Below are 57,671 nucleotides of genomic sequence, written 5' to 3'. Positions count from 1 at the left end.
TCCGGGCACGCTTGACGGCGGCGACGTCATGATGGTCGGTGACCATTTCTACGTCGGTCGCTCCGCTCGTACCAACGAAGAGGGCATTCGCCAGTTCTGTGAGATTCTCGAGGGCTGGGGCCTCGAGGGTTCTGAGGTTCCGCTGGAGGAGGTCCTGCACCTCAAGACGGGCGTCAACTACATCGAGGACAACAACATGCTCGTCTCTGGTGAGTTCATCGATAAGCCTGACTTTGCCCAGTACAACAAGATCGTCGTGCCCGAGGACGAGGCGTACGGCGCCAACTGCATCTGGGTCAACGGTACGGTCATCGTTGCCGAGGGCTATCCGACTGTGCTCAAGGCCGTGCAGGATCTGGGCTACAAGACACTCGTCGTCGACACCTCCGAGTATCGCAAGGTCGACGGCGGCCTTTCTTGCCTGTCGCTGCGCTTCTAACGCGATAGCTGTAACAGTCTGATGATCGCTTGACCGATGGCCCGGCACCCGATTCGGGACGTCCGGGCCATCTTTCGTTCGATCACATGATGAAGGGGGTGCACATACAATGGCCTCTAAAACTTCTAACGACGAGATTATCGACCCCAATGGTCTGGATCTCTTCCGTCTGACCATGATGGTCATCACTGCGAGCATCTGCGGCGGTATCTTTTCTCTTGCCGGCGATATGGCGGCAGGCGGAGCCAATACCGGTGCGGTTATCGTCTCGTGGGGAATTTGCTTTATTGGCGTCTTTGCGTTGATGATGGTGTTCAACGGTTTGTCTCAAGCCCGTCCCGACCTGACCGGTGGCATCTATGCATACGCTGCGGCCGGTTTTGGCGATTACATTGGATTCAACTCCGCCTGGGGCTACTGGATCAGCGCATGCCTTTCCAACGTGAGCTTTGCACTTTTGCTGTTTAGCGCGCTGGGCTATTTCTTCCCTGCGTTTGGCGCGGGCAACAACCTGCTTTCTATCGTCTGCGCCAGCGTGTTTTTGTGGTTCCTTACCGCCCTTGTGCTTCGTGGCGTTAAGGAGGCTGCGGGCATTAACACGATTGTCACCTTGGCGAAGCTGGTGCCGCTGGGACTCTTTGTGCTGAGCATTGTGCTCCTGGGCAAGTTCAACGTCGATATCTTTATGGACAACTTCTGGGGAGAGCCGGCTGGTCCTGGCTTTGGCGAGCAGGTTGTCTCGACCATGATTGCCCTTGTCTGGGTCTTCACGGGCATCGAGGGCGCCGTTGTCATCTCGGGCCGCGCAAAGTACGTGCGTGACGTCGGTCGCTCGACGGCGCTCGGATTTGCGGCGGTCTTTGTCCTGTATTTGATTATTTCTATGCTGTCGCTCGGCATTATGCCGCGAGAGGAGATGGCACAGCTTGCAACGCCCTCCATGGCGGGAATTCTCGAGTGCGCAATCGGTCCGGTTGGTGCTGCCATCGTAAACCTTGGCGTTATCCTTTCGTTGGTCGGCGCGCTGCTGGGCTATGTCATCATTGCGTCCGAGACGCCGTTCGAGGCGGCGCGCCAGGGATCCTTCCCGCTGGCGTTTGCCAAGACGAACAAGCACGACGCCCCGGTGGTAACGGTTCTCGTGAGCTCCGGCATTACGCAGCTCTTCTTGATCGTGTCGTATGTGGCGGCGAGCACCTACCAGTTCTTCTATAGCTGCGCAGTCAACACGATTCTGGTTCCGTATGTCTGCTCGGCTGCCTATTACATGGTGATTGGCTGGAAGAACGAGCATCTGGACGGGCCGCATGCGCCCAGCGTCGGCAAAGCCCGCTTCTTCGGTACGCTCGGCTTCATCTACACATTGTTCCTGGTGTGGTCGACGGGTCTTCAGGGCGTTATGATCACGACGATTCTTTTTGCTCCGGCCATTCCCGTTTATATGCTGGGCGAGCGAGGCCGCGGTAAACCGGTGCTTCCGCATCTGCACGACAAGCTGATCGCAGCGGTGGTCATTGTCGTGGCAATCATTTCGCTGTATCTGCACTTTGCCGGCATTGCGCCGATAGTCTAAGACTGCGGCAAGCTTCATCGCTTGGTAAGCCGACGGAGGCATCGCGTGCCGGTGCCGTTCGGTAATCCATAACTGACGTGGGCCTCTGTAACGTGCCTTTGTGAGCGCCCACCAAGCCCGCGCAGGTGACATTTGTTGCCAGCGCGGGCTTTTGTTGTTGCGGCGAAATGCTGCCGGCAGCTGGGGACGTTCCTATTGTGCCGGCACCCTGGGACACTCCTTGGATGTTCCGCATGCGACGGAGGGAACGGATCATTTTGTCGAGGGGCGGGCGGCTGCTTCGGTCCTCGGGGAAACCGCGTCCCGTTTCGAGAGCAGATTCCGGGCCGCAGTTTCCCCGAGGGCTCCATTGGGAAATTGCATCCCAGTCTGAGCGCCGATTCCGGGCTGCAGTTTCCGCTAGATGCCTCAACCGGAAAGCCCATCCCGTTTAGGTGTTCCGGAGTGGGATTCGGTTTCCGCAGCAGGCCCGTCTGGGAAGCAATGGCCCAGAATCCCCCCTGCGCCAATCTGTCGATTGAACGTCGTTGCATGTTCGCGCTATCATGCATGGTTAAATTGGTTAGCCTTGGCAAACGGTTGGCCAAGGTAAACAAAATGCAACGCCCTGTGGGCGCCGGGGGAGGAACACGGACGTGAAGCTCGATACACTCGAGATAGGAAAGGACGCCGTTGTCGCATCGGTGGCATCGGACGACCAGGCACTCCGACAGCATATTTTGGACATGGGCCTAACGCCGGGCACCGAAGTCACCATGATGAAATACGCCCCCATGGGCGACCCGCTCGAGATTCGCCTGCGTGGCTATGAGTTGACGCTGCGCAAGGACGATGCTGCTCGCATCGAGCTCGTGGGTGTTCACGACACCGATATGGGTCCGCGCGCCAACGCCGCAATCGGCACGACAGATCACCCGGCACTGGGCGAGGGGACGTATTCGCCTCGTGCTGCCAAGACGGCCGTGCCCGAGGGCGCACCGCTGCATTTTGCCCTCGCCGGTAACCAAAACTGCGGCAAGACCACGCTGTTCAACCAGCTTACGGGCTCCAACCAGCACGTTGGTAACTTTCCCGGCGTGACGGTCGACCGCAAAGATGGCACCATCCGCAACCACCCCGAGGCAAGCGTTACCGACCTGCCCGGCATTTACTCCCTGTCGCCGTACACGGGCGAGGAGATCGTGAGCCGCCAGTTTATCCTGGATGAGCATCCCGACGCCATCATCGACATCATCGACGCTACCAACATCGAGCGCAATCTGTATCTGACGCTGCAGCTTATGGAGCTCGATCGCCCCATGGTCATCGCGCTCAACATGATGGACGAGGTGACGGCAAACGGCGGCGCCGTGGACGTCAACCTGCTCGAGAGCCTGCTGGGCGTGCCCGTTGTTCCCATTAGCGCCGCGCGCAACGAGGGTATCGGCGAGCTGGTTGACCATGCCCTGCATGTGGCACGGTTCCGCGAACGTCCCGGCCGCCTGGACTTCTGCGCACCCGATGGCTCGGACGGCGGTGCACTGCATCGCTGCATCCACGGCATTGCCAACCTTATCGAGGACCATGCTGCGACGGCGCACATTCCCGTGCGTTTTGCAGCGACCAAGCTGGTTGAGGGCGACGAGCTGGTAACCGAGGCGCTTCACCTGGACCGCAACGAACTCGACGCCATTGAGCACATCATCACTCAGATGGAGGGCGAGGCGGGTACCGACCGCCTGTCCGCGCTGGCCGATATGCGCTTTAGCTTTATCGGCGACGTGTGCGGGCGCTGCGTCGTCAAGCCGCACGAGAGCCGCGAGCACGTGCGCTCCGTCAAGATCGACCGCATCCTGACGGGTCGCTACACGGCCATTCCGGCGTTTCTGGTGATCATGGGCCTCGTCTTTTGGCTGACGTTTGGCGTGATCGGCGCGGCGTTGCAGGGACTTATGGAGGACGGCATCGCCGCCATCATCGCCTCGGCCGATGCGGGCCTCAAGGCGTTCGGCACCAACGACGTGGTGCGTTCGCTCGCCGTCGACGGCGTCCTTACGGGCGTGGGCAGCGTGCTGACCTTCCTGCCGATCATCGTCGTGCTCTTCTTGTTCCTCTCCATTCTGGAAGACTCCGGCTACATGGCGCGCGTGGCCTTTGTCATGGATAAGGTGCTGCGCCGCTTTGGCCTGTCGGGCCGTAGCTTCGTGCCCATGCTCGTTGGTTTTGGCTGCACCGTGCCGGCAATCATGTCGACCCGCACACTGCCGTCCGAGCACGACCGCAAGATGACGGTTATGCTCACGCCGTTCATGAGCTGCTCGGCCAAGCTGCCGGTCTACGGCCTGCTGTGCGGGGCGTTTTTCCCGCAGGCGACGGTTCCTGCCATGGTCTCGCTCTATCTGATCGGCATCGCGGTCGGCTGCGTCGCGGCCCTGGTACTCAACCGCACGGCATTTAAGGGCGACCCGGTGCCGTTTATCATGGAGCTTCCCAATTACCGCCTACCGAGCGTCAAGACGACGGTGATGCTGGCATGGGATAAGGCCAAGGACTTTATCACCAAGGCCTTCACCATCATCTTTGCCGCTACCGTGGTCATCTGGTTCCTCCAGACGTTCGACATTCGCTTTAACGTGGTCGCTGATCAGTCGCAAAGCCTCCTTGCGGGCCTTGGTAGCATCATCGCGCCGGTGCTGGCGCCGCTTGGGTTTGGTGACTGGCGCGCATCGACGGCGCTCGTCACCGGACTTATTGCCAAGGAGAGCGTCATCTCGACCCTGACGGTGCTTTTGGGTGCAACCTCGCCCGCGGCGCTGTCGACTATGTTCTCGCCGTTTACCTCCTACGTGTTTTTGGTCTTTACGCTGCTGTACCCGCCTTGCGTGGCGGCAATCGGCGCCGTCAAGAGTGAGCTGGGCGCGCGCTATGCCGTGGCCGTATTCGCGTTTCAGGTGACGGTCGCCTGGATCGTGGCGTTTGTCGTGCATTCGGCGGGCATATTGCTGGGGTTGGCTTAGGGGCGCGTTGATGCTCCGCGCTTTTGGGCGAGCAACAATTCAATAAATATGAGCCAAAATACCGGTAATTGTCGGCCTGCGGGGACTGTCCTACGCTGCAGGTTGCCGTTCGCTGCCTATTTGCTGCCGTTTACGGATTCGTAAATACTTGCAATCGTCAGTCGATTTAACCGCATTACGCGATGCCGATGCGCATTTTGTGTGCCCCTTTCTACAATCACTTTGTGTCTATTGCCGAACATGTCTTCCGTTTCGCCTGTGTGGGGACGTGGGGTGCAATAGTCGTTTGTAGAGGCTCATTGAGGAGGGAATTGATGAAAGAAAAATTCCAATCGTTCGGAAAGGCAATGCTCGTTCCGATTACGCTCATTGCCATTTCCGGTCTCTTTTTGGGTATCGGTAGCGTTTTTACGACCGAACTGACCCTTGTGTCCCTTGGCGTTAATTGGGACTGGTATGCCGCTTCGCCGCTCTTTACGTTCTTCTCGGTATTTAAGGGTCTCGGCGAGGTAATCATTGGAAACCTCGGTGTTTTGTTTGCCGTCGGCTGCGCCTTCTCCTTGTCTCGCAAAGAGAAGGGCTGGGCTGCCTTTTCTGCCCTTGTCTGCTATCTCACCATGCTCAAGACGGTTGAGATTCTGCTTGGAGCAGCTGGCTTGGCTGCCGACAATACAACGGTGGAAGCTCTTCAGAAGGTCGGCCTTACGTCCATTCAAGCGAGTGAGCAGTCCGCACTCTACACTACCTCGCTCGGCTTTTTTGGCTACAGCTCTGGTGTCTTTGGCGGCATTATCGTGGGCTGCCTGGTCGCCTGGATCACCGGCCGTTTTTACAAGACCAAGCTTCCAACGGCGCTGGCGTTTTTTGCGGGCAGTCGAACGGTTCCCATTGTATCGCTGGTCGCCGGTGGCGTCCTGGGCGGCATCATGTACTTCGTTTGGCCCGTCATCGGTGGATGCTTCTCGGGTATTGCGACGTTCGTGAAAGGCTCCGGTCTGGTCGGTACGTTTGTCTATCGCTGGGTGCTCGAGAGCCTTGTGCCGTTTGGCTTGCATCCGCTGCTCGAGACGCCCATGTATTGGACTGAGCTTGGCGGCTCCATGGTCGTCGACGGAACGCGCGTGGTGGGCAATAGCGCTATTCAGCTTGCACAGCTAGCTTCTCCCAGTAGCGACAAGCTCTTGGTTAGGGCCTTCATGGCTGGCTATGGCATTAACGATTACGCGTTGTTCCCGGGCATCGCCCTTGCTATGTGGTCTTGTGCCAAGCCCCAGAACCGCAAGAAGGTTGCTGGTCTTTTAATCCCCACAGTGATTTCGACTGTTTTCTTTGGCGTTACGGAGCCTATTCTCTTTACGTTCCTGTTTGCCGCCCCCTGGCTCTACTTTGGCGTTTACGCTCCGCTTTCCGGACTGGGTGAAGTTCTCTCGGAGGCAATGGGCGTTTCGGTGTACCAGGGAAATATCAAGGACCTGATCCCATTCTTATTCCGCCCCGAGAAGCTTAATCTGCTTCCGTACCTTATTCTGCTCCCCGCCTTTTTCCTGGCAGCTTTCTTCCTCTTCCGGTTCTTTATTACTAAGTTCGATATCAAGACGCCCGGTCGAGACGATGGTGACGATATTGAGTTGATCAACAGCAGAGCCGAGTTCGAGGCAAAGGCCGCTGAGGCAAAGGGCGAGTCTGATAGCACTCCCGAGAAGACAGTCCAGGGCCGTGCGACCAAGGACAGCGCGCTTGCTGTTGGCATTGTCGAAGCGCTTGGTGGAGCCGACAACATTGATGATCTTGACAACTGCATCTCACGTCTTCGCGTGATTGTCAAGGATGGTTCTAAGGTTGCAGACGACGAGGTGTTCACCAAGAATCTTGAAGCTATGGGCGTTATCCGCCTGAGCGACAAGGCAATCCAGGTCATTTACGGTCCTCGTGTCGGCGAAGTCGCTTCTGAGGTGCACGAAGTTCTCGGTGACGAGTAAAACGCGCAAGTGGCTTTCAATTGCATAGCGCAATTCTAGGGCTTGGCTTCCTATCGCATGATTTAGGGAGCCAAGCCTTCTTGTTTTAGATTGTCAAGGCAGATACTCAATAGTTCTTCGAATGCGAGAATACAACTTCCGGTAAAGCAGTTAGGCTTAACGTTCTTAAGATCCATTGGGTGATCGTCATGTATCGTAAAGATCGCGTCTGCCGTCTTGGCGAGCTCGCTGTCTTCGTTGCCGGTAAACGCGAGGGTCGTAATGCCCGCGTCGTGGCATGCCCTTGCGGTTTCCAGGATGGCTTCTGTCTGGCCCGATTTGGATATGAGCATCATGCAGCTGAGCGTATTTCGGTTGGATTCGACAAACTGATCGGTTTCTAGGAAGTCCTGTATGACGGCCAAAAAGCCAAGTCCAACGAGCTTGGTCGCCATGTACTGCGCAACGATGCGTGAGAAGCCCTCTCCGTTTACTCCGATCATTCTGTTGCGATGCAGTGCGGCGATGAATACGTCTACATCTCCGGTGTGGCATACGAAGTGGACGCTACTGTCTTTGAGTGATTGATTCATTTCGCGGGAGACATGCTGAAGGTGCTTGAGATCGTACATCATTTCGCGGTAGCCACGGTAGCCGAGCTTTTTCGAAAGCCTGATGACTGTCGTCATGCTGGTAAAGCATGCCATGGCGACGGGTTTTATGCCAATATCATCGAGGGTGTCGATATTGTTGAGCAGGTATTCGAGTACGCTTTGCTCGGTTTCGGATAGCTTTGCGGCTGAGTAGAGCTTGGAAATCTGCTTTTTATCAACCATCGGTGCTCCCTTCCCGCCGGACGTGTGTGGCCGCTTCCGTTGCGTAAATAATAACTCCTTGGGGAATTCCTTTCCCGCCTTGCAGCCGGGGCGGGAAGCGGCCCTCCATGCTGGATACAATATCCATACACAGGCGAACCGTGCAATATTGAATGTGCTAATTGGGGGTTTCGATATGAAACTTACGGTCATAGGCGGCGGTGGCGTCCGCTCCATGTTTTTGGCAAAGAGCATAGCCCAGCAGGCGTCATCGCTTGGAATCGATGAACTTGTGTTTATGGACAATGATCCCGAGAAGCTGCGCATCTACGGTGGCCTTGCCGCCCATGTCTCGGGCATGCTTTGCCCCACGCTTAATTTTTCACTGACGGGCGATGCAGTCGAGGCCGTTAAGGACGCCGATTACGTGATCACGACGATTCGCGTCGGTGGGGACCATATGCGCGTTCGCGATGAGCGCATTGCTCTCTCACATGGGGTTCTTGGCCAAGAGACGACTGGCGCAGCCGGCGTGTCTTTTGCCATGCGCTCCGTCCCTGCGCTTGCTTCGTATTGCGAGTTAATCAAGAAGTACGCAAAGCCGGGCGTCAAGGTGTTTAACTTTACTAATCCCGCTGGCGTCGTATCTCAGGCCTTACGCGATATGGGCTACGATTTTACTTATGGCATTTGCGATGCCCCCTCGGGCATGTTGCATCAGTTTGCCGAGTATAAAGGCGTTGATCCCGCATCGGTTCAGGGCGAGTGCTATGGACTCAACCACCTCTCGTTCTTCCGCAATGTGACGGTTGACGGCGAGGACATCATGCCCGACTTGATCCACGACGACGGGGCATATGCTCATACGGATCTTAGGTTCTTCGAGAAGGATCTCGTTCTAAATCGCGGATGCGTGCCAAATGAGTACCTATACTATTTCTACTATCGCGAGCGCGCCGTTGCCAACGTTCTCTCTTCGCCCCAGACGCGCGGCGAACTAATCGAAGAAATTAATCGAGAAATGACGAGCGAGCTTGCATCTATCGATATTGAGAACGACTTCGAAAAGGGCCTCGCGTGCTTTGAGAAGTGGTACGGAATGCGCGAAAACAACTACATGGCGGCCGAGACAGGTATTCACCGCGACAAGCCGTGGACGTTTGACGTGTACGGCAAAGATGCTGGCGGATACGCAGGTGTTGCGCTCCGTTTCATGGATATTGCTCGCTCTGGCAAGACGCAGCAGATGATCCTGTGCACCCCCAACAATGGCGCCATCCCCGGCCTTCTCGATACAGATGTCATCGAGTCAACGTGCGATATCTCCACCGATGGCTGTGTACCGCATCGCGTCGAAGCCGATTCTGTGCCCGCGGGAAACCTCGAATTGATTCGTCGCGTCAAGTACTACGAGCGCACCGTGGCGCGTGGCATCGTTAACCGATCGAAGCGCGACATTGTCGAGAGCCTCGCGATGCACCCGCTCGTTAATTCGTACTCCTTGGCGAAAGACATCGCCGCGCAGTACTTTGAGCTTAACCGCGACTACATCGACGGCTGGACAGACTAGTCTGGACGTTAAAACTAGAAATCATGGATGGGCGGACCGGCGTTTATATTGGCGCTCGTTCGCCCTGCCTAGTAAGAAAACGGGTATAGAGTGAACTTGCGAGAGAACTTCAATGTCTTTCTGGAATCGGGCGATCGGGCGAAGGGATGCCGGAGTGGCTGCACGATGGCGTTATATATCCCCTTGTTTGTTATGAGCGCGCTTCAAATTGGTGTATCAAACGTTGCAACTGAGCTCGCCTATATCAATCCGTCCATTACGCTTATTTGCACTGTGGTCGCGGCCTTTTTAAACCTGCTTCTATCGAATGTGGCTTTTTCATTATTTGCCGTCGACCGGTCCAAAGAGACGGTGCAACCTGCTCGAACCCCTCCGGTTTATCTCTTGGCCTCGACGGTTCCCCTCCAGATTTCTGGGGCGCTGCTAATTTATTTGGTTCACTTGATTTTATCGGCAATTGTAGTCTTTGCCTCGCTTGCGAGCAGCCAGCTCGGGGTGTTGTGCTCGCTTGTGGTGGCAGTAATCGTGACGCTTCTTTCCGCGTCGTTCGTATTCGTGTTAATTGAAGATGCGGGCGTGGAGCAGAGGGGACTACGAGGCATTCGGTTTGCACCACGCTACATCATGCGTTCGGTCACGGTGCTTCGTTCCTCCTGCAGAGAAATCGCGCGTCCCGCAACGCTGCTAGTGGCATGGAACCTGGTTGCAAGTTGCGCTATCCAGGTTCTTGTTGGATGGGTAGTTTCGAGTGCGGCGCTGCCGTCGGCACTTTCAGTGACGGCGCTTGTACATGAGGGACTTTATTATGGGGCGTTTGCTTATATCCTTCTTTTGCTAGTTCATTGTGCGGTTGCGAGTTGGCTCGAAATTGACGTGCTCATGGGGGTGTCCTTGTGCGTATCCGAGCAGGCGCGATAGCCCGAAGATGAAGCCGCGTTTTCGACATTGAGTTCCTGCGTACCTTGCTTTCTAAGTAGAATTGGCGCGCCGTCTGTTAACGATCGTTTTCCAAGAATTCTTTTGTTGCTCATTTTATAGACTTCTCATTGCTATAATCGCCCACCGCTCAAGATAATCGGAGAGGTTTTCCTATATGGCCCAAACAAAGCAAGGTGGTATCGCACTCAGGCAGTGGCTCCCGCTTATCGGGCTCGCCTGCTGTGCGTTCGTGTTCAACACGTCGGAGTTCATGCCCATCGGCCTTCTGACTGATATCGCCGCGTCGTTCTCGCTCACCGAGGCCCAGGCAGGCATCATGATCTCGGTCTATGCTTGGGGCGTCATGCTGCTGTCGCTGCCACTCATGGTGTTTGCCTCGCGCTTTGAGTTCAAGCGTATGCTGCTCGGCGTGCTCGCCGTGTTTTCTCTGGGTCAGTTCCTGTCCGCTGTGGCACCGACATATCCCATCCTGGTCTGTGCGCGCCTGGTGGTCGCTTGCGCACATGCCGTGTTCTGGTCGGTCGCCTCGATTATGGCCTCGCGCCTGGTCGACAGTCGCCACGGGGCGCTCGCCATTAGCATGATCGCCACGGGCTCGTCCATCGCGCAGATCTTTGGCCTGCCGATCGGCCGCGCCATCGGACTGGCCGTGGGCTGGCGCATGACATTCGCCGCGGTCGGGGCCCTCTCGGCTGTCGCGGTTGTCTACCAGGCCGCGGTGTTCCCGGCCATGCCGGCGGGCGAGCGCTTTACCGTCAAACAGCTGCCCGAGCTGCTCAAGAACCCGTTCCTGATTGCGCTCTACGCGGTCACGGTCTTTATGGCGACCGGCTATTATGCGGGTTACAGCTATATCGAGCCGTTCCTGGCGCAGGTCGCGCACGTCGACGCAAGCGCTATTACCATGACGCTGACGGCGTTTGGCTGCTCTGGTCTGCTCGGAAGCTGGCTGTTTGGCCGCCTGTTCGATGGGCATCGCTTCCCGTTCTTGGCTATCACGCTCTCCGGCGTGCCGGTGGCTCTGCTGCTCGTGGGTCCGGTCGCATCGTCGCTCGTAGCAGTGCTTGCCGTCTGCGCGCTATGGGGCTGCTGCTCCACGGCCTTTAACGTTGCGTTCCAGGCCGAGCTCATCAAGTACACGCCGGCGGATTCGTCGGCCGTCGCCATGTCGATCTTCTCGGGCCTGTTTAACCTCGGTATCGGCACGGGCACCGCAATCGGCGGCGCCGTGGTTTCGGGTCCCGGTATCGCTTGGATTGGCTTTGCGGGCGGGGCGATTACCGTCGTGGGCGTCATCCTTGCCATCACCGTACTGTTCCCAGCCATACGCCGCGCAAAGCCCGTCGCCTAATCACGTCCCCTCATCAGCTGCGGTGGAATAGCTCCTGTTTAAGGCCTCTGAAGGCCCAAGCAGGAATTATTTCACCGCAACTTATTTTGGGGAAGAGGATACAAGCCGGGCATACAATGGATGTCGTTGTGTTGAGCTTACCGGGAGGTTGCTATGTGGGCATACGAGACGACGTTCTATCAGATCTATCCGCTGGGCTTTTGCGGAGCTCCGCGCGAAAACGCCGCCCCCGTTGCCGAGGATGAACTCGCTCAGGCTGCCAACGCCGCGCCCAACCCCGATGCGCCCATCATGAAGATCGCCCAATGGGCCGACTACCTGCAAGAGCTCGGCATCGGTGCTGTGCTCATTAACCCGCCGCTCGAATCCGACAGCCATGGCTACGACACGCGCAGCCTGCGCCACATCGACCGCCGCCTAGGTGGCGACGCCGACTTTGCCGCCGTGTGCGAGACGCTGCACGCCCATGGCATCCGCGTGGTGCTCGATGCCGTCTTCAACCACGTCGGTCGTGGCTTTTGGGCCTTCCGCGACGTGCAGGAGCGTAAGTGGGACTCGCCCTACAAGGACTGGTTCCACATCAGTTTTGACGGCGATTCCTGCTATAGTGACGGCTTTTGGTACGAGGGCTGGGAGGGCCATTTTGAGCTTGTGAAGCTCAACCTGCAAAACCCCGCCGTGGTCGATTACCTGCTCGAGTCCGTGCGTCGTTGGGCCGAGGTCTTTGGCGTCGACGGCCTGCGCCTGGACGTTGCCTATATGCTTGACCGTGATTTCATGCGTCGTTTGCATGCCTTTACCCGTGAGCTCAAGCCCGACTTTGTGCTGATCGGCGAGACGCTCCACGGCGACTACAACCAGATCGTCAACGACGAGATGCTCGACTCCTGCACCAACTACGAGTGCTACAAGGGCCTGTGCTCCAGCTTTAACTCGGTCAACATGTTCGAGATCGCGCATTCGCTGCATCGCCAGTTTGGCGGCGATCCGTGGTGCATCTACCGCGGCAAACACCTGCTGTCGTTTGTCGACAACCACGACGTGCCGCGCCTGGCGAGCATCCTCACCGACAAGTCGTGCCTGCGTCCCGCCTATGGCATGCTCTTTGGCATGCCGGGCATTCCGTGTGTCTACTATGGCAGCGAGTGGGGGATTGCCGGCGAAAAGGGCGGCCCCGATGGTGACTGGGCGCTGCGACCTGCGCTCGATGAGCCTGCGCCCAACGAGCTGACGGCGTTCGTCACGCAGCTCACGCACCTTCGCTCGGCCGACGACGCGGCGGCCCGTGCTCTCAACTACGGTGCCTATCGCAACGTGGTGATCCAGAACAAGCAGCTGCTGTTCGAGCGCGCCTGCGACGGCGCGACGGTACTCGTGGCGGTGAATGCCGTGGACGAGCCTTACACCTTTGGCGCTGGCGAGCTCAACGGGTCCTTTGTTGACCTGCTTGCCGACGGCGCGCCCACGGTTGAGCTGACGGGTACTCTTGAGCTTGCGCCCTACGAGGTGCGCTATCTGTCGAGGGCCTAGGTCATGGCAACGCCTGACGAGGGCTATCAACATATTGAGCACGGGTTCGAGCCCGTGTTCGACCAGCACTCGCGCATCTTGGTGTTGGGGTCGTTTCCCTCAGTGCTTTCGCGTACCAATGCCTTTTATTACGGCAATCCCCAGAATCGCTTTTGGCGCGTGATGGCCGCGTGCCTCGGTGTGCTCGTGCCACCCAACGAGGGCGATCCTTTGGCAAGCGGTGAGCCCGCGACGCTCGATGCCTCCATTGCTGCCAAGCGATCCATGCTGCTGAACGGCGGCGTGGCCCTGTGGGATGTGATCGAGAGTTGCGACATTAAGGGCTCGAGCGACGCGAGCATTCGCAACGTTGTGCCGGCACATATCGAGCGCATTACCGATGTCACGCCGATTGAGGTCGTTATCTGCAACGGCGGCGCGGCCGGGCGGCTCTACAAACGATATCTACAAGAGCGGACGGGGCTACCTGCCATCGTGCTGCCGTCGACGAGTCCTGCCAACGCGGCGTGGCGTTTGGAGCGGCTTGTCGAGCGTTGGAGTGAAGCCGTTGACTGGGCAGCTTATTAATTTAGATTATTGATTGAGTGCGGGCGCCGAGGTGTTTCAGAACGCCTCGCCAGATCGGCGCGGGCACGGCTGGCTCGGCGCAAACCATGCCATTGGTGTCGATGTCCTCGGCACTGCCGCCGCCGAGTCGCTGCGCATGCTCAACCGAGCAACCCATACGCACCGCACCCACGAGCTTGTCCATCGCTTCCGAAAATGGCCGGCGTAAGAGGCCCATGCGTGGGGAATGGCGAAGCGCCGCGATGCCGCTGCCGGCGCAGATGGTAACACCGCCGCACCACGTTAGTTTACGGAGCTCGCAAGCTTCCCGCAGGCGCTTGACGGGCATGTGCGCCCCCTCGGTGCTTCTGTGGGCAACCTGCACGACGACATAGACGCGTGTCTCTGCATTCCCAAGGCGATCGAGCATCTGCTCGACAGTGATCATCGCCCCGTCATCAAATGCATCATCAACGGCGAGCACGAGGCCATCGGCGGCAGCATCGTCATCATCCGCCTTCAAGTCGACCGGTCGGGGGAGTACAGTGCCGGAAAGCTGTGCATAGGCGGCGATGGCATCCTGCAGGTCCCAGAGCAAAAACTCAAGATCGGCGCTCTCGGGAATGCTGATATACGCAATGGTTTGCAACGTCTTGGGCTTATCGCCGCGCGCGATCGTCTCCATGCCGCCTCCTTTCCGGTTGGTTTCCGTTTAGGTTACACCGTCTGGTGGCGCCTCGCCGCGCTATCCTAGTGCAACCCTTACGAAAGGAACGCCATGCGTCTGCCTATGAACACCTCGCTTGCCACGCTCAAGCCCTCCGGCATCCGTCGGATTAACGCGCTCGCCGCCCAGCACCCAGGGTGCATCGCGCTTGCGCTTGGCGAGCCCGACTTTCCCACGCCCGATGTGATTAGCGCCGAGGTGACCGCCGCGTTGGACCGCGGTGACACGCACTATCCGCCCAACAACGGTCGCCCCGCCCTGCGCGAGGCGCTATCCGCATATATGGGCGAAGCGGGCCTTGCGTTTTCGGCCGACGAGGTCATCCTGACCGACGGCGCGACCGAGGCCCTGTCGGCAACATTCATGGCTATGCTCAACCCCGGCGACGAGGTCATTATCCCCACGCCGGCCTTTGGCCTGTACGAGAGCATCGTCGTAGCCAATCACGCCAAAGCGGCCTTTTTGGATACGGAGCCTGCGCAATTCCAGATTGACGAGGAAGCGCTTCGCGCCTGTGTGACCCCGGCGACCAAGGCCATCGTTATCTGCTCGCCCAACAATCCCACGGGCTGCATTCTCAGCGCGGCCTCACTCGACGCCGTAGCGCGCGTGGCGGAGCAGGCGGGCATCTACGTGGTCTGCGACGACGTGTACAACCGCCTCGTCTATGTGGATGGCTACGAGCGCTTTGCCCAGCGCCACCCTGAGCTGCGCGATCAGACAGTGGTCATCGAGAGCTTCTCCAAGCCCTGGGCCATGACCGGCTGGCGCTTGGGTTGGCTCGCAGCCGCAGCCCCCGTCATCGCTGAGATCGCAAAGGCTCACCAATACTTAGTATCGAGTGCTGTCTCCTTCGAAATGGACGCCGCAGCCCGAGCCCTGACCGTTGACCCAACCCCCATGCTCAAAGTCTACCGAGCCCGCCGCGAACGCGTACTCGCAGCCTTAAACGCCATGGGCCTCGACGTAGTAGAGCCCGCAGGAGCCTTCTACACTTTCCCGAGCATCAAAAAGTTCGGCCTAACCAGCGAAGACTTCTGCATCAAAGCCATCAAAGAGGCCAACGTTGCCCTAGTTCCCGGAAACTGCTTCGGAACCGAAGGCCACGTCCGCCTCAGCTATTGCGTTTCCGATAAAGACCTGGACGAAGGCCTCCGCCGCCTGTCCACCTTCCTTTCAACCTTGTAGCCATCAGGGACGCAACATATCAGCCCACCGACTTAAGGCTTATGAGTGGGGGCGCCGGCCAACGGGAAACCGGGCTGCCCCAAAGTCACCGCAGGCCGCGCCGCCGAAGGCCAGGCGCAAGGTTTTCGTAGATTCCGCACGAGCCGAAGAGCACTTAATGTGCTCTTCGTGCGAGCCCAGGACCTGACCGAGCGAAAACCTTGCGCCTGGCCTTCGGCGGCGCGGCCGGATGGTGGAATTGTGTGCAGCCCGGTTTCCCGTTGACCGACGCCGGGGTCCCCGCCATAATACTTTCGGTTCACGCACGAATCCGCTGCCAGAGACAGCCGGTGCAAACGGGCATCGCCCGCGAGCTTAATGGGATATCCCGCCAGCCGAGGTGGTCGAGTAGATATGTCTTCTCGCCCCCGTCGCTCATGCAGCGCGGGGGCTTTCTTTTTGGACATGCCCCCGTCACGTCCTTGTGGCGGACCGTGCCCGGAAAGAATTCGAGGAGGTGTAATTCATGCCCCAGCAGTACAAAATCGACAAGGTTGCAGAGATCGAGTCCCGTATCGCCGAGAACGCCGGTCTGTTCGTCGTCAACTACAACGGTCTGACGGTTAAGCAGGCTCAGGAGCTGCGTCATCAGCTTCGCGAGTGCGGCGCCGAGATGAAGGTCTACAAGAACAACCTGGTCAAGATCGCTCTCAAGAACCAGGAGCAGCCCGAGCTCGACGAGATCCTCGCCGGCCCCGTCGCTTATGTGTTCTACGAGTCCGAGCCGGTCGAGGCCGCTAAGGCCCTTAAGGACTTCTCCGCTAAGTCCAAGGGCGTCCTTGAGATCAAGGGCGGTATCTCCGACGGCAAGGCCGTTTCCGCTGATGATGTTAAGGCTATCGCCGAGCTGCCCACCAAGGATCAGCTTCTCGGCCAGATCGCCGGTCTCATCTCCGGTTTCGCTCGCGACATCGCTGTCTGCGTCAACGGCGTTTCCTCTGGTCTCGCTCGTTCGATCCAGCAGGTCTCCGAGCAGAAGGCAGCCTAGTCGCTGTTTTCACCCGCGGCGGCAACGCCGCGCCCCTGGCGCATTCGCGCCGTGTTTTAACTGATCTCCGTGCACAGACACGGAAACCGAAAGGACTTAGAAATGGCTAAGCTTACCACCGATGAGATCATCGATGCTCTTAAGGAAATGACCCTTCTCGAGGCTTCCGAGCTCGTCAAGGCTATCGAGGACACCTTCGGCGTTTCCGCCGCTGCTCCTGCCGCTGTTGTCGCCGCTCCCGCTGCTGGCGCTGCTGAGGCCGAGGAGAAGACCGAGTTTGACGTCGTGCTCGAGGGCTTCGGCGACAACAAGATCCAGGTCATCAAGGCCGTCCGTGAGCTCACCAACCTTGGCCTGAAGGAGGCCAAGGAGGTCGTCGAGGGCGCTCCCAAGGCTGTTCTCGAGGGTGCCAAGAAGGAGGACGCCGAGGCTGCCAAGGAGAAGCTCGAGGCTGCTGGCGCTGCTGTCACCCTCAAGTAATCAGGCTTTCTCGCCAGATTTCTTTGCAGACGGGGTTCGCGTTGCGAGCCCCGTCTTTTTTGTTATGACCCCTCTATTTTGCTGGCTCGGCATGCAAATTACTGCCGTTTGCAGTGCTTTGGGGTCACTACCGTTGGGCGATAAAATTGCACCGTTCGAGCAATAATTTGCGTTGACCTGCTGAAGAATGACGTTTGCCTAGCGGTAGCGCCTGGTCCCGGCGGTAAGATACTTCGGTATCGCAATTTGGTCTGCGGCCGCCGTGCCGCACGCATGGGGCGCATTCTGCGCCTGCGAAAGGATCCTTGAATCATATGAAGGCAATCATCCCCGCCGCCGGTCTTGGCACGCGTTTTCTGCCTGGCACTAAGTGCACGCCCAAAGAGATGCTGCCGGTCCTCGACAAGCCGGTCATCCAGTATGTCGTCGAGGAGGCGCTCGACCCCGAGGAGGTCGACGACGCTATCATCGTTACCTCGCCCGGCAAGCCCGAGCTGCTGAACTACTTCCAGCCCGACCGTTCGCTCGAGAACCTGCTGCGCGAGCGCGGAAAGGACGCCTACGCCGACGCTGTCGCCCATGCGGGCGGTATGCCGGTCGACTTCCGTTATCAGTACGAGCCCAAGGGCCTCGGTCACGCCATTCGCTCTGCTGCCGACGCCGTGGCAGGGGAGAACTTCCTGGTTCTTCTGGGCGACTACGTTGTGCCCAACCGCGACATCTGCGACAAGATGCTCGCCGTTTCCAAGGAGCACGGTGGCGCTTCGGTTATCGCCGTTGCCGCGTGCGCTCCCGAGGAGGTCAGCCGCTACGGCGTGATTGCCGGCGAGCGCGTGGGTTCGCTCGAGGGCGCCGAGGACGTTGCCGATGGCGAGCCGGGCGCCGTTTGGCGCATCGGTGGCCTGGTGGAGAAGCCCGCTCCCGAGGCGGCTCCGTCCAACCTGTACATCGTCGGTCGCTACCTGCTGAGCCCGCTGGTCATGGACCTGCTGGCCGATCAGCAGGCCGGTAAGGGCGGCGAGATTCAGCTGACCGACGCCATGGCACGTTCGCTCGATCGCGAGGCCATGTACGCTGTCGTCATCGATCCGCTGTCGGGCTACGATACCGGTACCCCGTCTGGCTGGATGGCCACTAACGCCCTCATGGCTGCAAACGACCCCCGCTTTGCCGATGCCTTCTGGGACGCCATCGACGAGCGCGGCGGATTGATGCGCAAGTAAGCCTTCGGGCACCGACATTTACGGGCGTGGACCTCGGTTCGCGCCCGTTTTTTATAAGAGCTGCGATTGCTGCTCTCTGTTCACAGAAAATATATGAACAGATGTTCGATATACATACATCTACCTGCGTGTTTTCTGTCGAAAAACTTTGCTACTCCAAAAACTCAATCGCGTCAAGACTTTTCTTGCCCAACAGTCGGTACCTGATAAACTATTAGGTTGCGATAACTGGCGAAGCCATGCCTCGCCAACCCACCGAGCATTTCCGTGAAGGAGGAAAAACCTGGTGACCTACGCATACACTGCCACTGAGCGCAAGCGCGTCAGCTTCGGGAAAATCCCGGAGGCCATGGAGCTCCCCAACCTTATCTCTGTTCAAAGGGAATCCTTTGAGCGTTTTAAGGACGAGGGTCTTCGTGAGGCGTTCAAGGAATCCAGCCCCATCCAGAGCCAGAACCATGTTCTCGAGGTTACCTTCGGCGAGCATCAGTTTGGCGACCCCGCGCACACCGTCGAGGAGTGCCACGAGAAGGATATGACCTATCAGGCTCCGCTTCTGACCGACGTCCGTCTCACCAACAAGGAGACCGGCGAGATCAAGGAGCAGCTCGTCTTCATGGGCGACTTCCCCATGATGACCGATCAGGGCACCTTCATCATCAACGGTACCGAGCGTATCGTCGTCTCGCAGCTCGTCCGCTCCCCGGGCGTGTACTACAGCTCCGAGATGGATTCGGGCAAGCAGATCTACAAGGCCCAGATCATCCCGTCCCGCGGTGCCTGGCTTGAGTTTGAGGTCGACAAGCGTGACCAGCTCATGGTCTCCATCGACCGTAAGCGCAAGCAGAGCGCCACGATGTTCCTGCGCGCCCTTGGCATCGCCGTCACCAACGACGACATCATCGAGCTGCTCGGCAACTCCGATGTGATCAAGCGCACCCTGGAGCGCGACACCGCCCTCACTCGCGAGGACGCCCTCATCGAGATCTACCGTCGTCTGCGCCCGGGCGAGCCTCCCACCGTGGACGCTTCCCGTAGCCTGCTCGAGGGTCTGCTCTTTAACCCGCAGCGCTACGACCTGGCCCGCGTCGGTCGTTACAAGGTCAACAAGAAGCTCAACCTCACCACCGAGGAAGAGGTCACGGTGCTCACCGACGAGGATATCGTCGCGACGCTGCGCTACCTGCTGTCCCTCGCTGCCGGCGAGCAGGGCTTCAAGGTCGACGACATCGACCACTTCGGCAACCGCCGCATCCGTACCGTCGGCGAGCTCGTCGCCAACCAGTTCCGTATCGGCATGAGCCGTATGGAGCGCGTCGTCCGTGAGCGCATGAGCTCCCAGGACATCGACGAGATTACCCCGCAGTCGCTCATCAACATCCGCCCGATCGTGGCCTCCATCAAGGAGTTCTTCGGTTCCTCGCAGCTCTCGCAGTTCATGGACCAGGCGAACCCCCTGACCGGTCTGACCCACAAGCGCCGTCTGTCCGCACTCGGCCCTGGCGGTCTTGCCGGCCACAAGTCGGGCTCCAGCCGCCGCACCAACGTGCCGACGGCCGTCCGCGACGTTCACAACTCGCACTACAGCCGCATGTGCCCGATCGAGACCCCCGAAGGCCCCAACATCGGCCTGATCGGCTCGCTCGCCCTCTACGCCCGCGTCAACGAGTACGGCTTCATCGAGGCCCCGTTCCGCCGCGTCGAGAACGGCGTTGCCACCGACCAGATCGACTGGATGACCGCTGACGAGGAAGAGAAGCACGTCATCGCGCCGGCCAACACGCCGCTCGATCCCAAGACCAACGAGTTCATCACGACCGATGCCGAGGGCAAGATCGTCCGCCCGCACACCGTGATCGCCCGTACCCGCGACTTCGACGGCTCCTTCGGCGCTCCCGCCGACGTGCCCGTCGAGGACGTCGACTACATGGACGTCTCGCCGCGTCAGATGCTCTCCGTCGCAGCCACGCTGATCCCGTTCCTTGAGCACGACGACGCCAAGCGTACGCTGATGGGCGCTAACATGCAGCGCCAGGCCGTGCCGCTGGTTCACCCCGCCGCTCCCTATGTCGGTACCGGCATGGAGCGTCGCGCCGCTCTGGACTCCGGCGAGGTCACCCTGGCCAAGAACGCCGGCGAGGTCATCTTTGCCGACGCCGCCAAGATCATCGTCAAGCATGCCGGCGGCATGGACGAGTATCACCTGGCCAAGTACCAGCGCTCCAACCAGTCCACCTGCATCAACCACCGTCCGCTCGTGCGCGTCGGTGACACCGTTGAGCAGGGCGAGCCTCTGGCCGACGGTCCTTCGACCGATCACGGCGAGCTCGCACTGGGCCAGAACCTCACCGTGGCCTACATGCCGTGGGAAGGCTTTAACTACGAGGACGGTATCGTCGTGTCCGAGCGCCTGGTGGCCGAGGACCTGCTGACGACCATCAACATCACCCGTCACGAGATCGACGCCCGCGACACCAAGCTCGGCCCCGAGGAGATCACCCGCGAGATCCCGAACCTCTCCGAGGACATGCTTGCCAACCTCGACGAGGACGGCATCATCCGTATCGGCGCCGAGGTCGGCCCTGGCGACATCCTGGTCGGCAAGGTCACGCCTAAGGGCGAGAGCGCTCTGACCGCCGAGGAGCGCCTGCTGCGCGCCATCTTCGGTGCCAAGGCCCACGACGTCCGCGACACCTCCCTTAAGATGCCTCACGGCGCTTACGGCCGCGTCATCGACGTCGTCCGCTTTAGCCGCGAGAACGGCGACGACCTGGCCCCCGGCGTCAACGAGCAGGTGCGCGTCTACGTCGCCCAGCGTCGTAAGATCCAGCAGGGCGATAAGATCGCCGGCCGCCACGGCAACAAGGGTGTTATTTGTAACGTTCTGCCGGTCGAGGACATGCCCTACATGGCTGACGGTACCCCGATCGACGTTATCCTCAACCCGCTGGGCGTTCCTTCGCGTATGAACGTCGGCCAGCTGCTCGAGTGCCACCTCGGCTGGGCTGCTGCGTGCGGTTGGGATACCGAGCAGGCCGACTCCGACAAGTACGTCCCCGGTCCGTTCTTCACCGCGACGCCCGTCTTCGACGGCGCCAAGGAGGACGAGATCGCCGAGGTCATCCGTCGCGCCAACAAGAACATGCTCAACAAGGCCACCGCTGCCTTTGGCGATCACATGCGCCCCGAGTTCGTCACCCAGCTTGACGAGCGCGGCAAGACCCGTCTGTTCGACGGCCGCACCGGCGAGGAGTTCCGCGAGCCCATTACCGTGGGTACGTCCTACATCCTCAAGCTCGGCCACATGGTCGACGACAAGATCCACGCCCGTTCGACCGGCCCTTACAGCCTGGTTACCCAGCAGCCTCTGGGCGGCAAGGCTCAGTTCGGCGGCCAGCGCTTCGGCGAGATGGAAGTTTGGGCACTGTACGCTTACGGTGCTTCCAACGTCCTGCAGGAGATCCTGACCGTCAAGTCCGACGATACCGTGGGCCGCGTCAAGACCTACGAGTCTATCGTCAAGGGCGAGAACGTTCCTGTCCCGGGTATCCCCGAGTCCTTCAAGGTTCTCGTCAAGGAGATTCGCTCCCTCGCACTGGACATCGAGCCCATGCACGATGCCGACGAGGACGCCTCCGCACCTGTGACCGCCGAGGAGACCTCCGCTCTCGACGACCTGGCTGCGCTCGCCGGCGTTGACGCCGACGTCGAGGCCGAGGACGCCGAGACCACCGAGGCGCCCGAGGCTGTCGCCGCCACGACCACTGATAAGGAGTAGTTGACTGTGGCAGATTTCGAAGCTACTGATTTTGACTCGGTAAAGATCTCCCTTGCCTCCGCCGACCAGATCCGTTCCTGGTCGCACGGTGAGGTCAAGAAGCCGGAGACCATCAATTACCGTACCCTCAAGCCCGAGAAGGACGGCCTGTTCTGCGAGAAGATCTTCGGTCCCGCCAAGGACTGGGAGTGCTCCTGCGGCAAGTACAAGGGCATCCGCTTTAAGGGCATCGTCTGCGAGCGCTGCGGCGTCGAGGTCACCTCGGCCAAGGTGCGTCGTGATCGCATGGGCCACATCGAGCTCGCCGCTCCCGTGTCCCACATCTGGTACTTCAAGAGCCCCACGAGCTTCCCGATGAGCCGTATGCTCGACATCAAGTCCAAGGACCTCGAGAAGGTTCTGTACTTCGCCAGCTACATCATCACCGAGGTTGACTATGAGGCCCGCGAGGCCGACGCCGACGACCTGCGCGAGGAGCTCGCCGCCGATCTGGAAGAGATCGATGCCGAGTGCGCCCGCCAGATCGAGTCCCTCAAGGAGCAGGGCGACCCCGAGAACTTTGACGAGTTCTCCGACGAGGAGCCGCTGACCCCCGAGGAGATCGCCTCCGGCATCGTTGACATCGAGGAAGAGTGCAAGGACGAGAAGCAGCTCCGCACGGACGCTTTCAACGCCTTCATGAAGCTCACCGAGCGCGACCTTATCTCCGATGAGCCGCTGTTCCGCGAGATGACCCGTTACTACTCCATGTACTTCAAGGGTGGCATGGGTGCCGAGGCCGTCCGCGACCTGCTCGCTGCCATCGACCTTCCTTCCGAGGCCGAGAAGCTCAAGGCCATCATCGCCGACGAGGACTCCCAGAAGCAGAAGCGTGAGAAGGCCGTTAAGCGCCTCGAGGTCGTTGACGCCTTCCTGAAGGGCGGCAACAGCCCCGCGAACATGATCCTGGACGTCATCCCGGTCATTCCGCCCGATCTGCGCCCGATGGTCCAGCTCGACGGCGGCCGCTTCGCCGCGTCCGACCTCAACGACCTGTACCGTCGCGTGATCAACCGTAACAACCGACTCAAGCGCCTGCTCGACCTGGACGCCCCTGCGATCATCGTGAACAACGAGAAGCGCATGCTCCAGGAGTCCGTGGACGCCCTGTTCGACAACGGCCGTCGTGGTCGCCCGGTCTCTGGCCGTGGCGGTCGCCCGCTCAAGTCGCTCGCCGAGGCCCTCAAGGGCAAGCAGGGTCGTTTCCGTCAGAACCTGCTGGGTAAGCGTGTCGACTACTCCGGCCGTTCGGTTATCGTTACCGACCCCAAGCTGCTGCTGCACCAGTGCGGTCTGCCCAAGACCATGGCGCTGGAGCTCTTCAAGCCCTTCGTCATGAAGCGCTTGGTCGAGCTCGGCAAGGTCGAGAACATCAAGGGCGCCAAGCGCGCTATCGACCGCGGTGCCACCTTTGTGTGGGACATCCTCGAAGAGGTCATCGACGGCCGCGTCGTGCTGCTCAACCGTGCACCGACCCTGCACCGTCTGTCCATCCAGGCCTTTGAGCCGGTGCTGGTCGAGGGCAAGGCTATCCACCTGCACCCGCTGGTCTGCTCGCCCTTCAACGCCGACTTCGACGGCGACCAGATGTCTGTCCACGTGCCGCTGTCCAGCCAGGCTCAGGCCGAGGCCCGCGTGCTCATGCTCTCTGCGAACAACCTGCGCTCGCCGGCATCCGGCAAGCCGGTCAACATCCCCTCGCAGGACATGATCATCGGTGTGTACTACCTGACCCAGGTCCGCGACGGTCTGCCGGGCGAGAACCACGTGTTCTCGAGTTTCGACGACGCGCTGCACGCCTATGACTGCCGCTCCGAGGTCGACATGCAGGCCAAGATTCAGGTCCGCGTGTCCGCCGAGAACGCCAACGTCATCAACGAGGACGGCACCCGTATCTTCCGCGTCAAGAACGGCAAGAACGAGTTTGTCGACTACGACGTCACCGGCAACAAGACCGCGCGCTTCGAGACCTCTATCGGCCGCATCATCTTCAACCGCCAGTGCCTGCCCGAAGACTATGAGTTCATGAACTACAAGATGGTCAAGGGCGACGTGGCCAAGCTGGTTGCGGACTGCTGCGATCGTTACCCCGAGGCCAAGGTCGGCCCGATCCTCGACGCCATCAAGTACTCCGGCTTCCACTACGCTACCCGCGCCGGCCTCACCATCTCGGTGTGGGACGCTCTCATCCCTGCCGAGAAGCAGGAGCTGCTTGACCGCGCCCAGGCCAACGTCGACCAGATCAACGAGTACTTCGAGGAGGGCTTCATCAACGAGACGGAGCGCCACATCGAAGTCGTTAACGAGTGGACCGCTTGTACCGATAAGGTTGCAGCGCTCATGCTCGATATGTTCGACGAGGAGAACCCGCTCTACATGATGGCCGACTCCGGCGCCCGTGGTTCTAAGACCCAGCTGCGTCAGCTCGGCGGCATGCGTGGCCTGATGGCAGACATGTCCGGCGAGACGATCGACCTTCCCATTAAGGCGAACTTCCGCGAGGGCCTGCTGCCGCTCGAGTACTTCATTTCGACCTACGGCGCCCGTAAGGGCCTGGTCGATACCGCATCCCACACCTCGGACTCTGGTTACCTGACCCGTCGTCTGGTCGACGTGGCCCAGGACGTCATCGTCCGCGAGGAGGACTGCGGTACGCACGAGGGCGTCACCTACAACCTCATCATCCCCGGCACCACCGACCTCAACACCGACCTCGTCGGCCGTTGCTTCATCGAGGACGTCGTGGCTCCCGATGGCACCGTGCTCTTTGAGCAGGACGGCTACATCGAGAAGGTCGCCGACATCCAGAAGATGGTCGATGCGGGCCTCAAGAAGGTCAAGCTCCGCGCGCTGCTCACCTGCCGCTCCAAGTACGGCGTGTGCCAGAAGTGCTACGGCTGGGATCTTTCCACCCGTCGTCCGGTCGCCATCGGTACCGCAGTCGGCATTATTGCCGCCCAGTCCATCGGCGAGCCCGGTACGCAGCTTACGATGCGTACCATTCACTCCGGCGGCGTCGCTGGCGTCGACGATATTACGCAGGGTCTGCCTACGGTCAGCCGTATGTTCGATATCGTCGGCAACGTCAACGAGAAGATCCTGGGTCGCGAGGCCGAGCTGGCTCCGTACTCCGGTCACCTCTCGATTAAGCCCGAGAAGTCCGAGTACGTGCTGACGCTCACCGACTCCGAGGATCACACCCGTGTCCTCGACGAGCGTCGCGTCCCCGCTTCGGTGCGCTTTATGCCCGAGATCGAGGACGGCTGCGAGGTTCGCGCCGGCGACCAGATCACCAAGGGCTTCGTCAACTTCCGCAACCTGCGCAAGCTGACCGACATCGAGTCGACGATGCACACCTTCGTCGAGAGCGTCAAGGACGTCTACACCAGCCAGGGCGTCGACCTGAACGACAAGCACATCGAGGTGCTCGCACGTCAGATGCTGCGTCGCGTTCAGATCACCAACCCCGGCGACTCCAAGTACCTGCTTGGTCAGTACGTCGACCGCTACGAGTTCGCTGACGAGGTCGAGCGCGTTGCCCGTCTGGGCGGTCAGGCTCCTGTTGCCGAGCCCGTCATCCTGGGTACGCTCAAGGTCGCGTCCAACATCGACTCCTGGCTGTCGAGCGCTTCGTTCATCCGTACCGCCGGCGTCCTTACCGAGGCTGCCATCGAGGGCAAGGTCGACCACCTGCTCGACCTTAAGTCCAACGTCATCGTCGGTAAGAAGATCCCGGCTGGTACTGGCCTCAAGCCGTACGCCAACGCCAAGCTGACGTATCGCACGGCCGATGGCTACGTGGACATCGACGGCCCGGCTTCGCCCAACGCCAAGTCGCTGCCCGAGTGGGCTCCTGTGGAGCTCAAGGATCTGGACGAGCAGCTCCCGCAGCAGCTCGACTGGGCCGGCTACGACGAGTTCGGTGGTGCTGACGGTTCGTTCACCCGCAACGGCCACACCATCTCCGCCGAGAAGGCTCGCCTGTACCTGTTCGACGACCTGGGCGTGTCGCAGCGCTGGACCAACAAGTTCAGCGAGGTCGGCATCGAGACGGTCGGCGACCTGGTCGGCAAGTCCGAGGAGGATCTGCTGCGCATCGACGGCATCGGTGCCAAGGCGATCGAGGAGCTCCGTGACGGCCTGGAGGCCCACGACCTGCTCTACATCCTCGAGAACAACGACGACGTTGCCGACGAGGAAGACCTCTCGCAGCTGCTGCAGATGGTCTTTAGCCCCGACGGTCCGGACGATATCCTGCTGGGCACCTCCGCTGCGCCGACGCATCACGCCGACGCCGACGAGGAGCTCCTGGGCGCCCCGATCGACGACAAGAAGGCTCCCGCCAACGGTGCCATCAACGAGGACATGGCTTCCCTCGACGAGCTGCTCAACCAACTCGTGGACACCGACGACGCCGAAGAGGCCAAGGACAACGACGAGGAGTAATTAGTTCCGCCGTTCTAACGAACGGCGGCGACCTCCGTCGCTGCGCGGCCCCCAGAGCTACAATCTGTCATTCAAAAGGCAGGGCATGACCAAAAGGTCAATGCCCTGCCTTTTTCATGCCACCTTGTACGCTCTGGGGGCCGCTCGCTTGTGCATGCTCAACCTGTTGCGTTCCGTTGATCCGTTGGAGACCTGCCAAAAAGGGACAGGTTTATTTTGGTAGGTTTTTCCTGCTTGAATTTGAAACATTTCGCCCGACAAGAGCGTATTTAAGGTGAGGGCCTCACCAAGAATTATTAACGTCACCGGGAGGTGATTATGGAAGAACAAGCATTTAGACAGGTGGTCGAAGACCACCGGGATGTCGTGTTTCGGATCGCGTTGACGTACCTGCGTGATCGCGCCGACGCCGACGATGTCGCTCAAGACGTCTTTCTGAAGTTACTCAAAAGCGATGCGCAATTTGAAAGCTGGGAACATCTTCGTCGATGGCTTATCCGGGTCACGATCAATGAATGCAAATCTCTCTTTCGAAAGCCATGGAGGCGTGTGGAGGATATTGAGAACCTGGCCGAGTCGCTTTCGACAGCGCAGGATGAGACCAAGGCCGTCCTGTCAGATGTCATGCGGCTTCCGGAACGATTCCGTATCCCCATCGTGCTCTATTACTATCTGGGCTTTTCGACCTCAGAGATTGCCGAGTTGTTGCATGTACCAGCCGCGACCGTTCGAACGCGTTTAGCTCGTGGTCGATCGAAGCTCAAATTCATCCTAGAGGAGGGCGACCGTGAAATCCAATCAAATCAAGCAGGCCTTCGAGTCCATCCAAGCCGATAGCAATCTTGCAGATCGCGTCCTTAATACCGCTGCGGGTGAGCCGCTTCATCGAAAGGGCCACGCGAAGCCTCTCTATGTTGCCGTAATCGGATGTCTTGTCGGAGTGTTGGCGACCGGAGGGGTCGCCTACGCAGTTATCAATTCCAGCTATTTTGCCTCAGCCTGGGGAAACCACGGCAACGGGGATTCCATTACCTGGACCAACGGCGGTTCATCGGGGACTAAATATACCTACACCAGAGAGTTTGGTGACGGGATCGCGCCCCAAAGCCTGGAGGGCGCAGTTCAGGAGGTTAATCTGTCCGTCGAGGGTAACGGCTATACGCTTGATATCCATGAGATGGCTATTGACCAAAACGGCTGCGGAGCCGTGACGTTTACGTTGTCCAATTCAAATGGCGTTAACTACTACAAGCCGGCAGCAGAGACAGGCGAACTTGTTCTCTATGGTGAAGAAGAACAAGGCATCGGCACGCCCAGCATGAACTTCGGCGAGGAATGGGCTGACACACGCTGCACAATTGATAAGGACACATCAAGCGACACGGTCATTAATGGCACGATGTACTTTGCCTCGTGGGATCGTGAGCGAGATTTGGGACATACGGTCACCTGGAATATCTGCTGGACTGAGGGCGAAGGCGAGGACGCGAAGCTGTTCGAGGCATCGACGCCCGAGTTTAGCGTTGGAGCGTACGTCGATACAAAGGAACTCCGCTCCGATGACTCGCCTCTCGAGATCAGCCCGTTTTCCATCCAGACGCACATCGATGATCTGGGCTATGAAGCAGTTGATCATAAACTGACCGTCAGCTACAAGGATGGATCGGAGCAGATTATCGAAGATGACGACGCAGGGGCGTACAATTTCTATGTTTCGATGGCACGCAATAGCGGAGAGAACATTTGGGTGCCAACGAAGTTGATTGATGTCGACCAAGTGGTTTCAGTAACGCTCGAAGGCACACGCTGCACTTCAACAGGGGGCGCCGAAACGTCGGAACCCTTTACCATCGTCTATTCGTAAGATTTGGGGCCGCTTCCTACTAGGGGAAGCGGCCTTCTTTGCGGTAAATGGGCGGTTAGACCGCACGATATTCGCCTGCATTTCTGAAGTATGCGGCAAAATCTTGATGGGTCGACCACACCGTATATGCTCAAGCGTTCTACCTGCGGGTTTGTTATCGCAAAATCCCTGTGTGCTCGGTAAGTTCATAATTTGCCGCATACTTCCGAAAACACCGTCAATCTACAGTGCTAGTGAGGTCGGATCACCGCTGGAGCGCGACGTTTCCCCAGATAAAACCGACCAAAATAAACCTGTCCCTTTTTGGCAGGTAGCGTTGTCCTGACGAGTACGTCGGATTCCCGGGCCGGGCGGCACAGGGGTTAAGTTTGTCGCGAGTTCCGCACGAGCCGGAGGCCACTTAATGTGGCCTCCGTGCGAGCCAGGACTGTAGAGCAGCAAACTTAACCCCCGCGCCGCCCGGGCCGGGAATCCGCCCAAGCGCACAGGAGGGGATTCCTTTTGTGTAGGCTTTGCGGAAATGTGCCTATTTTGGGATACGCCCGGCGGCGTGGTCTGTTGACGGCACAGCTAACGCCACGTATCCTATCGAACTGCGTGTTTCGTAGGGGGATGCTGACCCCTCGATTCAAGCCGTTGCACTTTACAGAAAGCTGGAATCATTCGAGAAGGAGTACGCTTTGCCTACTATTAACCAGCTGGTTCGCCAGGGCCGCCGTTCCGTGCCCAAGAAGTCCAAGAACGCTGCTCTGCAGCACAACTCCCAGAAGCGCGGCGTGTGCACCCGCGTCTTCACCACGAGCCCCAAGAAGCCGAACTCGGCTCTTCGTAAGGTTGCCCGTGTTCGCCTTGTCAACGGCATCGAAGTTACTGCTTACATCCCGGGTGAGGGCCACAACCTGCAGGAGCACTCCATCGTGCTCGTCCGCGGCGGTCGTGTCCGTGACCTCCCTGGTGTCCGTTATCACGTCATCCGTGGCGCCTACGACGCTGCTCCGGTCCAGAACCGTATGCAGGCCCGTTCCAAGTACGGTGCTAAGCGCCCCAAGGCTAAATAAGCCAGATAACGTTTTGATACTTTCGCCGTGTGCCGCCTAAGCGCCGCACGGTAGACACTTAAGGAGATTTCACATGCCGCGTCGTGCAGCAGCTAATCGTCGTGAGGTTCAGCCTGACGCCGTTTACAACAACCGCCTGGTGACTCAGCTCATCAACAAGGTCCTTCTTGACGGCAAGAAGGCCACCGCTGAGCGCATCGTTTACACCGCTTTCGAGATCGTTGCCGAGAAGTCTGAGGGTGGCGACGCTCTCGCTACCTTCAAGAAGGCTATGGACAACGTCAAGCCCACGCTCGAGGTTAAGCCCAAGCGTGTCGGCGGCGCTACCTATCAGGTCCCGATGGAGGTCAACTCCCGTCGTTCCACCGCTCTGGGTATCCGCTGGATCGTCAACTTCTCCCGCGCTCGCAAGGAGAAGACCATGGCCGAGCGTCTCGCCAACGAGATCCTCGACGCCTCCAACGGCCTGGGCGCTTCCGTCAAGAAGCGTGAGGACGTCTTCAAGATGGCCGAGGCCAACCGCGCGTTCTCTCACTATCGTTGGTAAGTTAAGGTAAGGAACTAACATGGCTAAGCCTAAGTACAAGCTTTCCGATACCCGTAACATCGGCATCATGGCCCACATCGATGCCGGTAAGACCACCACGACCGAGCGTATTCTTTACTACACCGGTAAGACCCACAAGATCGGTGAGGTCCATGAGGGCGCTGCCACCATGGACTGGATGGTTCAGGAGCAGGAGCGCGGCGTAACCATTACCTCCGCTGCTACCACCTGCTTCTGGAACAAGGACGGCAAGGACTACCGCATCCAGATCATCGACACCCCGGGCCACGTTGACTTCACCGCCGAGGTCGAGCGCTGCCTGCGCGTCCTCGATGGCGCTGTCGCCGTCTTCGACGCCGTTGCCGGCGTTCAGCCCCAGTCTGAGACCGTTTGGCGTCAGGCTTCTACCTTCAACGTTCCCCGCATCGCCTTCATCAACAAGTATGACCGCGTGGGCGCTGACTTCTTCAACGCTATCGAGACCATGAAGGATCGTCTCGACGCTAACGCCGTGGCCGCTCAGGTCCCGATGGGCGCCGAGGACAACTTCTGGGGCGTCATCGACCTGGTCACCATGACTGCATGGGACTTCAAGGCCGACGAGAAGGGCATGACCTACCCCGAGCCGATGGACGAGATCCCGGCTGAGTTCGCCGACATCGCTGCCACCAAGCGCGAGGAGCTCCTCGACGCTGCTGCCAGCTTTGACGACGAGCTCATGGAGAAGATCCTTATGGAGGAGGACTTCACCGTCGAGGAGCTCAAGGCTGCTCTGCGTAAGGGCGTTCTGGCCAACGAGCTCAACCTCGTCTTCGTGGGCTCCGCCTACAAGAACAAGGGCGTCCAGGAGCTGCTCGACGCTGTCGTCGACTACCTGCCCAGCCCGCTCGACGTTGAGGCCGTCACCGGTACCGATCCGGACACCGGCGAGGAGATCCAGCGTCATCCTTCCTTCGACGAGCCCTTCTCCGGCCTGGTCTTCAAGATCATGACCGACCCGTTCGTCGGTAAGCTCACCTACGTCCGCGTTTACTCCGGCCGCGCCGAGTCCGGCTCCTACGTTGTCAACGCTTCCAACGGTCAGCGCGAGCGCCTCGGCCGAATCCTCGAGATGAACGCCGCCGAGCGTATCGACCGTGACGACGCTGCCGCCGGCGACATCGTCGCTTGCGTCGGATTCAAGAACTCCACCACCGGTGACACCCTGTGCGCCGAGGGCAAGGAGATCGTCCTCGAGAAGATCGAGTTCGCTAAGCCCGTTATCGACGTTGCCATCGAGCCCAAGACCAAGGCCGAGCAGGACAAGATGTCCCTGGCTCTGACCAAGCTCGCCGAGGAGGACCCGACCTTCCAGGTGTCCACCAACCACGAGACCGGCCAGACCATCATCGCCGGCATGGGCGAGCTGCACCTCGAGATCATCGTCGACCGTCTGCTCCGCGAGTTCAAGGTCGACGCTAACGTCGGTAAGCCCCAGGTTGCCTACCGCGAGACCGCTGGTCACGACGTCGAGAAGGCTGAGGGCAAGTTCGTCCGTCAGTCCGGTGGTCGCGGTCAGTACGGCCACGCCGTCATCAAGCTCGAGAAGATGGAGGAGGGCTTCGGCTACGAGTTCGTCAACGCTATCGTCGGCGGTGTCGTGCCCAAGGAGTACATCCCGTCCATCGACAAGGGCATCCAGGAGGCCCTGAACACCGGTGTTATCGCCGGCTTCCCGGTCCTCGACGTTAAGGTCACCCTGTTCGACGGTTCTTACCACGAGGTCGACTCCTCCGAGGCCGCCTTCAAGATCGCCGGTTCCATGGCTATCAAGGACGCCCTCAAGAAGTCCGACCCGCAGCTGCTCGAGCCGATCATGGCTGTCGAGGTCGAGACCCCCGAGCAGTACATGGGCGACGTCATGGGCAACCTCTCCGGTCGCCGCGGCAAGATCGAGGGCATGGAGGATCGCAAGAACAGCAAGCTCATCCGCGCCAAGGTGCCGCTGGGCGAGATGTTCGGTTACGCTACCGACCTTCGCTCCCAGACCCAGGGCCGTGCATCCTACACGATGCAGTTCGACTCTTATGAGCCCGCGCCCAAGTCCATCGTGGACGAGGTCATGAGCAAGAACGCCTAAGTTCGAGCTCCCTGTTACGTAATCCGCGAGAACATCTCTCGCACTCTTTGGAGGTTTAAGTTGGCTACCCAGAAGATCCGCATTCGCCTCAAGGGCTATGATCACGAGGTCGTCGATCAGTCCGCGAAGCTCATCGTCGAGACCGCTCAGAAGACCGGTGCTCGCGTTTCCGGTCCTGTCCCCCTGCCCACCGAGCGCAACCTGTACACGGTTATCCGCTCGCCGCACGTGAACAAGGACTCCCGTGAGCAGTTCGAGATGCGCACCCACAAGCGCCTCATCGACATCCTCGACCCCACCTCGGGCACTGTTGATTCGCTCATGCGTCTCGACCTCCCCGCTGGCGTCGACATCGACATCAAGCTCTAAGCGATATCGCTCATAGCTTACAGAGCCCCGTTGCCATTACGGTAGCGGGGCTCTTTTGTTTTGCATGATGGGTTTTGACCGCCTGGTAATGCTGCTGAGTAGGTGGCTGCGGCGCCCTATTCGCCCAAGGGGCGCAGCGACGCCTCCTCAAAATGGAAGGATCGCAAGCCGTCTTCCGTTTCGATACGCGCGCGTCCAAAGTTATCGACGGTTTTAAAGATGCCTCGCGCCAGTTCGTCTCCAGCGGGGGAGCGGGCGATAACGTGCTCCCCGATCCAATTGAGGTGAGCGACATATTCGCCGTGGACGGGCGCGAGCGGTCCGGTGTTTTCTTCCATGGCGTTGAGGCGTTCTGCCCAGGCATCTACAGCGTCTATAACTGCGTGATAGACCTCATCGAGGAGCATGTCGACAGCAGGAACGTTCTCGTTAAGGTCCGAGAGACCGATTGCCGGCAGGCCGCCATCAGGCATCTCTTGGGGCGCATAGTTCACATTGACACCAATGCCGCAGACGGCGAAAGGTTTGCCTTCGTTATCGCGTGCGGCCTCGACCAGAATGCCGCCGAGTTTGCGTCCACGCGCGACCAGGTCGTTGGGCCATTTGAGGCCAATCTCGTTTGCAAGACCCTGTTTTTCGAGCGCCTCGAGCACCGCTAGGCCGCTGACGGCGGCAAGACCAGAGTACTTCGCAGGATTAACGCATGGACGCAGGGCAATCGAAAGCAATAGGTTGCCGGCGGTTGAATCCCACTTGTGGCCGCGCCGGCCGCGTCCTGCTGTCTGAGCCCGGGCGGCAAGTCCCGTGCCATGCGGCGCTCCCTGTTTACCTGCTTCGAGCAGGTCATCGTTGGTCGATCCGGTTACGTCGACTATCGTTAATTTGGCATCCATAACGGCTGCTACCTCCTTAATGAATAAGTGAATAACGTAATGGTGTCGAGAGGCAGACACAATGTGAAGCCTTTGTCGCATTTGGACAATTTAATGTTAACACGTCAACAACGACTGAAATGCGCTATCCTCTCTTGGTCGATGTAAACACGTCAACAACTCAAAGGAGGTTAGTGATGGGTTTCACGATTCTTGGAACAGGCTCGGCGCTTCCCAAGCGCAGTGTTTCCAATGACGAGCTGTCCGAGTTCCTCGATACCTCGGATGAGTGGATTTTTACCCGCACAGGTATTAAGAGTCGCCACGTCTGTACCACCGAGTCACTTGACGACCTTGCCGTAGCGGCGAGCGAGCGGGCACTTCAGGTGTCCGGAATCGACGCGAGCCAGCTGGATTTGATCGTCTGCTCGACGACGACGGGTGACCACCTTGTTCCCGCCGAGGCGTGTGCCGTTGCTGAGCGACTGGGCGCGACGTGCCCTGCCTTCGATGTCTCGGCTGCCTGCGCCGGCTTCGTATTTGCGCTCGATGTTGCCGAGGGCTATATCGCCCGAGGACGAGCCAAGCATGTGCTTGTCGTTGCCGCCGAGCAGATGACGCGCGCGCTCGACTGGACCGACCGCGCCACCTGTGTGCTCTTTGGCGATGGGGCAGGCGCCGCGGTGATTGAGGCTGGGGGAGACAGCCCCCTTGCCGTTGAGCTTTCGACGGCGCCCAACGTCGAGACGTTGTGCGTTCCCGGTCTGGTCGGCACCTCGCCGTTTAAGGCCTCCGCAGATAGCGAGAGCGTGCTGTCCATGAATGGCCGCCGCGTGTTCAAGTTCGGCGTCAACGCGATTTGCGACACGGTCCATAAGCTTGCGAGCGATGCGGGCATTTCGGTCGAGGACATCGACCATTTTGTATTCCATCAGGCTAACGAACGAATCCTGAGTCAGGCGGTCAAGCGCCTCGGTGTGCCAGACAAGCGCGTGGTTCGAACGCTGCGCGAGACCGGCAACATTTCGAGCGCATGCATTCCGCTTGCCCTCGACCGGCTGGCAAACGCCGGTGCACTTCACACGGGCGACACCATCGCCCTCGTTGGATTTGGCGCCGGTCTGGATATAGGTGGCTATCTACTTCGTTGGAAGTAGTCGCACATAGGAAATAAAAACGCCCCTAGGGCACAAACAAAGGAGAACTACCATGGCAGATCAGAAGACCTTCGAGCGCGTTTGCGATGTTATCCGCGAGACCGCCGGTCTTGACGACGTCGAGATGAAGCCCGAGTCCACGCTCGAGGAGATTGGTCTCGACAGTCTGGGCACCGTCGAGATCCTCGTCGCCGTTGAGGACGAGTTTGGCATCCAGCTCGATACCGAGGAGAACCCCAAGACGGTCGGCGAGTTCGCCGATACGGTCGAGGCGGCATTGGAGAAGTAGAGATGCTCAAGACTCCTCTCTGCGATCTGCTCGGCATCGAAAAGCCCGTGTTCCAGGGCGGTATGGCCTGGATCGCCGACGCCTCGCTGGCGTCCGCAGTGTCCGAGGCGGGCGGCTTAGGGATTATCGCGGCCATGAACGCCGACGCCAACTGGCTGCGCGACCAGATTCATGAGCTGCGCGCCAGGACGGATAAGCCCTTTGGCGTCAATGTCATGCTCATGAGCCCGTTTGCCGACGAGGTCGCGCGGGTCGTGATTGACGAGCGGGTGCCGGTCGTCGTGACGGGTGCCGGCAATCCCACCAAGTACATGAAGGCGTGGAACGAGGCGGGCATCAAGGTCATCCCGGTCGTTGCCTCGGTGGCGCTGGCGCGCCTCGTGGCGCGTCGTGGAGCCACTGCCGTGGTTGCCGAGGGTACCGAATCAGGCGGCCATATTGGCGAGACCTCGACGATGGCACTGGTGCCGCAGGTTGTCGATGCGGTCGATATTCCCGTGGTTGCGGCTGGCGGTATCGCCGATGGCCGCGGCGTGGCGGCCGCCTTTATGCTGGGCGCCGCCGGCGTGCAGGTGGGTACGCGCTTTCTGATCGCAGATGAGTGCACCGTATCGGAGCAGTACAAGGAGATGGTCCTGAAGGCCAACGACACCTCGACGCGTGCGACCGGCCGCTCGACGGGACACCCGGTGCGTGCCCTCAAGAGCCCCTTCACCAACGCCTACGCCAAGAGCGAGGCGGCGGGCGTAAGCGTCGAGGAGCTCGGGGCCATGGGCACGGGCGCCCTTCGCAAGGCCGCCAAGGACGGCAATTACGAAGAGGGCTCGTTTTTGTGTGGACAGATTGCCGGCATGGTCAACGAGCGCCAAAGTGCACGTGAAATCGTTGACGACCTGGTCGATGGCGCCGAGCACGTCCTGAAGGGTGCGTGCGCATGGGTGGCGTAGCGTTTCTGTTTGCCGGCCAGGGCGCCCAGCACCCCGCGATGGGCGTCGACCTGATCGAGGCATCGCCGGCCGCCGCCGAGGTGTTCGCCATTGCCGACGAGGTGCGCCCGGGGACCAGTGAGCAGTGCCGAAGCGCCTCCAAGGAGGAACTCTCGCAGACCGAGAACACGCAGCCGTGCGTGTTCGTTCACGATCTGGCAGCGGCTGCCGCCCTGCGTGAGCGCGGCGTGGTACCTGCCGCCTGTGCGGGTTTTTCGCTTGGCGAGGTCGCCGCGCTCACCTTTGCGGGGGCGTTCGATACGCGAGCGGGCTTTGAGCTCGTGTGCGAGCGCGCGGCGCTGATGGCCGCGGCTGCCGAGCGCCATCCGGGCGGCATGCGCGCCGTCATCAAGCTCGATGCGGCGCAAGTCGAGAACCTGGCAAAACAGGCCGGCGAGGACTGCTGGCCGGTCAACTACAACAGTCCGCAGCAGACGGTTGTTGCCGGAGCGCCCGAGGCGCTGCAGGAGCTCGACGTCCTAGTAAAAGAGGCTGGCGGCCGCGCTATGAAAGTCGCGGTGTCGGGCGCATTTCATAGCCCCTATATGGCCGAGGCGACTGAGGGGCTGGCGACGTATATCCAAGCCGGCCACGCGCCGTCACCGCTGCTGATTCCGGTCATGGCAAACATGACGGCGGCGCCCTATCCGGCGGACCCGCGAGCGGCATCGGATGTCTTGGCCAATCAGGTGAGTCATGCCGTTCGTTGGGTCGACACGCTGCATGCTCTGCAGAATCAGGGCATCGACACGTTTATTGAGGTCGGCCCTGGCAAAACGCTGTCGGGCCTGGCCAAGCGTACGCTGAGCGACGTTCGCGTGTATTCGTGCGAAACGGCCGAGCAGGTCGCAGCTATTGCCGACGAGCTCGCATAGTCCACAGGGCTGTAACCCGAAAGGAATGACATGGGCAACTTGAACAACGGCGCGCTCGAGCGCAACGACTCAAGTCGCGTGGCACTGGTCACGGGCGGCTCGCGGGGTATCGGCCGCGCCTGCGCTGTCGGTCTGGCGGAGGACGGCTTTGATATCGCCGTCGTCTATGCCGGCAGCGTCGATGCGGCGCGCAAGACGTGCGAAGCCTGTGAGGCGGTTGGCGCCACGGCACGCGCATATCAATGCGACGTGGCCGATCCCGCTGCTGTCAACGCGTGCGTGGAAGCGGTCCTCAACGACTTTGGTTCCATTTGGGCGCTCGTCAACAACGCCGGCATCACCCGCGATGGCCTGCTCATGCGCATGGGCGATGACGCATTCGATCGCGTGCTCGATGTCAATCTCAAGGGAACATTCAATATGACGCGCGCGCTCACCAAGACCTTTATGCGCCAGCGCGGCGGTTGCGTCGTCAACATGAGCTCGGTCGTGGGCCTGATGGGCAATGCCGGGCAAGCCAACTACGCTGCTTCCAAGGCGGGCGTGATAGGGCTTACCAAGGCGGTGGCGCGCGAGCTTGCGCCTCGTGGCGTACGAGCGAACGCGGTCGCCCCCGGGTTTGTCGAGACAGATATGACGGCAAAGCTCTCGGAGAAGGTGCGTACGGCAACCGAGGAACAGATTCCCCTTAAGCGCATGGCACGTCCCGAGGAAGTGGCCGGCGTGGTGCGCTTTTTAGCGAGCGATGCGGCTGCTTACATTACGGGCGAGGTCGTGCGCGTCGACGGCGGAATGGCGATGTAGAAACCAGGGCCGAAGAACGGCTTGGATGAGGAGACCATGATGGAACAGAGAGTTGCAATCACCGGCATCGGTGCCGTATCGCCGCTCGGCAACACCGCGCTTGCCACCTGGGCGGCCATGTGCGCCGGGACCTGTGGCATCGGCCCGATCACGCACTTCGATACCGATGCGTTTACCGTCAAGGTGGCGGCCGAAGTCAAGGGCTTTGACGGCAACGAGTACTTTGGCAAGCGTGACGCCAAGCATCTGGACCCCTGCGTTCAGTTTGCGATGGCGGCTTCGGACGAGGCAATGCACGATGCGGGCTTTGATGTCGAAGGCGCCATCGATCGTGAGCGCCTGGGCGTCTACGTGGGCTCGGGCGTGGGCGGCATGACGACGCTCGTCGACAACGTCCACACGATCGCCGATCGTGGACCTCGCCGCGCATCGCCCTATATGATTGCGATGATGATCCCCAACATGGCTTCGGGCAATATCGCGATCCGCCACAAGGCAAAGGGACCGACCCTGCCAGTCGTGACTGCTTGCGCGACCTCGGCCCATGCGGTGGGCGAGGCGTTCCGCGCCATCAAGCACGGCTATGCCGACGCGATCCTCGCGGGCGGCGCCGAGGCGGCCATTATCCCCGATGCCGTTGCAGGCTTTACGTCCTGCCGCGCATTGACCACCAACCCCGATCCTGCGACGGCTTGCCGCCCGTTCGATGCAGACCGCGACGGCTTTGTGATGGGCGAGGGCGCTTGCGTGCTGGTACTCGAGAGCATGGAACATGCGCAGGCGCGCGGTGCGCACATTTATGCCGAGGTCGTGGGCTACGGCAACACCGATGATGCTTATCACATCACGAGTCCCGATCCCGAGGCTGCCGGCATTGCCCGCGCGATATCGCTGGCGGTGGCCGAGGGCGACGTCAAGCCTTCCGAGGGCCTCTACATCAATGCCCACGGCACCTCGACCAAGCTTAATGATTCGTCCGAGACGGCGGGCATTAAGCGAGCGCTCGGCGAGGACGCGGCGCGCGCCGCACATGTCTCGTCGACCAAGTCGATGACGGGGCACATGATCGGTGCCACGGGGGCCATTGAGGTCATGGCCTGCGCCATGGCACTCGAGCAGGGCGTGGTGCCGCCGACCATTAACTACCACACGCCCGATTCCGCCTGCGATCTTGATTACACGCCCAATCGCGCGGTTCGCGCCGACCTTACCTGGGCGCTTTCGACCAACCTGGGCTTTGGCGGGCACAACGCCGCCATCGCGCTGCGTAGATATACGAGGAGCTAGAGCATGGATTCCAAAAGACTTGCCGAGATAGCCGATGTGATGGAGGACCGCGGCCTCACGCGCGTACGCGTTGAGGAGCCCGATGGCACCGCGGTCGAACTCGAGCGCGCGAGTGTGGCGCAGCCGGTTGCCGTGCCCATGCCTATGCCGAGCGCCATGGCCGCTCAAGTTGCAGCTCCCACAGTCGCGCCTGCCGCACCGGAACCCGCCACGCAGACACCTGCCGCCGCGCCGGAGCCCAAGGGCACCGAGGTGACTGCTCCCATGGTGGGCGTCTTCTATGCTGCCCCTGCGCCGGGCGACGAGCCATTTGTGCGCGTGGGCTCCAAGGTCAAGGCCGGCGAGACCCTCTGCATCATCGAGGCCATGAAGGTTCTCAACGAGGTGACGGCCGAGGCAGACGGTGAGGTGCTCGAGATCTGCGTGGCCGACGGCGACCTCGTGGAGTTTGGCAGCTGCCTCATGAGGATCGGATAGGTGATATCCATGAACAAAGAAGAGCTCAAGAAGCTGTTACCGCATCGCGAGCCGATGCTTTTGCTCGACGAAGCCGAGCTGGTGGGCGACGAGGCCCACGGCAAGATCACGATTACAGGCGACGAGTACTTTTTGCAGGGACATTTTCCGGGAAACCCGGTCGTTCCCGGCGTGATTCAGTGCGAGATGCTCGCCCAGAACTGCTGCGTGCTGCTGATGGGCGATGAGGAGGCGCGCGGCGCGACGCCGTTCTACACGAGTCTGGACAAGGTGCGCTTTAAGCGTCCGGTGCGCCCGGGCGACACGGTGGATCTAGTGTGCTCCATCACGCGTGCGCGCGGGCCGTTCCGCTTTGCGACGGGTACTGCGAGCGTCAACGGTGAGGTTTGCTGCCGCGCCGATATGTCTTTTGCACTCATGCACGAAAGTTAAGGAAGGCTCCATGTTCGACAAAGTGCTCATCGCCAACCGCGGCGAAGTCGCGGTCCGTGTTATCCGCGCGTGCCGCGATATGGGCATCAAGACCGTCGCCGTTTATTCCACGGCCGATGCGGACGCGCTACACGTGCAGCTTGCCGACGAGGCGTATTGCATCGGCGGCCCGCGTCTTGCCGAGAGCTACCTCAACGACGATGCCGTGCTCACCTGTGCCGTAAAGTCGGGAGCTAAGGCAATTCATCCCGGCTATGGCTTCTTTTCCGAGAAGGCGAGCTTCGTGCGCGATTGCGACAAGTTCGGTCTGGCGTTTGTCGGTCCTTCGGCCGAGGTGATCGACAGCATGGGCGACAAGGACGCCGCACGCCGAACGGCCGCTGCTGCGGGCGTGCCCATCGTGCCGGGCTGCGATTTGCTCAAAAGCCCCGAGGAGGCGACGGCCGAGGCCGAGCGCATCGGCTGCCCCGTGCTTATTAAGGCGCGCGCGGGCGGCGGCGGTCGCGGTATTCGCAAGGTCGAGCGCGTGGAAGATGCGGCAAAGGCGTTCATCGAGGCGCGTGCCGAGGGTGAGGCCGTTTTTGGTGACGGCGAGTGCTACATGGAGAAGTTCGTTGCGCCGGCGCATCACGTTGAGGTACAGATTATGGCCGATAAGCAGGGCCATGTGTTTTCACTCGGCGAGCGCGAGTGCTCGGTGCAGCGCCGCAACCAAAAGCTGATCGAGGAGAGTCCCGCGCCGTGCCTCGACGGACGCGACGATATTCGTGCCCGTATGCACAAGGCGGCGCGCGACTTGGCTCGTGCCGTCGGTTATGAGGGCGCTGGCACCATCGAGTTTCTGTACTCGGACGACGGCAATTTCTACTTTATGGAAATGAACACGCGCTTGCAGGTGGAGCATCCGGTTACAGAGTTTGTAACCGATACCGACTTGGTCAAGTGGCAGCTGCGCGTGGCAGCCGGCCAGCCTCTGCCCTTTGAGCAGGAGGACATGCCGGTGCGCAACCACGCCATGGAGTGCCGCATCAATGCCGAAACGCCGGACTTTCTGCCGTCGTGCGGAACGGTCACCGCGTTGCGTGTGCCGGGTGGTCCGCGCGTGCGCTGGGATTCCGCCATGTTTACCGGAGCGAAAGTTCCGCCGTACTACGACTCCATGCTCGGCAAGCTCATCGTGTGCGCGCCCACGCGTGACGGTGCCATTCGCAAGATGCGCTCGGCCCTGGGCGAGCTCGTGATTGAGGGCGTGAGCGAAAATAGCGAGCTTCAGCTCGACGTGCTGGCAAACGACGAGTTTTTGTCGGGCATGTATCACACCGATCTGATGGGGCATCTCTATGCTGATGAATAGAAAAGCGAAGACGGTCAATGTCCTTGAGGGGCCGATAACCGAGTCGTGCGCCGAGTTCCCCGCGCGCCACGTGTTTGTCAAATGCCCGGAGTGCCGCCGTGTGATCGATGAGGCGCGCCTGCACGACAACCTCGAGGTCTGCCCTCGTTGCGGCAAACACTTTCGCGTGAGCGGTCGCGCGCGCATGCGCATGACGGTCGACGCGGGTACCTTTGAGGAATGGGATGCCAATCTGGCGTCGAAGGACTTCCTCTCGTTTCCCGGTTATGCCGACAAGCTTAAGAGCGTGAGCGAGCGTTCGGGCGAGCGCGATGCCGTTGTGTGCGGCAGGGGCAAAATCTGCGGTTGCGATACCGCGCTCTTCTTTATGGATGCCAACTTTATGATGGGCTCGATGGGTTCTGTGGTGGGCGAAAAGATCTGTCGCACATTTGAGCGTGCGACCGAGCTGGGATTGCCAGTCGTCGGCTTTACCGTTTCGGGCGGTGCGCGCATGCAAGAGGGCGTGACCTCGCTTATGCAGATGGCCAAGATTTCTGCGGCGGTTAGGCGCCACAGCGAGGCGGGCGGCCTGTATATCACGGTGCTCACCGACCCCACGACCGGAGGCGTAACCGCGAGCTTTGCCATGGAGGGCGACATTATCCTGGCCGAGCCCGATGCCCTGACGGCATTTGCCGGCCCGCGCGTGATCGAGCAGAACATGCACAAGCGCCTGCCCAAGGGATTCCAGCGCTCCGAGTTTTTGCTGGAGCACGGCTTTTGCGATGCCGTTGTTCCGCGTGGCGAGATTGCGCTCACGGTAGGCGAGTTGCTGGCGCTGCACGAAGGGCACGCGCCCGGCTTGGGGGCACCGCATGAAATCGTGCATACGGGTCGCCGCGGCAAAAAGCTGGGACACTTGTTTAAGCGCTCGGCGGCACCAAAAACCGCGCTCGAGATTGTCAAGCAGACCCGCTCGGCAGATCGCGCCACGGCGGGTGAGATGATCTCGCTGGGCCTGGATGGATTTGTGGAGCTGCACGGCGACCGTTACTTTGGCGACGACGCCGCTGTGTTGGCTGGCATTGGCTGGAAAGACGGACGCCCCGTAACGGTCATCGCCATCGAGCGCGGCACCACGACCAAAGAGCGTATGCGCCGCAACTTTGGCATGGCGCATCCCGAGGGCTACCGCAAAGCGCGTCGCCTTATGCGCCAGGCCGAAAAGTTTGGTCGACCGGTTCTGTGCCTGGTCGATACCTCGGGCGCGTTTTGCGGCATCGGTGCCGAGGAGCGCGGCCAGGGTGAGGCGATCGCCCGGAATCTCATGGAGATGAGCGGCCTTAAGACGCCGATTGTCTCGGTGGTGACGGGCGAGGGCGGCTCTGGTGGCGCGCTGGCGCTGTCCGTGGCCGACCGCATCCTGATGCTCTCGAGCTCGGCCTATTCGGTCGTGAGCCCCGAGGCCTGTGCGTCGATCCTGTGGAAGGATACCGAGCGCGCGGATGAGGCCGCCGAGGCGCTGAAGCTCACGGCCCCCGATCTGTTGGCGCTCGGCATCATCGACGGCATTGTTGACGATAGGGGCCTGTCGCATGAGGAGATCGCCGGTGCCGTCATGTCCTCGGCATTTGATGCCTTCGATACGCTTGGGCAGCTCGACGACGCCACCCTCACAAACCTCCGCTACGAAAAGTACCGCACAATCGGTCAGTACCGCACGATGTGACAAAGGAAAAGTCTGCATGTCACATTGGGAAAGGCGTTCCATGTCACAAGTTTCTAACACCTCGTTTACAACGACGGTCTCATCAAACGCCATGGCCGTGGTGGACTATCTGTCCAAAAGCATGATGTCGGCGCTGCCGTTTATTGTCTGCGCGGCGTTGTTCCGTACCGTCGCCGTCATTATGGGCGAAGGCATGCTGGGCCTGTGGTCTGCCGATTCCGAAATCTATCGCCTGTTCTACAGTTGGCTCTATAACGCCGGCTACTACTTTTTGCCCATTTATCTTGGTTGGGCGGCTGCCCGCCAGCTCGGTTGCTCGGAGCAGCTGGGCATGATGCTGGGCGGCGTATTGATTGCGCCCGATCTGCTTAAGCTCGTCGATGCCGCATCGACGACGGGGGCATCGATGACTTCCGTGTATGGCCTGCTTCCCGCGCCGGTCAACGATTACACGACAACTGTTATCCCGGTTCTCATCTCGGTGCCCGTGCTATGGCGAGTGGAGTGTTTCTTTCGGCGCGTTATCCCTCAGGCCGTGGCGTTTTCGTTCGTTCCGTTTGCAACCATGCTCGTTATGGTTCCGGTTTCGCTGTGTATTACGGCGCCGGCGGGCAGCTATCTGGGCATGCTGTTGGGCCAGCTTATGTTTATGCTTGGTAATTCCGGTGGCATCGTGTCGCTGCTCACGCTCATGGGGCTTGCCGCGGGCTGGGAGTTCCTAAAGATCGCCGGCATCAGCAACGTTGTCCTATCGCTCGCCTATGCGCAGTTTATGAGTGTGGGAACGGATTCGTGCATCCTGATCGCCGCGACGATGGCAACGTTCGCCGTTTGGGGCATGCCCTTTGGCGCGTCGCTTCGCGTTGCGGATAAGGACGAGAAGGCGCTCATGCTGGGCTATTCAATCTCGGGTGTTCTTGGCGGCGTAAGCGAGCCGGCGCTGTACGGTTGCGGCTTTAAATATGGCAGGTGCCTGACGTGCATGGCCATTGGCGGCGCCGTCGGAGGCCTTGTTGCAGCCGTGGGCCACGTTACGGCCTATACCATCGGCATGACGAATGTCCTCATGGTCATTGGCTTTGCCACGGGCGGCATCTCGAACCTGCTGTGGTGCTGCGCTGCCGGCGGTGTGGCATTTGCGGTGTCTGCGGCGCTGAGCTACTGCTTTGGCGTGGTGCCGGCGAAGGGGCAGACGACAGGGGACGGAGCCGATTCACCCGAAACAGTGGCGAGCGCTGCTGAAGTGAGCGCATAAACCTGTGCGACACAAGGACGATTCCTTTGTCATGTTCCAAGGCCGTGGCCCGTGCGGGTTGCGGCCTTTTTGTATCTGGAGGACAAAGTGGCTACACTACAATCCGTTTGAGCAATAGATATATAGGCAGTACCGTGGGGGCGGATGCAGATGGTCGAGTGGATTGTTAAGCGTGCGCAGGGCGACCGTGCGCGCGTGGGCACGTTGACGGGCGTGGTGTGTATTCTCGCCAATGTGGCACTATGTGCTGCGAAGGGCGTAATTGGTGTGGTTTCGGGATCGGTTTCGATCGTGGCGGATGCCATGAACAACCTGTCCGATGCCAGCTCGAATATCGTGAGCGTGCTGGGCTTTAAGCTGGCGAGCAAGCCGGCCGACCCCGAGCATCCTTACGGCCACGGTCGCTACGAGTATCTCTCGGGTCTGGTCGTGGCGGCACTCGTACTGCTGATCGGCCTTGAGCTTATCAAGTCCTCGGTCGAGCGCGTCATCCACCCCGAACCTGTCGAGTTCTCGCTTGCCCTGGTGGCAGTCCTGGCACTTTCGATGGTTGTAAAGCTGTGGATGGCGGCCCTCAACCAAAAGCTCGGTGACCGCATTGAGTCCGAGACGCTGCATGCGACCGCGCAGGATTCCAAGAACGATGTTCTTGCTACGGGCGCCGTGCTGGCGTGCGCAATTGTTTCGCAGGTGACGCACATCAATCTTGACGCATGGGTCGGCCTTGCCGTTGGCGCCTATATTGGCTGGAGCGGTTTTGAACTCATCCAGGATACGGTGAGCCCGCTTTTGGGCCAGACGCCCGATCCCAGGCTGGTCAAGCACATTCGAGACAAGATCATGAGCTATCCCGGCGTTTTGGGCGTCCACGACCTTATGGTTCACGATTATGGTCCGGGCAGGAAGTTTGCAAGTGCGCACGCCGAGATGGCGGCCGAGACCAGCCCGCTGGAAAGTCACGACACACTCGATAACATCGAGCAGTCGTTTAGGGTCGAAGACGGCATGATCGTCACGCTTCACTACGATCCCATCGTGACCGATGACCCCAAGGTGGCGAGCATGCGTTTACGCATTAACGCCATGGCTCAACAGATCGATAGCCGCCTCTCGATTCATGACCTACGCTGTGTGCCGGGTCCTACGCACACCAACGTGATCTTTGACTGCGTGCGTCCCTCGGATCTGCAGATGAGTGCCGATGACTTAAAGCACGCGCTGGCACAACGGGTCGAATCGGAATATCCCAAGTCGATTGCCAAGATTACGATCGACGAAGACTACGTAGGGCATACCCACGAGTAGGGCCGAGCCGATAAAGCAAATGATGCAGAAGGGGAGAGCATGAAGCGTCTATATCTACTCCGCCATGGTCAGACGGAATTCAACGTCAAAAAGCTCGTCCAGGGTCGCTGTGATTCACCGCTCACCGATTTAGGCCGTCAGCAAGCCGGGATGGCAGCCGCATGGCTCAAAGCCCACGGCGTCGTCCCCGACAAAGTGGTCTCATCACCCTTAGGCCGAGCCATGGACACAGCTCAGCTCGTCGCAACCGAACTCCTTGGCCCGGACGCAGCAGCCGAGCCCTGCGAAGGCATCATCGAGCGCTGCTACGGCACCTTCGAAGAAGGCCCCCACGACGCCCTGCCCACCGACGTCTGGGATCCGGGCGAGGATTTGGTCCCCTTCGGAGGAGAAGGAAGCAAAGCGTTGCAAGAACGCATGGTAGCCACCCTCACCAATCTCATGGGCGCCAAGGGCATCGAAACCCTCCTAGCAGTAAGCCACGGCAGCGCCAGCCGCCAATTTATCAAGGCTGTAGCCCCAGGGGGCTTCGAGTTCCCAACAAAACTCCCCAACTGCGCCATCATGATTTTCGATTTCGAAGAGGAAAAGTCGGGAGAAGAAGGCAACGCGCCCCAATCCAAGTTTATCTTGCAGCAAATCATCGATCCTCAACAAAGTAATTAGCTGAGCGAGCAGAGTTAAGCAGACATCAACGTGTCGTCTCCCGAGCACGGCGGAGGGCCGGAGAAATATATTAAGGTCATCGCGAGTTCCGCACGCAAAGGAGAGCACTTAATGTGCTCTCCGTCTTGCGCAGGACTGTAGAGCAGGGACCTTAATATATTTCTCCGGCCCTCCGCCGTGCCCAGGAGCCATCCACGCACTTTACCTGCGTAAACAATGTGAGTGAAATATGAATCTCGATGGATACGCCCGCAGCCGTGTATACTAAACAGCTGTGTGTAACCAGGGGAGTATTCTGGCTGGACAAAATGCCTGCTTAATAGGGTTGTCAGGTAGTCCGGACGCAATACAAGGCTGGGGAGCACGTCGTGTAAGTAGTGGTCCTCTAGGGGCGTACGCTCGGTGGTGTACGCATTGTCCCAAGACCACGCGAGAGTTGGGATCATATCTTGATCAGCATGATTCTCGGCCGCAAGATTGGCATGACCCAGGTTTGGGACGAGGACGATAACGTCGTTCCCGTCACGGTCATCCAGGCTGGCCCCTGCGCTGTCTCGCAGGTTAAAACTCAGGCAACCGACGGCTATGACGCCGTCCAGATCGGTTTCGGCGACATCAAGGCCAAGAACGTGAACAAGCCCATGGCTGGTCACTTCGCCAAGGCTGGCGTCGAGCCTGTCCGCTTCCTTCGTGAGGTCCGCGTCGAGAACGGCGAGGAGCACAAGGTCGGCGAGGTCGTCACCGTCGCTGATTTCGCTGATGTCGAGAAGGTCGACGTCATCGGTACCTCCAAGGGTAAGGGCTTTCAGGGTCGCATCAAGCGCTGGGGTCAGCGCCGCGGTCCTATGACGCATGGTTCTCACTTCCAGCGTCACCCCGGTTCTATCGGTCAGTGCGCCTATCCTGCGCGCGTCCTCAAGGGCGTCAAGATGGCCGGTCACATGGGTAACGAGCGCGTTACCGTCAAGAACCTTTCCGTTGTCCGCATCGATGCCGAGCAGAACCTCATCTTGGTCAAGGGCGCTGTCCCGGGTGCCAAGAATGGTCTCGTCGCCATCCGTATGGCCTAAGGGCCCAGCCCATTTAGCCCAGCGTCATACCAAGGAGAACACTTAAATGGCAAAGTTTGAAGTAAAGAACAGCGAGGGCAAGAAGGTCGCCGAGGCCGAGCTCGCCGCTGAGGTGTACGGCATCGAGCCGAACATCCACGTTATGCACCACATCGTCAAGTGCCAGATGGCCTCTTGGCGTCAGGGCACCCAGTCTGCTAAGGGTCGCTCTGAGGTTTCCGGTGGCGGCAAGAAGCCTTGGCGTCAGAAGGGCACCGGCCGTGCCCGCCAGGGTTCCATCCGTGCTGCCCAGTGGCGTCACGGTGGCGTCGTCTTCGCCCCCAAGCCCCGTTCTTACGCTAAGCGTATGAACAACAAGGAGGTCAAGCTGGCTATGCGCTCCGCGCTGTCCGCCAAGCTGGCCGATGGCGAGCTCGTGCTCGTTGACGACTACGGCTTCGAGAAGCCTTCCACCAAGGCTGCCGTCGCCATGCTCAAGGCTCTCGGCCTTGAGGGCAAGCGTCTGACCATCATCGTTCGCGATGAGGACGTCAACGCCTACCTGTCGTTCCGCAACATTCCCAAGACGTTCATCATCACTGCCGACGAGGCCAACACCTACGATCTCGTCAACAACAACGCCGTGCTGATGCCCGCCGACATCGCCGCTCACTTCGGGGAGGTGCTTGCATAAATGACCGCCCACGAGATCATCATCCGTCCGATCGTGTCCGAGCGTTCCTTCTCCGGCATGGAGCTGAACAAGTACACGTTCGAGGTCGCCAAGGATGCTAACAAGTATCAGATCAAGGACGCTGTCGAGGAGATCTTCGGCGTCAAGGTCGTTCGCGTGAACACCCTGACGGTCAAGCCCAAGACCAAGCGCGTGCGCTATGTCGCCGGCAAGACCCGTTCTTGGAAGAAGGCCATCGTCACGCTGGCCGAGGGCGACACCATCGAGGTCTTTGGCAACCAGGCCTAAGACTCGCTGCTGTTGAGTGAGCTCATGCCTCCCAAATAGGGGAGGCGAGAGCTCAAGGTTTTGGGCGTATAAAATGGACACGCCCGGAACCGTGTATACGTCCGGTGTCATCGCACCCGAGGCAGAACCTCGAATCCCTGTCTGCGATGGCTAACGGATTCCTATTGAAAGGGATTGTAATGGCTGTAAAGCACCTTAAGCCGACCTCCGCTGGTAGGCGTTGGCAGACGATCTCCGATTTCTCCGAGATCACCTGCACCAAGCCCGAGAAGTCTCTTCTCGAGCCCCTGCCCAAGAAGGCCGGTCGTAACAACAACGGCCGCATCACCACCCGCCACCAGGGCGGCGGCGTGAAGCGTCGTTACCGCGTGATCGACTTTAAGCGCAACAAGGACGGCGTGCCCGCCAAGGTTGCCACGATCGAGTACGATCCGAACCGTTCCGCTCGCATCGCTCTGCTGCACTACGCTGACGGTGAGAAGCGCTACATCCTGGCCCCCAAGGGCCTCGAGGTCGGTCAGACCATCATGTCCGGTTCTGACGCCGACATCAAGCCGGGCAACGCTCTGCCCCTCGCCGACATCCCCGTCGGTACGCTCATCCACGCCGTCGAGTTCCAGCCGGGCAAGGGCGCTGCTATCGCCCGTTCCGCCGGTAACTCCTGCCAGCTGATGGGTAAGGAGGGCAAGTACGCTATCGTTCGTATGCCTTCCTCCGAGATGCGCCGCATCCTCGTTACCTGCCGCGCCACCGTCGGTGAGGTCGGCAACGCCGATCACTCCAACATCGTCATCGGCAAGGCCGGCCGTAAGCGTCACATGAACGTGCGCCCGACCGTCCGCGGTACCGTCATGAACCCTGTCGACCACCCGCACGGCGGTGGCGAGGGCAAGAACCACACCTCTGGTCGTCCCTCTGTTACCCCCTGGGGTAAGCCGACGAAGGGCCTTCGTACGCGCAAGAAGAAGAAGGTCTCGAACCAGCACATCATTCGTCGCCGTAAGAAGTAATTTCGGATACCGAGTTTTAGGAGAAAGCACTTATGAGCAGAAGTCTCAAAAAGGGCCCGTTCGTGGAGACTCGCCTTCTCTCGCGTATCACCGCGATGAACGAGGCTGGCAAGAAGGACGTCGTGAAGACCTGGTCCCGCGCGTCCACCATCTTCCCCGAGATGGTTGGTCACACCATCGCCGTCCACGACGGCCGCAAGCATGTGCCCGTGTATGTTACCGAGTCCATGGTTGGTCACAAGCTCGGCGAGTTCGCGCCGACTCGTACGTTCCGTGGCCACAAGGCCAAATAGGGGGTTAACCGTAAATGGCAACTAAGTCTATTGAAACTGAGGCCACCGAGGTTCGCGCCGTCGCTAAGTACGTGCGTGTTTCCCCCAGCAAGGCCCGCCTGGTGGTCGATCTGATCCGCCGCAAGCCTGTCGCTCAGGCCTTCGACATCCTCCACTTCTGCGACCGCGCCGTCGCCGTGGATGTCGAGAAGGTTCTCCGTTCCGCCGTTGCGAACGCCGAGAACAACAACGGTCTGCGTGCCGACAACCTGGTTGTCGCCGCTGCCTATGTTGACGAGGGTCCGACGCTTAAGCGCATCCGTCCCCGCGCCAAGGGTTCCGCTTCTCGCATTCTGAAGCGTACTTCCCACATCACCGTCGTCGTTGCTCCTCGAAAGGAGGCGTAAAGCTGTATGGGTCAGAAAGTCTACCCCACCGGCTTCCGTCTTGGCATCACCGAGAACTGGCGCTCCCGCTGGTTCGCAGAGAAGGATTACGCTAAGACCCTCGGTAACGATCTCGAGATCCGCAAGTACCTCGAGAAGCGTCTTTCCCGCGCAGCTGTCTCCCGCGTCGAGATCGAGCGCGCTGGCGACAAGGTGAAGGTCATCATCCTCACCGCTCGCCCCGGCGTTGTCATCGGTAAGAAGGGTGCCGAGATCGATACCCTCCGCACCGAGCTCGAGAAGGTCGCTGGCGTTTCTAAGGGCCAGCTCTCCGTCGACGTTGTCGAGATCAAGCGCCCCGAGCTCGACGCCAACCTCGTTGCTCAGTCTATCGCCGAGCAGCTCGAGGGCCGCGTTGCCTTCCGTCGCGCTATGCGCAAGGCTGTCCAGTCCGCCCGCAAGGCCGGCGCTAAGGGCATCCGTATCCAGTGCTCCGGTCGTCTTGGCGGTGCCGAGATGGGCCGTCGTGAGTGGTACCGCGAGGGTCGCGTGCCTCTGCACACCCTCCGTGCCAAGATCGACTACGGCACGGCTGTCGCCAGCACCACCATGGGCGCTTGCGGCGTGAAGGTCTGGATCTACCTGGGCGAGAAGCTCCCGGGCCAGCCTGTTCCCAACCCTGCACTCGAGGGCTCTTCCCGTCCTCGTCGTCGTAACTCCGAGAGGAGGGGTCAGTAGTGCTTGCCCCTAAGCGTATTCTTCACCGCAAGGTGCAGCGTGGCTCCATGAAGGGCCAGGCCAAGGGTAATACCGAGCTGCATTTCGGCGAGTTTGGTATCCAGGCTCTCGAGGCCCATTGGATCACCAACCGTCAGATCGAGGCCGCTCGTATTGCCATGACCCGCTACATGAAGCGTGGCGGTCGTGTCTACATCACGATCTTCCCCGATAAGCCCATCACCAAGAAGCCTGCCGAGACTCGCATGGGTTCTGGTAAGGGTAACCCCGAGGAGTGGGTGGCCGTCGTCAAGCCCGGCCGCATCATGTTCGAGGTCAAGGGCGTGCCCGAGGAGGTCGCTCGCGAGGCTCTGCGTCTTGCACAGCACAAGCTTCCCATCAAGACCAAGATTGTTGCTGCTAAGAACGCTGAGCAGCGCATCGAGAAGGAGATGGCTGAGGAGGCCGCTCTCGAGGCCAAGTGGGCTGCTGAGGACGCCGCCGCCGCCAAGGAGGAGAACTAATGAAGCCCGCAGAGATTCGTGAGCTCTCGGACGCTCAGCTCGTTGAGAAGCTGAAGGAAATGCGCGCCGAGCTCTTTAACCTTCGTTTCCAGATGGCCACCAGCCAGCTGGACAACACCGCTCGCGTCAACACCGTGAAGAAGGACATCGCTCGCGTCCTCACGGAGCAGCGCGCCCGCGAGATCGCAGCGGAGAAGTCCGCTGTCGCCGAGTAGGACCTAAGGAGAGAACATGACTGATTCGCGTAACTCGCGTAAGGTCCGTACGGGTGTCGTTACCTCCGTCTCCGGTGCCAAGACCATTGTTGTCACCATCACCGAGCGCAAGCGTCACCCCAAGTACGGCAAGATGATGACCAGCTCCAAGAAGCTGCACGCTCACGACGAGGAGTGCACGGCTGGCGTGGGCGACACCGTCCGCGTTATGGAGACCCGTCCTATGTCCAAGATGAAGCGTTGGCGCCTCATCGAGGTCGTCGAGCGCGCTAAATAAGCAGTCGCTCTTACGACTTGTACGTTTCCGAAGATGTGCGTATGCCTGGCTTGCATACCACAGGCCGTCTAAAGGCTGCGCACCTCTCTTCGGTTCTTAGTTCGGAGGAACATCTACCATGATTCAGATGCAAACCATGCTGAACGTCGCCGACAACTCCGGCGCTCGCAAGATTCGCTGCATCAAGGTGCTTGGCGGTTCCAAGCGTCGTTATGCAGGCATCGGCGATGTGTTCATCGGTGCTGTCCAGGAGGCTACCCCTGGCGCCAACGTCAAGAAGAAGGACGTTGTCCGTTGCGTCGTCGTTCGCACCGTTAAGGAGATCCGCCGCAAGGATGGCTCCTACATTCGCTTTGATGAGAACGCCTGCGTTGTCATCAACAACGATGGTTCGCCCGTCGGCACCCGTATCTTCGGGCCTGTCGCTCGCGAGCTTCGTGACAAGAAGTACATGAAGATCGTCTCGCTCGCTCCCGAGACCCTGTAGTTAGGGGAGATATATGTATATCAAGAAGGGCGATAAGGTCCAGGTTCTCTCTGGTAAGGATCGCGGCAAGCAGGGCGTTATCCTGCGTGCTCTTCCCGCCGAGAACAAGGTCGTTGTCGAGGGCGTTTCGGTCGTCAAGAAGGCCGTCAAGCCCAACGCTGCCAACCAGCAGGGCGGCATCGTTTCGCAGGAGGCTCCCATCGATGCCTCCAACGTCAATCTCGTTTGCCCCGAGTGCGGTAAGGTTACCCGCGTCGGTCACGAGAAGGACGGCAAGAACAAGCTGCGCGTCTGCAAGAAGTGCGGCCACAAGTTCTAAGCTGCCCGCAACATCAAGTTGCTAGCAAAGGCCCGGATGCCCCACGGCACCCGGGCCTTTTTGTATCCCCGCTCGATGGCTTGGGTTTTGCCGTCCCGTCATTCCGGTTGCATCCAGTTTTCGGTGCCGACTCGAATCGAGTGCCGCCAGGTGACACCCTGTCGCGTTTCGTCGGCTTCGGGGACAAAAGTCGGGACAACTCCAAAAACTATTTACGAACTCAGGGCTTTGAGTTTTTGTTTTTGTCCCAAAGGGCGCGGCGGGATGCCTTTGGAGGCTCGATAGCGCCGAAAACGCCCGTTTTGAAACGCAAATGCCTTTTCGAGTGCAAGCCGCAGCTGCAATAGGAAGTGAATCAACGCAGGTGGCTTTCAAGCAGTTTGCAAAACTGCAGGCCGCAGGTCTTCATTGCCAGTAGGAGAAATGAGTAGTCTCAGGTGGCTTGCCCATGAGTTGACGAACGGGATTTGAGATTACGCTGACGTCCGGAAACGCTTCGAGTACGGCGTTACTTTTTTGGGGTTTGGGCGTAGCCCCTGCACCCGCGAGCGCGGGCCTTAAGCCCGCCGAGAGGGTGACGCGTCGAAAGCGAAAGGGAAAGAGAGAAGGGGCCGTCCCTATCATTCAGCTTGCGACCGAAGTAGACAAGGAGGCCCCCTGAGCCTGATTGATGCCCCACAGACCGCGTCCGACCGAGCTCAAGCCGAGCTTTTCCTGACGTCCGCCTTCGCGGAGATGATGGCTGGATTGGCAACACTTATTTGGACGATTCCGGGAGGGACGGCCCCGCCTCCCCGAACTCGACCGGCGACATGTAGCCCAGCGTCGAGTGGATCCTGAAGTTGTTGTACCAGTGCACGTAATCCAAGAGCTTGGCTCGGAGCTCGCGCGTCCCTCCTCGGTCCTTCGGAGTGGCCGACGATCTCCCCGTTGCAGAGGTCGACGAGCAGGCAGACGTAGTTCCACGACGCCCCGACGCGTACGCAGGCCAAGTCGCTGCATATATGGGTGCATGGCGCCCTGCCGACGAAGCCGCGCGCGACGACGTTCGACACGTCGGCCTCGTTGACCGCCCCGGGGTGCACCTTGAACCCCTTCCTGCCGTATGCGCCGGCCAGGCCGTTCTCCCTCATGATGCAGCAGACGCGGCGCCGGCTGACGGTAACGTCCGACCTCCCGGGCGACGCCTCGATCTTGCGCGATCCGTTCCGGCCCTTGCTGGCGGCGTGCGCCGCCGCGGCCGCCGTCGCCCCCGACATTAAGGTCCTCGAGGGCCGCGTCGTCTCCGGCGACCAGTTCGTCTCGCCCACGGAACAGAAGGAGCGCATCCTCGCGACCTTCGGCGACCTGTGCTGCGAGATGGAGGGCTGCACCATCGCGCAGGCCGCCTATCTCAACGGCGTGCCCCCTCGTCGTCGCGCGCGCCATCAGCGACAAGCACTGCGCCGAGGGCCAGGTCGTCGACTACAACACCTTCGAGAAGAAGGCCGCCTGCGATTGCGCCCGCATCGTCGCGCGCATGGTTAAGCTATAGGCCCTACGCGCCGGGGCCCTTCTTTATGTTGGGGCCCCGGCGCGCAGGGCCCTTTCCAAAGCGAAGTGTCGAGCCGAAGTGTTGAGCGTCGGCCCTGAATGTTCAATGGCCGTTGTTTTCTGCCCCTCAAGTGGTGGACTTTTCCTCGGGGCTGTTGATTCCCCCACGCGCCCCCTTCCGTTCTCTGTTCTCCCCTTATACTCCTTGTACGAGGAGGTAAGAAGTCATGGACAAGACCGCGCAGGACAGCTTGGCAAAGAAGCCCGTCGACATGAGGGACAGGATTCTCGAGCATCTCGAGGCCCTCACCTCTGCCGTCTCGCTCGACGACCTTGCCCGTCTGTCCACCACCGACATCGCCGAGACGCTCATCATCTCCAGGAGCCTGGCGAGCCAGTACCTCAACGACCTTGTTCGCGCCGGTCTTGTGGTTAAGGTGGCGGGCAGGCCCGTCCGTTATTTTCATCGCCGCGCGTTCCAGAAGCATTTTCAGGTAAAGCTCTCTGCAAGCGAGTACGCCTCGCTCGCCGACCTCATCCAGGCGACGGGAATCGCCGATCACCGCGACTTCGCGCGTGCCGTGGGCTTCGACATGAGCCTCAGCTCCGTTGTCGAGCAGTGCAAAGCTGCGGTTCAGTACCCTCCGTTTGGCCTGCCCATCCTCTTGAGCGGCGGCGTGGGTGTCGGTAAGTCTTTCCTTTCTCGCCTTGTGTACGAGTATGGCAAGAACCAGGGCTTGCTGCCCCGCGACTCCTCCTATGTGCGCATCGACTGCGCCGGGGTCCCGGACGCCGCCTCGTTCAACGGGCTTCTTGACGAGTCGATCGCGAAATCGCGCGGGGGTGTGGTCTTTGTCAACGGCATCGAGGCACTCTCTCCCTCTGCGATGGAGCACTGTCTTGCGACGGCCCTCGGGCTCGATGCCTCCCAGGATGCGCCGCGCGCTCGTCTCGTTCTTTCGACGACGCTTTCCGCCGATGACCTGAAGGTTTCCTCGGCCTACAGCAAAATGCCCATCTGTGCCCGCGTCCCCTCACTCAAGGAGCGGACCCCCGAGGAGCGCGAGGATCTCATCTTGAGCTTCCTGCGCAGCGAGGGGTGCCGAATCGGTTCTGATGTGAAGATCAGCCGCGGCGCATACCGTTGCCTCGTGAACGCGGACTTTTCCGATAACATCGCCGGCTTGCGCGCCTGCGTGACGAACTGCTGCGCCAAAGCGTTCCTCAATCGCGAGGGCGACTACGTCGTCGTTCGCCCGTATCTTCTTCCCAGTGGGCTCCTCTCCTCCGCGCAGATCGATCAACAGCCCGACGATGGCGTTCTGATCGACGCGTCTCTGGATGCCGCCGAGAGCACAGGGCCGGTCGAGCAGGCGCTCGATGCCCTGTGCTCCCTCGATGAGCGATTCTGCGCCGGGGAGCTTTCTGTCTCCGAGCTCGTCTCGCAAGCTGTCTCCGCTGCGCGCGGCGTTGAGGATCACTTGATCTTCGGCCGCGGCGTTACCTCCTCGAGGTCGCGCGCCTTCGAGCGCGTCGTGGGCGCGGTCCTTGCCGACGCAGGCTCTTCTTATGGCATCGAGCTTTCGAGGAAGGTCGCTTTTCTACTGGCCCAGGAGATTTGCCTGCAGTTGTGGCCGGGCATCGGCCTGGCTAAGCGAAAGTCTGCCTGTGCGGAGCAAATCTCCCATCTCCTCGGTGCCGTGACCTCCGAATTGCCGTTTGCCTCGAGTGTCTCCGATCAGGTCGCCGCAGACGTGGAAGGGGCGCTTGGAATCTCGCTCGATCACTTCACGAAGACGCTTCTGACGCTGTGCGTCGCATCGGAGTCTCGCGATGCGAAGGCCCTTCGGACGCTCTGCGTCATCTTGTCCCACGGCTACTCAACGGCGACGAGCATCGCCGACGCGGCGAACCGTATGCTCGGCATGCATGTGTACGAGGCGGTCGACATGCCCTACGACCAGCAGCTGAAGGACATCGTCGGTCCGCTCCAGCGCCTCGTCGACCGCCATTCCTACTGCACCGGGGTCGTGTTCCTCGTCGACATGGGCTCCTTGGAGGAGGCCTATAAGGCCCTCGAAAACGTTACCGACTCCACTATCGGCGTGGTGAACAACGTCTCTACCGGTCTTGCGCTCGAGATCGGGGTTGGGCTGCTCGGCGGCAAGTCCATCGCCGAGGTTCTTGGCGACGCGACCGCCGCGTGCGTGACGCACTGCAAGGTGATCGAGCGCGTCAACCGTGAGGACGCCATCGTCTTCTGCTCCGAGTCTGGGGTCGACGCCGCGGAAAGGATACGCCAGCTCGTCTCGCAGAGCCTCCCGCGCACCATAGGCGCGCGCCTGCTCACGAGGCCCTTCAAGCAGCTCGTCGCGAACGGGTCGAACGACGCCGTTTTCTCCGAGCACCGCGTCTGCGCCGTCATCGGCACGGGAGACCCCGGGGTCGCCTCCGTTCCCTTCGTCGCCCTCGAGGACATCATGTCGACGGCGTCCGCCTCTAAGGTTGATGCCGTGTTCGGCAGGTGGCTTGACGCTTCCGAGCTCTCTTCTTTCCACGAGAAGTTGCTCTCGAACATGACGCTGCAGAACGTCATCCGCTCCATCACCATCCTCGACCCGGAGCGGCTATTCCACGAGATCGAGAGCGCCGTGCACGAGCTTCAGCGCAGGACAGGCGAGAAGATCGGCAGCAACGCCATCATTGGGCTCTACGTCCACCTCTGCTGTCTCGTCGAGCGCCTTGTTACCAGAAACCCCATTGAGACCTACGTTGGCCAGGACCGCTTCGAGGAGGAACGCGCCGATTTCATCGAGTCCTTCAGGCAGAGCTTCTCGAGTATCTCGACGCGCTATCGCGTAGAGGTTCCCGTAAGCGAGATCGCATATGTCTTCGACTACATAAGCGTGAGCGCCGCCCCGGCGCGAGAAGAGCGCCTCGGCTCCTCGGACCTCCTGCTCGACGAGTGACCTTCCCCGCGCCGCCGCGAGCTGACCGCGCGTCCTCAATAATCCGATAACCCCTTGCCCGGCGCGAATCCGGATAGCGCCGAGGCAGTACCGAACGTAAAACTTCATTTGATAGGAGCAAACATGAGTGTTGTTATGGCACGAATCGACAATCGCCTGCTTCACGGCATCATCGTGACGCAGTGGGCCCCGGTGTCGGGCGCGACCCGAGTCATGGTCATCGACGACAAGGTCGCCGGCGACGAGGTCCTGAAGTCCACCATGAGGATGGCGCGCCCCGCGGGCATGGCCGTCTCGATCATCTCCGAGCAGACCGCGCTCAAGAACTTCGCGGCGGGCAAGTACGACCGCGAGAAGGTCTTTGTCATCGCCAAGGAGCCCGAGACGATCCTTCACCTGGTCGAGTCGGGCATCGAGCTCCCGTCGCTGATCGTCGGCGGCTCTCTTGTCAAGGAGGGCGGCGTCCAGCTCACCCAGCGCGCCTATGCCTCCGCCGAGAACGTCCAGAGCTACAAGGCGCTCATCGCCCGCGGCGTCAAGGTGACGGCACAGTTCGTGCCCGCCGACAAGCCCGTCTCCGTCGCCGACCTCATCTAAGGAGGGATCATGGTCAACTTCACTATCCTGCAGGTCGTCCTTTTGACCCTGCTGGCCTTCATCAAGCACGTGGACTACTACGGCATCCCGATGATCTTCGTCAACTATGCCGTCTTCTGGGGCCTTATCACCGGTGTCGTCATGGGCGACTGGCAGACCGGCCTCGTCATCGGCGGCACCATCCAGCTCATGCAGCTCGGCGTCGCGGGCTTCGGCGGCTCGTCGATTCCCGACTACGGCACGATGGCCATCATCGCCACAGCCTACGGCGTGACCCTGGGC

General features: G+C 60.3%; 53 protein-coding genes and 1 pseudogene (2 of these 54 running past the window's edge). 50 read left to right on the top strand and 4 right to left on the bottom strand.

All coding sequences use genetic code 11. The annotated features are described in order from the left end of the window. The 4 genes from DXC99_RS03265 to DXC99_RS03250 form a co-directional block, all read left to right on the top strand. On the top strand, positions 1-439 hold the 3' portion of the coding sequence (locus DXC99_RS03265) for a dimethylarginine dimethylaminohydrolase family protein (protein WP_117583089.1). It extends 338 nt beyond the left edge of the window; the window shows 439 of its 777 coding nt (coding positions 339-777); its start codon lies off the left edge, out of view; its stop codon occupies positions 437-439. A gap of 109 nt (positions 440-548) precedes the next feature. After that, positions 549-2,012, top strand: coding sequence for a basic amino acid/polyamine antiporter (locus DXC99_RS03260; protein WP_117583088.1), 1,464 nt, complete (start codon positions 549-551; stop codon positions 2,010-2,012). 635 nt (positions 2,013-2,647) lie between these two features. After that, positions 2,648-5,008 carry a ferrous iron transport protein B gene (gene feoB / locus DXC99_RS03255; RefSeq protein ID WP_117629245.1) on the top strand — a complete coding sequence of 787 codons (2,361 nt, stop codon included), beginning with the start codon at positions 2,648-2,650 and terminating at the stop codon, positions 5,006-5,008. Between the two features lie 314 nt (positions 5,009-5,322). Continuing rightward, positions 5,323-6,987 carry a PTS transporter subunit EIIC gene (locus DXC99_RS03250; RefSeq protein ID WP_158551627.1) on the top strand — a complete coding sequence of 555 codons (1,665 nt, stop codon included), beginning with the start codon at positions 5,323-5,325 and terminating at the stop codon, positions 6,985-6,987. A 62-nt stretch (positions 6,988-7,049) separates the two neighbouring features. On the opposite strand, the gene DXC99_RS03245 is transcribed toward DXC99_RS03250, so the two are convergent. Beyond that, positions 7,050-7,802: a MurR/RpiR family transcriptional regulator gene (locus DXC99_RS03245; RefSeq protein ID WP_158550125.1), complete on the bottom strand. Its 753-nt coding sequence runs from the start codon at positions 7,800-7,802 to the stop codon at positions 7,050-7,052. A gap of 175 nt (positions 7,803-7,977) precedes the next feature. On the opposite strand from DXC99_RS03245, the gene DXC99_RS03240 reads away from it, so the two are divergent. The 5 genes from DXC99_RS03240 to DXC99_RS03220 all read left to right on the top strand — a co-directional run bounded on the left by DXC99_RS03240 (position 7,978) and on the right by DXC99_RS03220 (position 13,738). Further along, positions 7,978-9,351: a 6-phospho-beta-glucosidase gene (locus DXC99_RS03240; RefSeq protein ID WP_117583084.1), complete on the top strand. Its 1,374-nt coding sequence runs from the start codon at positions 7,978-7,980 to the stop codon at positions 9,349-9,351. Positions 9,352-9,516: 165 nt separating this feature from the next. Then, the gene (locus tag DXC99_RS03235; protein WP_147329326.1) at positions 9,517-10,269 is read left to right on the top strand and encodes a hypothetical protein; all 753 of its coding nucleotides are present in this window, start codon (positions 9,517-9,519) and stop codon (positions 10,267-10,269) included. A 175-nt stretch (positions 10,270-10,444) separates the two neighbouring features. Next, positions 10,445-11,641 (top strand): MFS transporter, encoded by a 1,197-nt coding sequence (locus DXC99_RS03230; RefSeq protein ID WP_117629241.1) that lies wholly within the window; start codon positions 10,445-10,447, stop codon positions 11,639-11,641. Between the two features lie 153 nt (positions 11,642-11,794). Continuing rightward, on the top strand, positions 11,795-13,171 hold the full coding sequence (locus DXC99_RS03225) for an alpha-amylase family glycosyl hydrolase (RefSeq protein ID WP_117629240.1): 1,377 nt from the start codon (positions 11,795-11,797) through the stop codon (positions 13,169-13,171). A gap of 3 nt (positions 13,172-13,174) precedes the next feature. Continuing rightward, positions 13,175-13,738 carry a uracil-DNA glycosylase family protein gene (locus tag DXC99_RS03220; RefSeq protein ID WP_117629239.1) on the top strand — a complete coding sequence of 188 codons (564 nt, stop codon included), beginning with the start codon at positions 13,175-13,177 and terminating at the stop codon, positions 13,736-13,738. Between the two features lies 1 nt (position 13,739). Here DXC99_RS03220 and DXC99_RS03215 read toward each other — a convergent pair whose 3' ends face one another. Then, entirely contained in the window at positions 13,740-14,402 is a 663-nt protein-coding gene (locus DXC99_RS03215; protein WP_117629238.1) for a hypothetical protein, read from the bottom strand. 93 nt (positions 14,403-14,495) lie between these two features. On the opposite strand from DXC99_RS03215, the gene DXC99_RS03210 reads away from it, so the two are divergent. The 12 genes from DXC99_RS03210 to rpsJ all read left to right on the top strand — a co-directional run bounded on the left by DXC99_RS03210 (position 14,496) and on the right by rpsJ (position 32,582). Beyond that, on the top strand, positions 14,496-15,632 hold the full coding sequence (locus tag DXC99_RS03210; RefSeq protein ID WP_117629237.1) for a pyridoxal phosphate-dependent aminotransferase: 1,137 nt from the start codon (positions 14,496-14,498) through the stop codon (positions 15,630-15,632). A gap of 505 nt (positions 15,633-16,137) precedes the next feature. Next, entirely contained in the window at positions 16,138-16,659 is a 522-nt protein-coding gene (gene rplJ, locus DXC99_RS03205; protein ID WP_006235004.1) for a 50S ribosomal protein L10, read from the top strand. A gap of 102 nt (positions 16,660-16,761) precedes the next feature. Next, entirely contained in the window at positions 16,762-17,139 is a 378-nt protein-coding gene (rplL, locus tag DXC99_RS03200; RefSeq protein WP_006235005.1) for a 50S ribosomal protein L7/L12, read from the top strand. 314 nt (positions 17,140-17,453) lie between these two features. Continuing rightward, on the top strand, positions 17,454-18,362 hold the full coding sequence (locus DXC99_RS03195) for a UTP--glucose-1-phosphate uridylyltransferase (RefSeq protein WP_117629236.1): 909 nt from the start codon (positions 17,454-17,456) through the stop codon (positions 18,360-18,362). 349 nt (positions 18,363-18,711) lie between these two features. Beyond that, positions 18,712-22,140: a DNA-directed RNA polymerase subunit beta gene (locus DXC99_RS03190; RefSeq protein ID WP_233505659.1), complete on the top strand. Its 3,429-nt coding sequence runs from the start codon at positions 18,712-18,714 to the stop codon at positions 22,138-22,140. Between the two features lie 6 nt (positions 22,141-22,146). Continuing rightward, positions 22,147-26,625, top strand: coding sequence for a DNA-directed RNA polymerase subunit beta' (locus DXC99_RS03185; RefSeq protein WP_199408855.1), 4,479 nt, complete (start codon positions 22,147-22,149; stop codon positions 26,623-26,625). Between the two features lie 318 nt (positions 26,626-26,943). Continuing rightward, positions 26,944-27,462 carry an RNA polymerase sigma factor gene (locus tag DXC99_RS03180; RefSeq protein WP_233505656.1) on the top strand — a complete coding sequence of 173 codons (519 nt, stop codon included), beginning with the start codon at positions 26,944-26,946 and terminating at the stop codon, positions 27,460-27,462. Continuing rightward, complete coding sequence (locus tag DXC99_RS03175; RefSeq protein ID WP_117629233.1) at positions 27,413-28,489, top strand: DUF4179 domain-containing protein; 1,077 nt, start codon at positions 27,413-27,415, stop codon at positions 28,487-28,489. Before DXC99_RS03180 ends, DXC99_RS03175 begins: the two co-directional genes overlap by 50 nt. A gap of 680 nt (positions 28,490-29,169) precedes the next feature. Further along, a complete protein-coding gene (gene rpsL / locus DXC99_RS03170; protein ID WP_006235012.1) occupies positions 29,170-29,547 on the top strand; it encodes a 30S ribosomal protein S12 in 378 nt (125 codons plus the stop codon). A 73-nt stretch (positions 29,548-29,620) separates the two neighbouring features. Then, positions 29,621-30,094 carry a 30S ribosomal protein S7 gene (rpsG, locus tag DXC99_RS03165; RefSeq protein ID WP_006235013.1) on the top strand — a complete coding sequence of 158 codons (474 nt, stop codon included), beginning with the start codon at positions 29,621-29,623 and terminating at the stop codon, positions 30,092-30,094. Positions 30,095-30,113: 19 nt separating this feature from the next. Beyond that, positions 30,114-32,213 (top strand): elongation factor G, encoded by a 2,100-nt coding sequence (fusA, locus tag DXC99_RS03160; RefSeq protein ID WP_022094183.1) that lies wholly within the window; start codon positions 30,114-30,116, stop codon positions 32,211-32,213. Between the two features lie 60 nt (positions 32,214-32,273). Beyond that, complete coding sequence (rpsJ, locus tag DXC99_RS03155) at positions 32,274-32,582, top strand: 30S ribosomal protein S10 (RefSeq protein WP_022094184.1); 309 nt, start codon at positions 32,274-32,276, stop codon at positions 32,580-32,582. 116 nt (positions 32,583-32,698) lie between these two features. Here rpsJ and DXC99_RS03150 read toward each other — a convergent pair whose 3' ends face one another. Continuing rightward, a complete protein-coding gene (locus DXC99_RS03150; protein ID WP_158551624.1) occupies positions 32,699-33,475 on the bottom strand; it encodes a biotin--[acetyl-CoA-carboxylase] ligase in 777 nt (258 codons plus the stop codon). Positions 33,476-33,651: 176 nt separating this feature from the next. Here DXC99_RS03150 and DXC99_RS03145 point away from each other — a divergent pair, with 176 nt between their 5' ends. From DXC99_RS03145 to rplX, 25 genes and pseudogenes are all read left to right on the top strand, one after another. Further along, positions 33,652-34,611, top strand: a complete 960-nt coding sequence (locus DXC99_RS03145) for a beta-ketoacyl-ACP synthase III (RefSeq protein WP_117629231.1) — start codon at positions 33,652-33,654, stop codon at positions 34,609-34,611. A 52-nt stretch (positions 34,612-34,663) separates the two neighbouring features. Next, complete coding sequence (locus DXC99_RS03140) at positions 34,664-34,900, top strand: acyl carrier protein (protein WP_006235019.1); 237 nt, start codon at positions 34,664-34,666, stop codon at positions 34,898-34,900. A 2-nt stretch (positions 34,901-34,902) separates the two neighbouring features. Then, the gene (fabK, locus tag DXC99_RS03135) at positions 34,903-35,847 is read left to right on the top strand and encodes an enoyl-[acyl-carrier-protein] reductase FabK (protein WP_117563768.1); all 945 of its coding nucleotides are present in this window, start codon (positions 34,903-34,905) and stop codon (positions 35,845-35,847) included. Further along, entirely contained in the window at positions 35,835-36,761 is a 927-nt protein-coding gene (locus DXC99_RS03130; protein ID WP_117629230.1) for an ACP S-malonyltransferase, read from the top strand. Before fabK ends, DXC99_RS03130 begins: the two co-directional genes overlap by 13 nt. 30 nt (positions 36,762-36,791) lie before the next feature. Further along, entirely contained in the window at positions 36,792-37,565 is a 774-nt protein-coding gene (gene fabG, locus DXC99_RS03125) for a 3-oxoacyl-[acyl-carrier-protein] reductase (RefSeq protein WP_117629229.1), read from the top strand. Between the two features lie 39 nt (positions 37,566-37,604). Beyond that, positions 37,605-38,852, top strand: a complete 1,248-nt coding sequence (fabF, locus tag DXC99_RS03120; protein WP_117629228.1) for a beta-ketoacyl-ACP synthase II — start codon at positions 37,605-37,607, stop codon at positions 38,850-38,852. 3 nt (positions 38,853-38,855) lie between these two features. Beyond that, positions 38,856-39,329 carry an acetyl-CoA carboxylase biotin carboxyl carrier protein gene (gene accB / locus DXC99_RS03115; protein WP_117629227.1) on the top strand — a complete coding sequence of 158 codons (474 nt, stop codon included), beginning with the start codon at positions 38,856-38,858 and terminating at the stop codon, positions 39,327-39,329. Between the two features lie 9 nt (positions 39,330-39,338). Next, entirely contained in the window at positions 39,339-39,761 is a 423-nt protein-coding gene (gene fabZ / locus DXC99_RS03110) for a 3-hydroxyacyl-ACP dehydratase FabZ (RefSeq protein ID WP_099432064.1), read from the top strand. Positions 39,762-39,771: 10 nt separating this feature from the next. After that, complete coding sequence (locus DXC99_RS03105) at positions 39,772-41,115, top strand: acetyl/propionyl/methylcrotonyl-CoA carboxylase subunit alpha (protein ID WP_117629226.1); 1,344 nt, start codon at positions 39,772-39,774, stop codon at positions 41,113-41,115. Beyond that, positions 41,102-42,826 (top strand): acetyl-CoA carboxylase, carboxyltransferase subunit beta, encoded by a 1,725-nt coding sequence (gene accD, locus DXC99_RS03100; RefSeq protein ID WP_117629225.1) that lies wholly within the window; start codon positions 41,102-41,104, stop codon positions 42,824-42,826. Before DXC99_RS03105 ends, accD begins: the two co-directional genes overlap by 14 nt. 40 nt (positions 42,827-42,866) lie before the next feature. After that, a complete protein-coding gene (locus DXC99_RS03095; protein ID WP_117629224.1) occupies positions 42,867-44,081 on the top strand; it encodes a PTS transporter subunit EIIC in 1,215 nt (404 codons plus the stop codon). Between the two features lie 150 nt (positions 44,082-44,231). Beyond that, on the top strand, positions 44,232-45,386 hold the full coding sequence (locus DXC99_RS03090; protein WP_233505655.1) for a cation diffusion facilitator family transporter: 1,155 nt from the start codon (positions 44,232-44,234) through the stop codon (positions 45,384-45,386). 39 nt (positions 45,387-45,425) lie between these two features. Then, positions 45,426-46,052: a histidine phosphatase family protein gene (locus DXC99_RS03085; protein ID WP_117629222.1), complete on the top strand. Its 627-nt coding sequence runs from the start codon at positions 45,426-45,428 to the stop codon at positions 46,050-46,052. A 449-nt stretch (positions 46,053-46,501) separates the two neighbouring features. Next, positions 46,502-47,122 carry a 50S ribosomal protein L3 gene (gene rplC, locus DXC99_RS03080; RefSeq protein WP_035137484.1) on the top strand — a complete coding sequence of 207 codons (621 nt, stop codon included), beginning with the start codon at positions 46,502-46,504 and terminating at the stop codon, positions 47,120-47,122. A 46-nt stretch (positions 47,123-47,168) separates the two neighbouring features. After that, entirely contained in the window at positions 47,169-47,795 is a 627-nt protein-coding gene (gene rplD / locus DXC99_RS03075) for a 50S ribosomal protein L4 (RefSeq protein ID WP_006235032.1), read from the top strand. Further along, positions 47,796-48,083, top strand: a complete 288-nt coding sequence (gene rplW, locus DXC99_RS03070; RefSeq protein WP_022094197.1) for a 50S ribosomal protein L23 — start codon at positions 47,796-47,798, stop codon at positions 48,081-48,083. A 179-nt stretch (positions 48,084-48,262) separates the two neighbouring features. After that, positions 48,263-49,093 carry a 50S ribosomal protein L2 gene (rplB, locus tag DXC99_RS03065; RefSeq protein WP_022094198.1) on the top strand — a complete coding sequence of 277 codons (831 nt, stop codon included), beginning with the start codon at positions 48,263-48,265 and terminating at the stop codon, positions 49,091-49,093. Between the two features lie 32 nt (positions 49,094-49,125). Next, positions 49,126-49,386, top strand: a complete 261-nt coding sequence (gene rpsS / locus DXC99_RS03060) for a 30S ribosomal protein S19 (protein ID WP_006235035.1) — start codon at positions 49,126-49,128, stop codon at positions 49,384-49,386. A gap of 14 nt (positions 49,387-49,400) precedes the next feature. Continuing rightward, positions 49,401-49,772, top strand: coding sequence for a 50S ribosomal protein L22 (rplV, locus tag DXC99_RS03055; protein WP_006235036.1), 372 nt, complete (start codon positions 49,401-49,403; stop codon positions 49,770-49,772). Positions 49,773-49,778: 6 nt separating this feature from the next. Next, complete coding sequence (gene rpsC / locus DXC99_RS03050) at positions 49,779-50,489, top strand: 30S ribosomal protein S3 (protein WP_006235037.1); 711 nt, start codon at positions 49,779-49,781, stop codon at positions 50,487-50,489. Continuing rightward, positions 50,489-50,884: pseudogene (rplP, locus tag DXC99_RS03045) on the top strand (50S ribosomal protein L16); the annotation flags it as partial. The gene rpsC and the pseudogene rplP, both read left to right, overlap by 1 nt. Positions 50,885-50,991: 107 nt before the next feature. Then, positions 50,992-51,207, top strand: a complete 216-nt coding sequence (gene rpmC / locus DXC99_RS03040) for a 50S ribosomal protein L29 (protein ID WP_006235039.1) — start codon at positions 50,992-50,994, stop codon at positions 51,205-51,207. A 16-nt stretch (positions 51,208-51,223) separates the two neighbouring features. Then, a complete protein-coding gene (gene rpsQ, locus DXC99_RS03035; RefSeq protein WP_006235040.1) occupies positions 51,224-51,484 on the top strand; it encodes a 30S ribosomal protein S17 in 261 nt (86 codons plus the stop codon). A 118-nt stretch (positions 51,485-51,602) separates the two neighbouring features. Beyond that, positions 51,603-51,971: a 50S ribosomal protein L14 gene (rplN, locus tag DXC99_RS03030; RefSeq protein ID WP_006235041.1), complete on the top strand. Its 369-nt coding sequence runs from the start codon at positions 51,603-51,605 to the stop codon at positions 51,969-51,971. 13 nt (positions 51,972-51,984) lie between these two features. Beyond that, a complete protein-coding gene (gene rplX, locus DXC99_RS03025) occupies positions 51,985-52,290 on the top strand; it encodes a 50S ribosomal protein L24 (RefSeq protein ID WP_099432059.1) in 306 nt (101 codons plus the stop codon). A gap of 757 nt (positions 52,291-53,047) precedes the next feature. Here the strand turns inward: rplX and DXC99_RS10485 are convergent. After that, positions 53,048-53,149, bottom strand: coding sequence for an IS3 family transposase (locus DXC99_RS10485; protein ID WP_233505658.1), 102 nt, complete (start codon positions 53,147-53,149; stop codon positions 53,048-53,050). Positions 53,150-53,376: 227 nt separating this feature from the next. On the opposite strand from DXC99_RS10485, the gene DXC99_RS03015 reads away from it, so the two are divergent. The 4 genes from DXC99_RS03015 to DXC99_RS03000 form a co-directional block, all read left to right on the top strand. Next, positions 53,377-53,817: a hypothetical protein gene (locus DXC99_RS03015; protein ID WP_369831447.1), complete on the top strand. Its 441-nt coding sequence runs from the start codon at positions 53,377-53,379 to the stop codon at positions 53,815-53,817. Between the two features lie 233 nt (positions 53,818-54,050). Beyond that, a complete protein-coding gene (locus tag DXC99_RS03010; RefSeq protein WP_117629221.1) occupies positions 54,051-56,792 on the top strand; it encodes a PRD domain-containing protein in 2,742 nt (913 codons plus the stop codon). Between the two features lie 123 nt (positions 56,793-56,915). Further along, positions 56,916-57,389, top strand: coding sequence for a PTS sugar transporter subunit IIB (locus tag DXC99_RS03005; protein ID WP_055287016.1), 474 nt, complete (start codon positions 56,916-56,918; stop codon positions 57,387-57,389). Between the two features lie 9 nt (positions 57,390-57,398). Beyond that, positions 57,399-57,671, top strand: partial view of a PTS sugar transporter subunit IIC gene (locus DXC99_RS03000; RefSeq protein WP_117563755.1) — the 5' end (the start) only. It continues 513 nt past the right edge of the window; 273 of the gene's 786 nt are visible here — the first part of the coding sequence; the start codon lies at positions 57,399-57,401; its stop codon lies off the right edge, out of view.

Source organism: Collinsella sp. TF10-11AT, assembly GCF_003437565.1.
Lineage (GTDB): Bacteria > Actinomycetota > Coriobacteriia > Coriobacteriales > Coriobacteriaceae > Collinsella.
Note: the sequence above shows the minus strand (reverse complement) of the source record. Positions and strands in the feature narration are given on the sequence as shown.

Bases quoted from the DNA above. Each gene is read 5' to 3' on its own strand.
- rplB (WP_022094198.1), top strand. From the start codon at position 48,263: ATGGCTGTAAAGCACCTTAAGCCGACCTCCGCTGGTAGGCGTTGGCAG.
- fabF (WP_117629228.1), top strand. From the start codon at position 37,605: ATGGAACAGAGAGTTGCAATCACCGGCATCGGTGCCGTATCGCCGCTC.
- rplX (WP_099432059.1), top strand. From the start codon at position 51,985: ATGTATATCAAGAAGGGCGATAAGGTCCAGGTTCTCTCTGGTAAGGAT.
- DXC99_RS03235 (WP_147329326.1), top strand. From the start codon at position 9,517: ATGGCGTTATATATCCCCTTGTTTGTTATGAGCGCGCTTCAAATTGGT.
- DXC99_RS03220 (WP_117629239.1), top strand. From the start codon at position 13,175: ATGGCAACGCCTGACGAGGGCTATCAACATATTGAGCACGGGTTCGAG.
- DXC99_RS03005 (WP_055287016.1), top strand. From the start codon at position 56,916: ATGAGTGTTGTTATGGCACGAATCGACAATCGCCTGCTTCACGGCATC.
- DXC99_RS03095 (WP_117629224.1), top strand. From the start codon at position 42,867: ATGTCACAAGTTTCTAACACCTCGTTTACAACGACGGTCTCATCAAAC.
- rplV (WP_006235036.1), top strand. From the start codon at position 49,401: ATGGCAACTAAGTCTATTGAAACTGAGGCCACCGAGGTTCGCGCCGTC.
- rplN (WP_006235041.1), top strand. From the start codon at position 51,603: ATGATTCAGATGCAAACCATGCTGAACGTCGCCGACAACTCCGGCGCT.
- accD (WP_117629225.1), top strand. From the start codon at position 41,102: ATGCTGATGAATAGAAAAGCGAAGACGGTCAATGTCCTTGAGGGGCCG.
- DXC99_RS03130 (WP_117629230.1), top strand. From the start codon at position 35,835: ATGGGTGGCGTAGCGTTTCTGTTTGCCGGCCAGGGCGCCCAGCACCCC.
- fabG (WP_117629229.1), top strand. From the start codon at position 36,792: ATGGGCAACTTGAACAACGGCGCGCTCGAGCGCAACGACTCAAGTCGC.
- DXC99_RS03240 (WP_117583084.1), top strand. From the start codon at position 7,978: ATGAAACTTACGGTCATAGGCGGCGGTGGCGTCCGCTCCATGTTTTTG.
- rplJ (WP_006235004.1), top strand. From the start codon at position 16,138: ATGCCCCAGCAGTACAAAATCGACAAGGTTGCAGAGATCGAGTCCCGT.
- rplL (WP_006235005.1), top strand. From the start codon at position 16,762: ATGGCTAAGCTTACCACCGATGAGATCATCGATGCTCTTAAGGAAATG.
- rpsG (WP_006235013.1), top strand. From the start codon at position 29,621: ATGCCGCGTCGTGCAGCAGCTAATCGTCGTGAGGTTCAGCCTGACGCC.
- rpsC (WP_006235037.1), top strand. From the start codon at position 49,779: ATGGGTCAGAAAGTCTACCCCACCGGCTTCCGTCTTGGCATCACCGAG.
- DXC99_RS03105 (WP_117629226.1), top strand. From the start codon at position 39,772: ATGTTCGACAAAGTGCTCATCGCCAACCGCGGCGAAGTCGCGGTCCGT.
- fusA (WP_022094183.1), top strand. From the start codon at position 30,114: ATGGCTAAGCCTAAGTACAAGCTTTCCGATACCCGTAACATCGGCATC.
- DXC99_RS03190 (WP_233505659.1), top strand. From the start codon at position 18,712: ATGGAGCTCCCCAACCTTATCTCTGTTCAAAGGGAATCCTTTGAGCGT.
- rplW (WP_022094197.1), top strand. From the start codon at position 47,796: ATGACCGCCCACGAGATCATCATCCGTCCGATCGTGTCCGAGCGTTCC.
- DXC99_RS03215 (WP_117629238.1), bottom strand. From the start codon at position 14,402: ATGGAGACGATCGCGCGCGGCGATAAGCCCAAGACGTTGCAAACCATT.
- DXC99_RS03225 (WP_117629240.1), top strand. From the start codon at position 11,795: ATGTGGGCATACGAGACGACGTTCTATCAGATCTATCCGCTGGGCTTT.
- accB (WP_117629227.1), top strand. From the start codon at position 38,856: ATGGATTCCAAAAGACTTGCCGAGATAGCCGATGTGATGGAGGACCGC.
- DXC99_RS03140 (WP_006235019.1), top strand. From the start codon at position 34,664: ATGGCAGATCAGAAGACCTTCGAGCGCGTTTGCGATGTTATCCGCGAG.
- DXC99_RS03260 (WP_117583088.1), top strand. From the start codon at position 549: ATGGCCTCTAAAACTTCTAACGACGAGATTATCGACCCCAATGGTCTG.
- DXC99_RS03085 (WP_117629222.1), top strand. From the start codon at position 45,426: ATGAAGCGTCTATATCTACTCCGCCATGGTCAGACGGAATTCAACGTC.
- rplD (WP_006235032.1), top strand. From the start codon at position 47,169: ATGGCAAAGTTTGAAGTAAAGAACAGCGAGGGCAAGAAGGTCGCCGAG.
- DXC99_RS03250 (WP_158551627.1), top strand. From the start codon at position 5,323: ATGAAAGAAAAATTCCAATCGTTCGGAAAGGCAATGCTCGTTCCGATT.
- DXC99_RS03010 (WP_117629221.1), top strand. From the start codon at position 54,051: ATGGACAAGACCGCGCAGGACAGCTTGGCAAAGAAGCCCGTCGACATG.
- DXC99_RS03230 (WP_117629241.1), top strand. From the start codon at position 10,445: ATGGCCCAAACAAAGCAAGGTGGTATCGCACTCAGGCAGTGGCTCCCG.
- DXC99_RS03245 (WP_158550125.1), bottom strand. From the start codon at position 7,802: ATGGTTGATAAAAAGCAGATTTCCAAGCTCTACTCAGCCGCAAAGCTA.
- DXC99_RS03195 (WP_117629236.1), top strand. From the start codon at position 17,454: ATGAAGGCAATCATCCCCGCCGCCGGTCTTGGCACGCGTTTTCTGCCT.
- fabZ (WP_099432064.1), top strand. From the start codon at position 39,339: ATGAACAAAGAAGAGCTCAAGAAGCTGTTACCGCATCGCGAGCCGATG.
- rpsQ (WP_006235040.1), top strand. From the start codon at position 51,224: ATGACTGATTCGCGTAACTCGCGTAAGGTCCGTACGGGTGTCGTTACC.
- DXC99_RS03150 (WP_158551624.1), bottom strand. From the start codon at position 33,475: ATGGATGCCAAATTAACGATAGTCGACGTAACCGGATCGACCAACGAT.
- DXC99_RS03145 (WP_117629231.1), top strand. From the start codon at position 33,652: ATGGGTTTCACGATTCTTGGAACAGGCTCGGCGCTTCCCAAGCGCAGT.
- DXC99_RS03090 (WP_233505655.1), top strand. From the start codon at position 44,232: ATGGTCGAGTGGATTGTTAAGCGTGCGCAGGGCGACCGTGCGCGCGTG.
- DXC99_RS03180 (WP_233505656.1), top strand. From the start codon at position 26,944: ATGGAAGAACAAGCATTTAGACAGGTGGTCGAAGACCACCGGGATGTC.
- fabK (WP_117563768.1), top strand. From the start codon at position 34,903: ATGCTCAAGACTCCTCTCTGCGATCTGCTCGGCATCGAAAAGCCCGTG.
- rpmC (WP_006235039.1), top strand. From the start codon at position 50,992: ATGAAGCCCGCAGAGATTCGTGAGCTCTCGGACGCTCAGCTCGTTGAG.
- rpsS (WP_006235035.1), top strand. From the start codon at position 49,126: ATGAGCAGAAGTCTCAAAAAGGGCCCGTTCGTGGAGACTCGCCTTCTC.
- DXC99_RS03210 (WP_117629237.1), top strand. From the start codon at position 14,496: ATGCGTCTGCCTATGAACACCTCGCTTGCCACGCTCAAGCCCTCCGGC.